The organism is Gleimia sp. 6138-11-ORH1 (genome assembly GCF_024814355.1).
Taxonomy (GTDB): Bacteria; Actinomycetota; Actinomycetes; order Actinomycetales; family Actinomycetaceae; genus Gleimia.
The window spans coordinates 692059-749457 of record NZ_JANUXV010000001.1; the positions used below are offsets into that span (position 1 = coordinate 692059).

Annotated in this window: 58 protein-coding genes, 1 tRNA gene and 4 pseudogenes (1 of these 63 only partly in view); 25 read left to right on the forward strand and 38 right to left on the reverse strand. The window is 47.5% G+C overall.

Translation table 11 applies throughout. The features are described 5' to 3' along the window. Positions 1-336: the start of an RNA polymerase sigma factor gene (locus NXS08_RS02930; protein ID WP_259137052.1), read on the reverse strand. The gene continues 1287 nt to the left of window position 1, outside the view; 336 of the gene's 1623 nt are visible here — the first part of the coding sequence; the start codon lies at positions 334-336; its stop codon lies off the left edge, out of view. Between the two features lie 132 nt (positions 337-468). Further along, positions 469-870, reverse strand: a complete 402-nt coding sequence (locus tag NXS08_RS02935; protein WP_259137054.1) for a universal stress protein — start codon at positions 868-870, stop codon at positions 469-471. A 132-nt stretch (positions 871-1002) separates the two neighbouring features. Here NXS08_RS02935 and NXS08_RS02940 point away from each other — a divergent pair, with 132 nt between their 5' ends. Beyond that, the gene (locus NXS08_RS02940; protein WP_259137056.1) at positions 1003-2094 is read left to right on the forward strand and encodes a polyprenyl synthetase family protein; all 1092 of its coding nucleotides are present in this window, start codon (positions 1003-1005) and stop codon (positions 2092-2094) included. A gap of 14 nt (positions 2095-2108) precedes the next feature. Here NXS08_RS02940 and NXS08_RS02945 read toward each other — a convergent pair whose 3' ends face one another. Beyond that, positions 2109-2456: an Rv2175c family DNA-binding protein gene (locus NXS08_RS02945; protein WP_259137059.1), complete on the reverse strand. Its 348-nt coding sequence runs from the start codon at positions 2454-2456 to the stop codon at positions 2109-2111. Positions 2457-2575: 119 nt separating this feature from the next. Between NXS08_RS02945 and pknB the strand changes: the two genes are divergently transcribed. Next, positions 2576-4621, forward strand: coding sequence for a Stk1 family PASTA domain-containing Ser/Thr kinase (pknB, locus tag NXS08_RS02950; RefSeq protein ID WP_259137061.1), 2046 nt, complete (start codon positions 2576-2578; stop codon positions 4619-4621). 65 nt (positions 4622-4686) lie between these two features. Here pknB and NXS08_RS02955 read toward each other — a convergent pair whose 3' ends face one another. From NXS08_RS02955 to NXS08_RS02970, 4 genes are all read right to left on the reverse strand, one after another. After that, on the reverse strand, positions 4687-5079 hold the full coding sequence (locus tag NXS08_RS02955) for a hypothetical protein (RefSeq protein ID WP_259137063.1): 393 nt from the start codon (positions 5077-5079) through the stop codon (positions 4687-4689). A gap of 30 nt (positions 5080-5109) precedes the next feature. Then, positions 5110-6447, reverse strand: a complete 1338-nt coding sequence (locus NXS08_RS02960; RefSeq protein WP_259137065.1) for a 3-deoxy-7-phosphoheptulonate synthase class II — start codon at positions 6445-6447, stop codon at positions 5110-5112. Between the two features lie 75 nt (positions 6448-6522). Further along, on the reverse strand, positions 6523-7746 hold the full coding sequence (locus NXS08_RS02965) for a pyrophosphate--fructose-6-phosphate 1-phosphotransferase (RefSeq protein WP_259137068.1): 1224 nt from the start codon (positions 7744-7746) through the stop codon (positions 6523-6525). Positions 7747-7850: 104 nt separating this feature from the next. Next, complete coding sequence (locus NXS08_RS02970; RefSeq protein WP_259137070.1) at positions 7851-8594, reverse strand: 1-acyl-sn-glycerol-3-phosphate acyltransferase; 744 nt, start codon at positions 8592-8594, stop codon at positions 7851-7853. Between the two features lie 86 nt (positions 8595-8680). On the opposite strand from NXS08_RS02970, the gene NXS08_RS02975 reads away from it, so the two are divergent. Next, positions 8681-9370, forward strand: coding sequence for an exonuclease domain-containing protein (locus NXS08_RS02975; RefSeq protein WP_259137072.1), 690 nt, complete (start codon positions 8681-8683; stop codon positions 9368-9370). A gap of 90 nt (positions 9371-9460) precedes the next feature. On the opposite strand, the gene NXS08_RS02980 is transcribed toward NXS08_RS02975, so the two are convergent. The 5 genes from NXS08_RS02980 to NXS08_RS03000 form a co-directional block, all read right to left on the reverse strand. Further along, positions 9461-9856, reverse strand: a complete 396-nt coding sequence (locus NXS08_RS02980; protein WP_259137074.1) for a two-component system response regulator — start codon at positions 9854-9856, stop codon at positions 9461-9463. 102 nt (positions 9857-9958) lie between these two features. Next, positions 9959-10900, reverse strand: a complete 942-nt coding sequence (locus NXS08_RS02985; RefSeq protein ID WP_259137077.1) for an FKBP-type peptidyl-prolyl cis-trans isomerase — start codon at positions 10898-10900, stop codon at positions 9959-9961. Between the two features lie 38 nt (positions 10901-10938). Beyond that, positions 10939-11283: an iron-sulfur cluster insertion protein ErpA gene (erpA, locus tag NXS08_RS02990; protein WP_259137079.1), complete on the reverse strand. Its 345-nt coding sequence runs from the start codon at positions 11281-11283 to the stop codon at positions 10939-10941. 78 nt (positions 11284-11361) lie between these two features. Continuing rightward, positions 11362-12348, reverse strand: a complete 987-nt coding sequence (locus NXS08_RS02995) for a hypothetical protein (RefSeq protein WP_259137081.1) — start codon at positions 12346-12348, stop codon at positions 11362-11364. Positions 12349-12399: 51 nt separating this feature from the next. Next, entirely contained in the window at positions 12400-13749 is a 1350-nt protein-coding gene (locus NXS08_RS03000) for a dipeptidase (protein ID WP_259137084.1), read from the reverse strand. Positions 13750-13820: 71 nt separating this feature from the next. Here NXS08_RS03000 and NXS08_RS03005 point away from each other — a divergent pair, with 71 nt between their 5' ends. Further along, entirely contained in the window at positions 13821-14393 is a 573-nt protein-coding gene (locus tag NXS08_RS03005; RefSeq protein WP_259137086.1) for a DUF3043 domain-containing protein, read from the forward strand. 147 nt (positions 14394-14540) lie between these two features. On the opposite strand, the gene NXS08_RS03010 is transcribed toward NXS08_RS03005, so the two are convergent. Continuing rightward, positions 14541-15566: a quinone-dependent dihydroorotate dehydrogenase gene (locus tag NXS08_RS03010; protein ID WP_259137089.1), complete on the reverse strand. Its 1026-nt coding sequence runs from the start codon at positions 15564-15566 to the stop codon at positions 14541-14543. Positions 15567-15605: 39 nt separating this feature from the next. After that, positions 15606-16151, reverse strand: coding sequence for a hypothetical protein (locus tag NXS08_RS03015; protein WP_259137092.1), 546 nt, complete (start codon positions 16149-16151; stop codon positions 15606-15608). Positions 16152-16307: 156 nt separating this feature from the next. Between NXS08_RS03015 and NXS08_RS03020 the strand changes: the two genes are divergently transcribed. Together NXS08_RS03020 and deoD are read left to right on the forward strand one after the other, a co-directional pair. Next, complete coding sequence (locus NXS08_RS03020; protein WP_259137095.1) at positions 16308-17126, forward strand: RNA methyltransferase; 819 nt, start codon at positions 16308-16310, stop codon at positions 17124-17126. Between the two features lie 91 nt (positions 17127-17217). Further along, positions 17218-17925, forward strand: a complete 708-nt coding sequence (gene deoD / locus NXS08_RS03025; RefSeq protein WP_259137097.1) for a purine-nucleoside phosphorylase — start codon at positions 17218-17220, stop codon at positions 17923-17925. Positions 17926-17937: 12 nt separating this feature from the next. Here deoD and NXS08_RS03030 read toward each other — a convergent pair whose 3' ends face one another. The 3 genes from NXS08_RS03030 to NXS08_RS03040 are packed head-to-tail and all read right to left on the reverse strand — an operon-like array spanning position 17938 to position 19984. Further along, positions 17938-18465: a M48 family metallopeptidase gene (locus tag NXS08_RS03030; RefSeq protein ID WP_259137100.1), complete on the reverse strand. Its 528-nt coding sequence runs from the start codon at positions 18463-18465 to the stop codon at positions 17938-17940. Further along, positions 18462-19076 carry a uridine kinase gene (udk, locus tag NXS08_RS03035; protein WP_259137104.1) on the reverse strand — a complete coding sequence of 205 codons (615 nt, stop codon included), beginning with the start codon at positions 19074-19076 and terminating at the stop codon, positions 18462-18464. Before udk ends, NXS08_RS03030 begins: the two co-directional genes overlap by 4 nt. A gap of 8 nt (positions 19077-19084) precedes the next feature. Beyond that, the gene (locus NXS08_RS03040) at positions 19085-19984 is read right to left on the reverse strand and encodes a DUF4862 family protein (protein ID WP_259137107.1); all 900 of its coding nucleotides are present in this window, start codon (positions 19982-19984) and stop codon (positions 19085-19087) included. A gap of 111 nt (positions 19985-20095) precedes the next feature. On the opposite strand from NXS08_RS03040, the gene NXS08_RS03045 reads away from it, so the two are divergent. After that, positions 20096-20467, forward strand: a complete 372-nt coding sequence (locus tag NXS08_RS03045) for a PH domain-containing protein (RefSeq protein ID WP_259137110.1) — start codon at positions 20096-20098, stop codon at positions 20465-20467. A gap of 134 nt (positions 20468-20601) precedes the next feature. Here the strand turns inward: NXS08_RS03045 and NXS08_RS03050 are convergent, their stop codons facing one another. Beyond that, the gene (locus NXS08_RS03050) at positions 20602-21819 is read right to left on the reverse strand and encodes a glycine C-acetyltransferase (RefSeq protein ID WP_259137113.1); all 1218 of its coding nucleotides are present in this window, start codon (positions 21817-21819) and stop codon (positions 20602-20604) included. After that, on the reverse strand, positions 21820-22848 hold the full coding sequence (gene tdh / locus NXS08_RS03055) for an L-threonine 3-dehydrogenase (protein WP_259137116.1): 1029 nt from the start codon (positions 22846-22848) through the stop codon (positions 21820-21822). A 127-nt stretch (positions 22849-22975) separates the two neighbouring features. Here tdh and pcp point away from each other — a divergent pair, with 127 nt between their 5' ends. After that, positions 22976-23581: a pyroglutamyl-peptidase I gene (gene pcp, locus NXS08_RS03060; protein ID WP_259137119.1), complete on the forward strand. Its 606-nt coding sequence runs from the start codon at positions 22976-22978 to the stop codon at positions 23579-23581. Here the strand turns inward: pcp and NXS08_RS03065 are convergent. From NXS08_RS03065 to NXS08_RS03075, 3 genes are read right to left on the reverse strand one after another with little or no spacing between them, the layout of a single operon-like run. Next, a complete protein-coding gene (locus tag NXS08_RS03065; RefSeq protein ID WP_259137122.1) occupies positions 23559-23846 on the reverse strand; it encodes a hypothetical protein in 288 nt (95 codons plus the stop codon). The two genes, pcp and NXS08_RS03065, sit on opposite strands and share 23 nt — an antisense overlap. Continuing rightward, the gene (locus tag NXS08_RS03070; RefSeq protein WP_259137124.1) at positions 23836-25029 is read right to left on the reverse strand and encodes a hypothetical protein; all 1194 of its coding nucleotides are present in this window, start codon (positions 25027-25029) and stop codon (positions 23836-23838) included. Before NXS08_RS03070 ends, NXS08_RS03065 begins: the two co-directional genes overlap by 11 nt. A 35-nt stretch (positions 25030-25064) precedes the next feature. Continuing rightward, complete coding sequence (locus NXS08_RS03075) at positions 25065-31469, reverse strand: ZmpA/ZmpB/ZmpC family metallo-endopeptidase (RefSeq protein WP_259137128.1); 6405 nt, start codon at positions 31467-31469, stop codon at positions 25065-25067. A gap of 590 nt (positions 31470-32059) precedes the next feature. Between NXS08_RS03075 and NXS08_RS03080 the strand changes: the two genes are divergently transcribed. Then, positions 32060-32956 (forward strand): hypothetical protein, encoded by an 897-nt coding sequence (locus NXS08_RS03080; RefSeq protein ID WP_259137130.1) that lies wholly within the window; start codon positions 32060-32062, stop codon positions 32954-32956. A gap of 93 nt (positions 32957-33049) precedes the next feature. Here the strand turns inward: NXS08_RS03080 and NXS08_RS03085 are convergent, their stop codons facing one another. Continuing rightward, a complete protein-coding gene (locus tag NXS08_RS03085; RefSeq protein ID WP_259137133.1) occupies positions 33050-33706 on the reverse strand; it encodes a TetR/AcrR family transcriptional regulator in 657 nt (218 codons plus the stop codon). A gap of 6 nt (positions 33707-33712) precedes the next feature. Here NXS08_RS03085 and NXS08_RS03090 point away from each other — a divergent pair, with 6 nt between their 5' ends. Then, positions 33713-34888: an MFS transporter gene (locus tag NXS08_RS03090; RefSeq protein WP_259137135.1), complete on the forward strand. Its 1176-nt coding sequence runs from the start codon at positions 33713-33715 to the stop codon at positions 34886-34888. 88 nt (positions 34889-34976) lie between these two features. Here the strand turns inward: NXS08_RS03090 and NXS08_RS03095 are convergent, their stop codons facing one another. Then, complete coding sequence (locus NXS08_RS03095) at positions 34977-36005, reverse strand: S66 peptidase family protein (protein ID WP_259137137.1); 1029 nt, start codon at positions 36003-36005, stop codon at positions 34977-34979. A 291-nt stretch (positions 36006-36296) separates the two neighbouring features. Between NXS08_RS03095 and NXS08_RS03100 the strand changes: the two genes are divergently transcribed. The 7 genes and pseudogenes from NXS08_RS03100 (at position 36297) to NXS08_RS03140 (ending at position 39989) form a co-directional block, all read left to right on the forward strand. Continuing rightward, positions 36297-36761 carry a hypothetical protein gene (locus tag NXS08_RS03100; protein ID WP_259137140.1) on the forward strand — a complete coding sequence of 155 codons (465 nt, stop codon included), beginning with the start codon at positions 36297-36299 and terminating at the stop codon, positions 36759-36761. A gap of 4 nt (positions 36762-36765) precedes the next feature. Beyond that, positions 36766-36966, forward strand: coding sequence for a helix-turn-helix transcriptional regulator (locus NXS08_RS03105; protein WP_259137142.1), 201 nt, complete (start codon positions 36766-36768; stop codon positions 36964-36966). Between the two features lie 418 nt (positions 36967-37384). Continuing rightward, positions 37385-37720: a hypothetical protein gene (locus NXS08_RS03110; protein ID WP_259137144.1), complete on the forward strand. Its 336-nt coding sequence runs from the start codon at positions 37385-37387 to the stop codon at positions 37718-37720. A 48-nt stretch (positions 37721-37768) separates the two neighbouring features. After that, positions 37769-38273 (forward strand): annotated as a pseudogene (locus NXS08_RS07340) (terminase TerL endonuclease subunit); the annotation flags it as partial. Between the two features lie 361 nt (positions 38274-38634). Next, positions 38635-38880 (forward strand): hypothetical protein, encoded by a 246-nt coding sequence (locus NXS08_RS03125; RefSeq protein ID WP_259137150.1) that lies wholly within the window; start codon positions 38635-38637, stop codon positions 38878-38880. A gap of 70 nt (positions 38881-38950) precedes the next feature. Beyond that, positions 38951-39328 (forward strand): annotated as a pseudogene (locus NXS08_RS07405) (phage portal protein); the annotation flags it as partial. A 67-nt stretch (positions 39329-39395) separates the two neighbouring features. Further along, positions 39396-39989 carry a hypothetical protein gene (locus NXS08_RS03140; protein WP_259137152.1) on the forward strand — a complete coding sequence of 198 codons (594 nt, stop codon included), beginning with the start codon at positions 39396-39398 and terminating at the stop codon, positions 39987-39989. 12 nt (positions 39990-40001) lie between these two features. Here NXS08_RS03140 and NXS08_RS03145 read toward each other — a convergent pair whose 3' ends face one another. Further along, positions 40002-40172: a hypothetical protein gene (locus tag NXS08_RS03145; RefSeq protein ID WP_259137154.1), complete on the reverse strand. Its 171-nt coding sequence runs from the start codon at positions 40170-40172 to the stop codon at positions 40002-40004. 122 nt (positions 40173-40294) lie between these two features. Between NXS08_RS03145 and NXS08_RS03150 the strand changes: the two genes are divergently transcribed. From NXS08_RS03150 to NXS08_RS03185, 8 genes and pseudogenes are all read left to right on the forward strand, one after another. Continuing rightward, positions 40295-40747, forward strand: coding sequence for a hypothetical protein (locus tag NXS08_RS03150; protein ID WP_259137156.1), 453 nt, complete (start codon positions 40295-40297; stop codon positions 40745-40747). Further along, positions 40725-40988 carry a hypothetical protein gene (locus NXS08_RS03155; protein WP_259137158.1) on the forward strand — a complete coding sequence of 88 codons (264 nt, stop codon included), beginning with the start codon at positions 40725-40727 and terminating at the stop codon, positions 40986-40988. Before NXS08_RS03150 ends, NXS08_RS03155 begins: the two co-directional genes overlap by 23 nt. Continuing rightward, the gene (locus tag NXS08_RS03160; protein WP_259137160.1) at positions 40981-41478 is read left to right on the forward strand and encodes a holin family protein; all 498 of its coding nucleotides are present in this window, start codon (positions 40981-40983) and stop codon (positions 41476-41478) included. Before NXS08_RS03155 ends, NXS08_RS03160 begins: the two co-directional genes overlap by 8 nt. A 61-nt stretch (positions 41479-41539) precedes the next feature. Next, a pseudogene (locus NXS08_RS03165) lies at positions 41540-42398 on the forward strand (N-acetylmuramoyl-L-alanine amidase). Between the two features lie 86 nt (positions 42399-42484). After that, on the forward strand, positions 42485-42835 hold the full coding sequence (locus tag NXS08_RS03170) for a lactococcin 972 family bacteriocin (protein ID WP_259137163.1): 351 nt from the start codon (positions 42485-42487) through the stop codon (positions 42833-42835). Positions 42836-42861: 26 nt separating this feature from the next. Beyond that, positions 42862-44757, forward strand: a complete 1896-nt coding sequence (locus NXS08_RS03175) for a hypothetical protein (protein WP_259137165.1) — start codon at positions 42862-42864, stop codon at positions 44755-44757. 2 nt (positions 44758-44759) lie between these two features. After that, positions 44760-45392, forward strand: a complete 633-nt coding sequence (locus tag NXS08_RS03180; protein WP_259137168.1) for an ATP-binding cassette domain-containing protein — start codon at positions 44760-44762, stop codon at positions 45390-45392. A gap of 173 nt (positions 45393-45565) precedes the next feature. Continuing rightward, positions 45566-46036, forward strand: a complete 471-nt coding sequence (locus tag NXS08_RS03185) for a GNAT family N-acetyltransferase (protein WP_396232244.1) — start codon at positions 45566-45568, stop codon at positions 46034-46036. A 341-nt stretch (positions 46037-46377) separates the two neighbouring features. Here NXS08_RS03185 and NXS08_RS03190 read toward each other — a convergent pair whose 3' ends face one another. The 13 genes and pseudogenes from NXS08_RS03190 to rplU form a co-directional block, all read right to left on the reverse strand. Continuing rightward, complete coding sequence (locus NXS08_RS03190) at positions 46378-49206, reverse strand: hypothetical protein (RefSeq protein WP_259137172.1); 2829 nt, start codon at positions 49204-49206, stop codon at positions 46378-46380. 64 nt (positions 49207-49270) lie between these two features. After that, positions 49271-49621, reverse strand: coding sequence for a hypothetical protein (locus NXS08_RS03195; protein WP_259137174.1), 351 nt, complete (start codon positions 49619-49621; stop codon positions 49271-49273). Further along, on the reverse strand, positions 49614-49856 hold the full coding sequence (locus NXS08_RS03200; RefSeq protein WP_259137176.1) for a hypothetical protein: 243 nt from the start codon (positions 49854-49856) through the stop codon (positions 49614-49616). The genes NXS08_RS03195 and NXS08_RS03200 overlap by 8 nt, the downstream gene beginning before the upstream one ends. Before the next feature lie 11 nt (positions 49857-49867). Further along, entirely contained in the window at positions 49868-50614 is a 747-nt protein-coding gene (locus NXS08_RS03205) for a hypothetical protein (protein ID WP_259137178.1), read from the reverse strand. Positions 50615-51292: 678 nt separating this feature from the next. Then, positions 51293-52408 (reverse strand): annotated as a pseudogene (locus NXS08_RS03210) (IS1249 family transposase). 253 nt (positions 52409-52661) lie between these two features. Continuing rightward, positions 52662-52734, reverse strand: a tRNA-Ala gene (locus NXS08_RS03215). Positions 52735-52780: 46 nt separating this feature from the next. Then, on the reverse strand, positions 52781-53734 hold the full coding sequence (locus NXS08_RS03220; protein ID WP_310546904.1) for a Gfo/Idh/MocA family oxidoreductase: 954 nt from the start codon (positions 53732-53734) through the stop codon (positions 52781-52783). Further along, complete coding sequence (locus NXS08_RS07350) at positions 53706-53951, reverse strand: Gfo/Idh/MocA family oxidoreductase (RefSeq protein ID WP_310546906.1); 246 nt, start codon at positions 53949-53951, stop codon at positions 53706-53708. The genes NXS08_RS03220 and NXS08_RS07350 overlap by 29 nt, the downstream gene beginning before the upstream one ends. Before the next feature lie 18 nt (positions 53952-53969). Continuing rightward, positions 53970-54335 (reverse strand): ribosome silencing factor, encoded by a 366-nt coding sequence (rsfS, locus tag NXS08_RS03225; RefSeq protein WP_259137181.1) that lies wholly within the window; start codon positions 54333-54335, stop codon positions 53970-53972. A 12-nt stretch (positions 54336-54347) separates the two neighbouring features. Beyond that, positions 54348-54962 carry a nicotinate-nucleotide adenylyltransferase gene (nadD, locus tag NXS08_RS03230; RefSeq protein ID WP_259137183.1) on the reverse strand — a complete coding sequence of 205 codons (615 nt, stop codon included), beginning with the start codon at positions 54960-54962 and terminating at the stop codon, positions 54348-54350. A 52-nt stretch (positions 54963-55014) separates the two neighbouring features. Then, complete coding sequence (obgE, locus tag NXS08_RS03235) at positions 55015-56547, reverse strand: GTPase ObgE (protein WP_259137184.1); 1533 nt, start codon at positions 56545-56547, stop codon at positions 55015-55017. Between the two features lie 82 nt (positions 56548-56629). Beyond that, positions 56630-56887, reverse strand: coding sequence for a 50S ribosomal protein L27 (gene rpmA / locus NXS08_RS03240; RefSeq protein WP_259137187.1), 258 nt, complete (start codon positions 56885-56887; stop codon positions 56630-56632). A gap of 38 nt (positions 56888-56925) precedes the next feature. Next, complete coding sequence (rplU, locus tag NXS08_RS03245; protein ID WP_259137189.1) at positions 56926-57234, reverse strand: 50S ribosomal protein L21; 309 nt, start codon at positions 57232-57234, stop codon at positions 56926-56928. Between the last annotated feature and the right edge of the window lie 165 nt (positions 57235-57399).

A 57399-nucleotide genomic window follows, 5' to 3' on the forward strand; every position in this document is an offset into this window, starting at 1 on the left:
TGTGGTTTTTTTCGCTGTGGTTTTCTTTTCAGCAGTTTTCTTCGCTACAGGTTCTTCTTTAGGCTCGGCTTTTTTTGCCGTGGTTTTCTTCACTGCAGTTTTCTTCGCTGCAGTTTTCTTTTCAGCAGTTTTCTTCGCTACAGGTTCTTCTTTAGCGGCAGCTACTTTTCCAGTTTCTGCTGCTTTTTCAGAGGCAGCTGCTTTAGCGGTAGTCTTCTTTGTGGCTGACTTTTTTCTGGTAGTTGTTTTCTTAGTTTCAGCCTCTTTGCGGGTGGCTTTTACTTTCCCGGTTTCGGATTTTTCTTCCGACTGCTTAGCGGTCTTTGACGTGGTCACAAAGATCCCCTTCTTAGTTTTTCGCACCAACAAAGATAATTATAATTGGTATTGCATTTTATACCCAATTAAAGGTACCCTATGTTACTCGGCTACGCCAGTTTTACAATTTTCTATTACTTTACTTCTCTTTTACAGAAACTCGGGTAAACCGTATTCTGTGGTGGTGAGCACCGGACAGGGCGCATCTAGCATGATTCTTGAAGCGTTTATTCCCAGGTCAGTAACCCGCGACCCACCTTGACGCAATCCAAGCACAATTAGCTTAATGTCATTTTCTTTTGCATAGTCCAGGACAGATTCGGCTACCGATACTCCCACCGGAGCATTAGAAACTTTAAACGAAACGGAAACATTTTCAAGTTCATTCCAAAGTACTTCTAAGGCATCGGATTCTGTTTTCGGATCTGTGAAATCTCTGCGAGAGGCCACCAGCACTTCTAAGGACACTCCAGCCAGTTCACAGCAACTCAATGCTACTTTTAACGCCATCACAGATTCTTCATTGCCGTGGAAGCTGACTAATACTGCCATTCGTGCGCGCCTTTCTACCTTGTTCTTCAGCCGTTGAAGAAAGGGGTTCAGGTTAGGAAGTTGCACCACTTGCAAAGTGACATATCTTCCGGAGGGTATTTAACACTTACCAGTTTAGGGTATTTTTGAATCATGGATGTAGCAAAGGTCCCAGGCCCCACGTTAATTGATTTACCTCAGTTTAGTTCTGCTGTTCATCAGCGGACTTTGGAGTTGGCTTCCCAGTTGGCGAAGCCCTACGAAAAGCACCCTGAGTTTAATCGTTTTAAATCATTAGTTGATTCCTATTTGGGTGAGGGGAAAACTCTTCGCGCCCTGGGGGTCAGTGTGGGAGCCTTCTTAGCTGAAGGTAGTTACCTTTCTTTCCCTCCTGATGGTTTTATCCGCGATCTGGGGGTGGCGATGGAGTTTTACCAGGCTTCAGCGTTAGTCCACGATGATTTAATCGATAAGGTGGATCTGCGCCGTAATCATCAGACGATTCAGGTGGCCGCTGGTAAGTTTTTACCTCCGGCTGCAGCTGATGCCACTGCCGTTTTAGTTGGTGACTATCTTTTGTCTTTGACTCATGCGGTTGCCAATTTAGCTTTAGCGGAAAAAGAAGCCCAGTTGGCAACGCAGTTGCACGATTATATTGCGGGGATTACAGCCGAGGTCGCCTGGGGACAGTATTTGGATATCTTAACTGAGTCGCATCCTTTAACTGATCCTCAGGGTCTTAAAGCCCATGTCTTAGATGTAATCACTGTAAAGTCTGGCCGTTACTCAGTCATGCACCCGCTGGTTTTGGGCGCTTTAGCAGTTGGCGGATCCGCCGATTTAATTTCCGCTTTACAAACTGCCGGTACTGCCTGGGGCTTAGCATTTCAGATGCGTGACGATGAGATTGGCATTTTCAGTGAAGAGTCTGTCAGTGGAAAGTCAGTTAGTTCGGACATTAGTGAGGGTAAGCGCACTGTGCTGTTGGCGCTGACTTTGGAGCGTGCTTCTGCAGCCCAAAAAGACACGCTGTTAGCCGCATTAGGAAACCGAGAGGTGACTGCTTCTCAGATCTTGGCGGTACAAGAGATTATTCATGCTACAGGTGCATATCAGGTACATGAGGAGCTAATCGGACTGCAGCTTGAGAAGGGTTTCGCTGCCTTTGGTGGTTTGTCTTTAGATACAAAACACCAGCAGGTCTTGCAAGAGTTCGCTAACCTACTGGTGAATCGTCGTTATTAACTTCTTTGGAAGCCTTAGAAAGTTAGGGTGAGGATAAGTGTGCGGAGTTCTTTAACTCGTTTTTGTGCTAAGAGTTCTAAGGGGCGTGCTTCTAAGGCAGGGTTGTAACGATCTAACCATTCCCCTGCTTCGATAAATTCAAATCCGGCATCTTGGAGCATGATTAAAGTTCCGCGTAGCTGCGGGTGCACAATCCACCCATGTTGGCTTTTCACGAAACAATCTTTAGGAATCAGGGGTTTGCGGTCAACGTAAACTTTAGGTAGTTCATCTTCTTGCCACATTTGTTTAATCCGTCTTGGAGTGACTCCCAGTAGTTGAGCGGCTTCATTTTGCGTGTAGTAGGCATCTAGATTCGTCATATTGGTAATCTTAGTAGATTGCGTAGGTATTTTAAATTTCTTGAGTTAGCTTCTACGCTTTTCTTTGTTTTCTGCCTGCTGATTCTTCTTTTTACGAAGTTTTTGCGTAGTATAAGAGTGTGGAAAATGGTACCGAAAAATCATCTGCCGCGGAACAGGATATTTTAGCTGATCCGCTTATCGGCATGATTGTTGATGGGCGTTATCAGGTTGAGAAACTTTTGGCTCGTGGTGGCATGGCTACTGTTTTCTTAGCACAGGATATTCGTTTGGATCGTCCGGTTGCTTTTAAAATTATGCATCCGCATTTGGCGGAGTCTGAAGAATTTGTGAATCGTTTCCGCCGTGAAGCGCGGGCTGCTGCGAAGATTCTCCATCCTGCGGTGGTTTCTGTTTTTGATCAGGGCGTGGTGGCTGGCTCTGGCTATTTGGTAATGGAATATGTTCCGGGAATTACGCTTCGTGGACTGTTGCAGAAGCAGGGTGCTTTATCTGTCCGAAAAGCGCTTGATTATTGTGAAGCAATTTTGCAGGCACTTAACGTGGCTCATAGTGTGGGGATTATTCACCGTGATATTAAGCCTGAAAATGTTTTAGTTTTACCTGATGAGTCGATTAAAGTTACAGATTTTGGGTTAGCCCGGGCAATTTCTGATGTGTCCTCTGCTTCGACTGGTTCAGTTATGGGGACGGTTGCCTATTTGGCGCCTGAGATTGTTTCGGAAGTTAATCCCGATTTCCGCTGTGACCTGTATTCTTTGGGAATTATGCTTTTTGAAATGCTCACAGGGACTACTCCGTTTGCTGAGCGTACGGCGATTCAAGTGGCATTAGCCCACGTGTCCGAGGATATTCCTGCTCCGTCTAGTTTGGAAAGCTGGCTTCCTCCAGAGGTGGATGAGTTAGTTTGTGCCCTGGCGGCTCGCCAGGTTTCTGAACGTCCCGAGTCTGCGCAGGCTGCTTTAGAAATGCTGCAGCGGGTTCGCCGCGAAATGCCTCCTTCGATTCTGGAAAGGTATGCTGAAGTCGTTCCAGTTGATATGGAGGCTTCTACTCAAACGATTCGTGAACGCGGTGATACTTTAGCTTTGCCGCGCGATGAGTTCACTGATACGGCTGCACTCGGCGCAGTTACATCTGCGAAGCAGGTTAGTTCCGGCAGTTGGGTGAGTATCCCCCACTTTAGTCGCACAAATTCAGATTCCGAGGACGTTGCGGAAACATCTGGGTCAGATCGCCCAGTATTTGCAGGTCCAACACAAAAACCAAAGCGACGTGGTTTACGGATTGCTATTTGGAGTGTGTTAGCGATTATTTTCCTGACTGCTTCCGGTTTAGGTGGCACCTGGTGGTGGTATGAGTATGGTCCGGGGTCTTATCGTGAAGTAGCTGCTTTAGAAAATGTTGCTTACCAGGAAGCCGTTTCTCAGTTAGAGCTTTTGGAACTTAAGTTTGAGGTAGTTGAAGAGTTTTCTGATACGGTTGCTACCGGCGTGGTGATTAGAACTGAACCGGGTACACCTGGAAAGGTGCACAAACGTAGTGTTGTGAAGCTGGTTGTTTCTAAGGGAGTTCAGATGGTGGTAGTTCCAGATGTGACTACTAAGCCTTTAGAAGAGGCTAAAACTGAACTTACGGCTGGTTTATTAAAAGTCGGTGCAGTTAGTGAAGATTATTCTGAAGAACACCCTGAGGGGACGGTTATTAGCCTGTCCCCAGCTCCAGCTGAGACAGTGCCCCACCATAGTGAAGTTTCGATTGTTGTTTCTAAAGGACGTAAACCTATTGAGGTACCTGACTTTAATGGATTTAACCGTAGCGACGCTGAAGTGAAATTAACTGAATTAGGTTTAATCTATCAGGTAACTGAAGAGTTTAATGATACGGTTGCCGCTGGTGGAGTGATTTCACAGTCGGTAGCTGCCGGAGAGACTCTTTATAAGGGTGATTCAGTTAGCTTAGTGATTTCTAAGGGGCCTGAGAACCGTGAGGTTCCTAATGTGGTTGGTAAGAACTATGAGGAAGCAAAGAGTATTTTAGAAAATGCTGGGTTTAAGGTTGAGACTCGTAGAATATTTTTAACTTTCGGCCTGGTAGCTGATCAAACTCCAGCGGGGGGAAGCGTTGTAAAGGTTGGTTCTACTGTAACGCTTTCTTTAGTTTAGATAGTTGATGAGTGGGGATACCTAAAAGGTATCCCCACTCATCAACTATTCACTACCCTAGTTGTCTATTCTTCTACAGTTGGGATGAGTCCCTCACCTTGAATATGTTTTGCCGGGTAGGTTTTGCTTCCACACTTAAATTCATCAGGAAGTTCTTTATAATCTGCCCCAATTGCTTCTACGCCAATTGGTACTTGAGATTCTTTGAAGATTAAAGTGTCATGTGTTTCATTGACGCTTACTTCTTCGCTGAATACTAAGAGTTTTCCATCATGGTCAAAAGCACAAACTTGGTTGTCTTCCACAAAAATCTTTTCGATTCTGTAGATAACTCCGATGGAATCTACTTTTTGGGGGGCTGGTAAAGTAGGGGCAGTGGGGCCCTGTGCTTTTCCACAGCCGGCTAATACTACGGCCAGTGAAGCAGCAATAATTAGCATATTTCTTTGTTTTTTCATTCTAACCTCCGTATATTCTATAGATACTGATTAGGATAAGTTCTCATTGGTTCCGTTTTGTAAAAGTTCTGCTACTCTAAATGCCATTTCCAATGACTGTTGGTGATTAAGACGCGGATCTACTAGGGATTCATAGCGCTGTTCTAAATCTACTTCAGTTAAGTTTTCTGCCCCGCCCAGCACTTCGGTGACGTCATCACCGGTTAGTTCAATATGCAGCCCCCCAGCTACTGTGCCAACCGCTTGGTGGGACGCGAAGAATCCTTCTACTTCGTTAAAAATCGTATCGAAGTGGCGGGTTTTTATTCCAGAATCTGTTTGGATCGTATTCCCATGCATGGGGTCAGAAAGCCAGACAACTTCCTTTCCTTCAGCTTGCACGGCTGCCAGGATTGGGGGCAAAACATTTCTGATTTGCTCTGCTCCCATCCGCGTGATGGCGGTAAATTTTCCCGGTAGGTTCTGCGGATTTAATTTTTCACTCAAGGCCAGTACTTCACTGGCAGTTGCAGTGGGGCCCAGTTTCACGCCAATCGGATTCTTAACTTTACTTAATAGTTCTACGTGGGCGCCCTCAATATCGCGGGTTCTTTCCCCGATCCAAAGAAAATGCCCAGAAGTATTGTAAAGCCCATCGTTGTGGGGGGCGGGACGTATCATGGCAGCTTCATACTCTAATAGGAGGGCTTCGTGGGAGGCATAGAAATCCTGGTCGCGTAAACCTTCTATTTCTGCCCCAGATGCCACCATAAATTTTAGTGCGCGCCGGATGTCTTCAGCCAAGGATTCGTAGCGGGAGTAGGCTGGATTAGTTTTGAAACCTTCATTCCACTTATGGAGTAGGTTAATGTCTGCAAATCCGCCTTTGGTGTATGCGCGGATTAGGTTTAAGGTGGCCAGACAGTGCTGGTACATTTCTAATAGTCTACTTGGGTCTGCCTGTCTTTCTTCTGCCGTATACGCAATTCCATTTACCGCATCCCCCCTATAGACGGGAAGCGATTCATCGGCGCGTTTTTCTACATCTAAGGAACGAGGTTTCGCGTACTGTCCGGCGATTCTACCGATTTTTACAACTGGTAGTGAAGCTCCGTAAGAAAGGACTACTCCCATTTGTAGGATAGTTTGTATTTTGAGGCGGATTTGTTCTTCAGTGGTGGTGGCGAAAGTCTCGGCACAGTCACCTCCCATAAGAACGAAACTTTCTCCCCTACCGGCAGCTGCCAGTTCACCGGTGAGTCGTTCGATTTCCGTTGCGTAAACCAGTCCGGGGCGAGTGCGCAGGGTTTGGGTTATCTCCGTTAGTTTATCTTCCGCCTGATAATGCGGCTGTTGCTTAGCAACCTTTGTCCGCCAAGATTCCAACAAGCTATCCTCACTTACCTAAGTAGTTGGGGGTTTACCGCTATTACCTGCGGTAAACCCCCAAACTTTAGTTTTAGATCACTTAGTTTCTGGTGCAGGAGAGATAGCTTCTCCGATTTCTGCCATTAGTTCCTTGAACCAAGGAGTACTAATGTCGAATGGCTTATGTCCTGCGATTCGCTTGAATGGAATGGCCTTTAGCTTGTCGCCGTCTTCTTCATCATGTCCGATTACGCCAGGTTCACCCCGAAGAGCACATTCAACTGCGTAGTCAGTCATAGATTTAATCAGGCGGAGATCTTCTGCGTTAGCTGCTGCAGCGCGAGAGAAGTAACCGGATTTTTGAACCATTACCTTTTCTGCACCGATCTTTTCTGCAAATTGCTTTGCAAACCAGTTACCTGGGTTAATGGTGTCAAGTTTGACGTGGCCAAATGGGTCACGCTGTACTTCTTGTCCGTTAGCTTCCATCTCGGCAATAATTTCCGCTACGCCAGCGCCCTCGGAAAGGAAAATATTTACGTTGCCAACCCCATCCATAATGGCTTTCAAACGGGCTGCTTCACGGTCGATTTCTACGGCATCTTCAGGAATGTAAACTGCGTGAATATCCCAGCGTTCTTTAGAAAGACCCAGTTCTGGAGCCCATTCCTGCTTCTTCCACCAGTCGCGGTAGGCTTTAGCTGCAGCTGCAGTGAGGTATCCGCAGTTACGTCCCATAACTTCGTGAATAATCAGCATACGTGGGTTGGAGCGGTGTTCACCAATAATATTCTGAGCGAACTTCGCAGCTTCTTCAGCAGCTGTCCAAGCTCCCAGGGACTGGCGAACTGGTACCACGTCGTTATCAATTGTCTTTGGTAGCCCCACTACGGTTAGCTGGTAGTTATTTTCTTCCAAGTAGTGTGCCAGATCTGCGGCGGTGGTGTTAGTGTCATCTCCACCGATAGTGTGAAGCACATCAACCCGGTCAGCGCGCAGGCGTTCTGCAGCGACTGCCAGCGGGTCTTCGCCCTCTTTAACCAGGCCACGTTTTACCAGGTCGTTTGCGTTAGTGAGTTTAACGCGGGAGTTACCGATTGGAGACCCCCCGAACTTGTGTAAAATACCAGCTTTTTCGCGAGCTTCCTCGCCAATTACAATGTAGTTACCGGTAAGCAAACCATGGTAGCCGTGTTGGTAGGCGATAATTTCGATGGATGGATCCAATTCGTTGTAGCGTTCAATTAATCCGCCTACGGCAGAAGAAAGACAGGGGGCAAATCCACCTGCAGTCAAAATAGCTACGCGCTTAACAGTCATCAATTTACCTTTCGGTTAGACGCTTAAAGTAGTAAAACATGATGTGCACTTATTATTCTACAGGGTTTTCAGGCGGGGATTTTCCCCCCAAAGACCCACCTAGTTTAATCAGCTGCTGGTTGGGGGCGATCGGTCTTAGCTCCGGAGGGAATTGGGCCGGCAAATTTACCTTCTGCTGCTAGTTGCAGTTTACGATCAGCCGCATACATATCCACGTATTCTTGCCCAGAAAGAGCTTGGATTGCCTCAATAATCTGATTGGCTACGGCGCGTAGCGTTGGACCGTCATCTTCTTTCCCCTGTAGATGAGAAAAATCCAGAGGTTCGCCAACCCTAATTCCAACTGGATGGCGGGTGGGAATACGCTGCCCGATTGGTTGTGCTACGTCAGTGCCGATCATGGCAATAGGAATAACTGGGGCTCCGGATTTAATGGCAAGTTTTGCTACGCCTACCTTTGCTTTGTAAATCTTTCCATCAGGGCTACGGGTTCCTTCTGGGTAGATTCCAAAAAGTTGCCCGGCCTTTAATACTCCCAGCCCAGCATTTAAGGCACTCTCAGCTGCGCTGCTTGAAGATCTGTCTACGGGAATAACCCCTACTCCGCGCATGAAGGAAGCGATTACACGCCCTTTGAAAGTTTTGGTTTTGAAGTAGTCGTCTTTGCCGATAAATACGATTTGTCGGTCGCATAAAAGTGGTAGAAAAACGGAGTCAAAAACTGCCAGGTGATTTGAAGCTAGAATAGCTGCGCCGGTGGTGGGAATCTGTTCTTTCCCTTCGATCCAGGGCTTGTAGTAGGCCTTTAGCAGTGGTCCCAGCCCTTTCTTCAACACCTGGTATAGCATCTATGCGTCCTTCCGCTAGTTTATTTTTTTAACTTGGTAACTTATCGTTATTTATAGTCTATGCTCTTTAGGAGTGATTGCACATCTTGTCTACGTTTTCTTCGGTAGCTGAGCAAATTTGCAACAACTGCGGGCATTCACCAATTTTTGAGGAGTCTTACACATTGTACGCGGATTTACTTACTAATCCAGATTTTCTTAACCAAGCAACCTTCCTGTCAGTAGATATTGAAACTACCGGTTTAGAAGCCTCGGCAGCGATAATTGAAATCGCTGCTGTGAAATACCAAGCTGGAAAGGTAATCGGAGAGTTTTCCTCATTGGTTAATCCACACCGACCGATTCCCAGTTTTATCGAAAACTTAACTGGAATTAACAATCAGATGGTTGCCACTGCCCCGCCAATTACCCAGGTTTTAACTGACTTCCTCACTTTCGCAGACTTCCCTAATACGATCCTTTTAGCACATAACGCCAGATTCGATACGCGCTTTCTTATGTTGGCCTGCCAGCAAGCTGGTTTCACTTGGCCCACCCCTGCGTCGATCGACACAGTTTTATTTTCCCGTGCCGTCCTGCCTAAACCAATGGTGGCAAACCACCGGTTAAGCACGTTAGCGCAGCATTTTCAGATCTCCACCCCACAAGCCCACCGCGCTTTAGCTGACGCCTACACCTGTTTAACACTTTTCCACCACCTGCTTCAGCTTTCTGCTAAAACCCCTATCCCACCGGAAGTGTTTACCGTACTCAGTGCAGAAGACGTTTGGGATTAGACTATACTCACTCCAAAATGAACCCTAAATTTATGGTTTGGGCGGGAGAACTTAGTTCTCCCGCCCAAACCATATGTACGTTGTAAGTTATTAACGCAAGATTTTTTTAATGCCCTCATTTAGAGTTACCGCATCAAATGGGGTAGTTAAAATATGGGTTGCACCAGAGAACTGCGCTAACCATTCGTCCTGCTGACGAGCCACCAGCATCAATGAAGGGGCAGTATTGTCATTTTCAACATTCAAACGGCGGAGCAATGCCATCCCCCCTACCTTTTGAGTTTCACCGTCTAAGACTAAAGCATGAATGTCATTTTCAGTAAACTTCATTACCGCCCCAGCTTCAGTAGCAGCTTCAATCCAGTTGATAGTTGGAAAATCTTTTCCAGGACGCACACCTACTGCATCCATAACCATTTGCCTAACTTCACTGTTATCACTGTATAGCAACACGTTAATGCTGCCACGGTTTTCAGTTTGCGTCATTTACCAGTCTCCCCCACTTACGGTTGATTAAACTATCTTAAGTTTAAAGTAAAAAGTTCGTCTCTAAAATCCTACCTGATTTTAGAGACGAACTGCAGTTTACTATTTCGGAATTGTCCCGGTAATATCCACTACAAAAATAACCGGAGCAGCCTTAGTCTGCTTATCTTCGGGAGTATAAATCAACACCCGAGAACCAACCTTATTTCCAGTGACTCCAGGTACATCCCCTACCGGTCCGTTAGAGAGGCTCGGTTCATTACCCCAGCTAGATTGCACCGCAGTTTTAGTATTAATGTCATAGGCCACTACATGGTAGAGCACCACATCTTCAGCAGTAATTTCTTTACCAGTACCTTCTGATAGCTTAACTACTTTCTGATCGGTCGGCAGTGCCGCTGCGTCAGTTATCTCAATCTTAGGTTCCGTTCCTAAGTCCCCCGAAACACTAATACCTGGAAGTGATTCATTGGTTAAAGTTGCCGCTGAAAGTGCAGAAATATCAGCTGTATCAACCGCAGCCACAATATCAACTACGAAAACAAGGGTTGAACCCGGCTTAATTACTTCCCCAACCGATTGATTACCGTAACCCCACTGAGCAGGAATTACCAGCTGGACGCGGTCACCAACTTTTTGATCTGCCAAACCGTAAGTCCAACCCGGAATTACTTGCTTGAGAGAAAAAGAAATCGGCTGTGGGCCATTTTCACCAGCGCGGGCAAAAGAAGAATCGAAGATAGTGCCATCCCACAAGGTTCCCACGTAGTGAGCTACCACCGTGTCGGTAGATTTAACAACTGGACCATCGCCCTGTTTTAGAGTTTTCGCAACAACTTTATCTGGAGCGTTTCCAGTTCCTGGTTTAATAGTGGCAGAAACTCCGAACTCGCCTTCAACGGCAGGTAATTCACCCTCATAATTGCGGATTACTTCCACCCCACCATTATCGGTAGCTTTATCTTTTCCACTTTCACCGCAGGCAGATAAACCTACTACGGCAATTAGTGCAGTTACAACTGTGGTAATAAACTTTTTATTCAAAATAGAATCCTTGATACAGGTTTGGAAAAATGCCCGGTTTAAGAGAAAGATTCTCCACAGGCGCAGGTGGAGCCAGCGTTAGGATTATCAATCGTGAAGCCCTGCTTTTCAATGGTGTCAGCAAAATCGATAGTCGCCCCATTGAGGTATGGTACTGACATCCGATCGACTACAACTTCAACGCCTCCAAAGTCACGTACTGCATCGCCATCAAGTAAACGTTCGTCAAAGTAAAGAGAGTAAATCAGACCGGAGCATCCGCCCGGAGAAACGGAGACACGTAGACGCAGATCGTCACGTCCTTCTTGTTCTAAAAGGCTACGGACTTTATCAGCAGCAACTTCAGTCAAAATAACTTCATGTGTGGGTGTTTCTACGCCCATGTTTAGTCTCCTTATTGAAGATGATTGTTCTTTCTTAACTTTACAGATCAGAAGGAAAAAATGGCAGTGGAAAAACGCTTATCGTGGGCGAAGCCACGTCTGCGTTAAGATTCGAGCCGCATCTTCCACAGTGAGCGGTTTCCTCTGCCCCCCGTAGCATGCCGTGACATTCCATTCAAAAAGCTCATGTTTAGACAGCGAAGCTTCTTCCGTAAAAACAATTAGCGCAGCCCCTGAAGCAGCCGTCAGATCCTTTAAGATCCCCAAAACTGAAGTAGCCACTGTTTGTGGGTGTAGCTGTGGGACTACCGCCACCATAAGAGTTTCGCTAGTTACTTGGGTTTCTAACCGTGCGGAAAAAGCAAAAGCCTCCAAAGCCCGCCCTCGGAATCCCTGGACTAGTTGCGGTAATGCCCCCACTCCAAAGCCAACTCCCGACCCATCGGCGCGAGCTGGGTTCCAGTCTCGCTCCACCGGACTGACCGGCTCTAAAATACTTTCCGAAAGTAAAAAGTCTTTCGCAGCTTGGAAGAATAACGTTAAACGAACTAAATCCTCTGAAGCAAGCGTGTTAATGGGAAAAGCAGCCGGAGTCATCGTGAGAACTGAGTCTGCCCCCAATAAAGGACGCTCAGACAAACCCAAAACCTGCAGTCGGCGCCCCCGCAGATTTTTTCTAACTGTAATAATTAAATCTCTAACTGCCTGGGTGAACTCATTTTTCGGAAGCGTAAAAAGCGCTAGCGCCCGCGCATAGTCCCAACCTGCCCAAGCTGTTAAAAGACCAATCCCAGCCCCCCACTGATGAGGAGGCAAATTCGCGGCGAAAAGTTCCGCAGGCATAAGCTCATGATCGGCAATAACCGTGGTGATTTCTCCCGCCGGAGCCCACGCGTTTAAATCAGCTAACTCAGCTACCTCAATCACCCGCTGCTGCTTAGCTTCTAACAGTTTAGTAATCCCTTTTACAGAAGTATCCCAAGCTTGAAAAGAAACTTCCGGACACTGCTTAGCAGGTAACGCAAGCAGATCGTGAGGAGCCCCGATTTCAAGAGGCTGCCCCACGATCAATACCTGCTTAAAAGGTCGCGTCATGGAAAGGGTAATACCAGCGGTTTAGTTTTTAGCGAACCGTAAAAGCATTAGGGCTTCAGCTAAAACTGCTGCTTCCAAATCACCTAAATGCTGGCTTTCATTCTCTGAATGAGCATTCGTGGCCGGATCTTCCACCCCGGTAACGATAACCTGCGCCTGGGGGAACTCGCGTTGGAAGTCAGAAATGAAAGGAATAGAACCACCTACCCCGATATTTACTGAAGGCACTCCCCACGCATCAGAAAGAGCCTGATGGGCAATTTGAGCGGCCTCAGAGCTTAAATCAGCCTGATAGGAGGGGCCAAATTCGCCCTCGGTAACAGTCACTTTCGCCCCGAACGGGATATTAGCGTTAATGTGCGCCACCAACGCTGCCATGGCTTCTTTCCCATCAGTACCCGGTGCTAAACGAACCGACACCTTAAAACGACATTCCGGTGCAATCGTGTTTGACGCATTAGCTACAGAGGTGGCATCAAACCCGATAATCGAAAGTGCAGGTTGAGTCCACATCCGGGAAGCTAAATCACCGGTACCTGCAAGCTCCACTCCGGGAAGTAAAGATGAGTCTCTGCGGAAATCTGCTTCGTCCCAATCCACGTCAGCTTCTTTACTGCCAGCTAAACCAGCAATTGCCACATCACCTTGGTCATCGTGGAAAGTTGCGATTAAACGGGAAGCTAAAGTAACCGCATCAAGGATTGGGCCCCCAAACATTCCCGAGTGTAAAGCGTGTTCTAACACCTGCAGGTGAACTTCCGCGTCCACTAAGCCACGTAGGCTGGAAGTTAAAGCTGGTGCTCCCACCTGCCAGTTATCGGAATCTGCCACGATAATGTAATCGGCTTCTAAAAGATCATGATACTGGCGGAGGAAGTTATTAAATGAAGGAGAACCAATCTCTTCTTCTCCCTCAATGAAAACTGTGACGTTTACAGGTAGTTCTTCAGCTAAAAGCTGTAGGGCTCCCCAGTGAACTACGATTCCGGCGCCATCGTCTGAAGAACCGCGCCCGTAAAGGCGCCCATCGCGAATGGAAGGTTCAAATGGGGGTGTCTGCCAGCGAGATTCATCTCCGGCTGGTTGCACGTCATGGTGGGCGTAGAGAAGAACTGTGGGGGCGCCGGCGATTTTCTTCGTTTGTGCAACTACTGCGGGGCGTCCAGCTTCCCCATTTTCTGCCGGTGCAGATAGAATCTGAGTGCTCAACCCCAATGCTTTAAAACGAGCTTCCACATGGCGGGCTGATTCCCAAACTTTTTCTTGGTCAAAAGTAGATGATGAGACGGAGGGAATCCGGATCAGGTCGCAAAGTTCATCGACGATACCGGGGAACTGTGTATTTAGTTTTTCACGTAGAGTTTCAATCATACTTATAAAGCTAACATTTTTTAAGGTAGAGTATTAATGTTTACCTGTTCTTTAGACTGAAAGAGTATGGAATGTCCGAGACTACTGAGCCTAACACCGGAAAGGGCCGTCCCACTCCAAAACGCAAGGATGCGCAGGCACGTAAACGCCGGGACATGATCCCCGCTGATCGGAAACTGGCGAAGAAACTTGCCCGCGAGCGGCAGGAGGAATTGTGGCGTCGGCAGCAGGAGGCGATGGACTCTGGTGATGAGCGTTATATGCCTGTACGCGATAAGGGTAAGGCGCGTCGCTTTATTCGGGATGTGATTGATGCCCGCTGGTCGGTAGCTGAGCTGGTTTTGCCATTGATGTTCTTAATGATTATTACCATGATGGTGTTGGCTGGTTTAACTACCACGTTAGATCCGCTTTTGGCTGCGCGAATTCTTGATTCGATTACCTGGGTGACTTATGGTTTCTTGCTGCTGTCGATTTTAGAGACTACTTTTGTCTACTATCGTGCTAAGAAGCTTTTTGCTGTGCTTCACCCTCAGGAGGAGTGGTCTAAGCGGAGTTGGTTCTACGCTTTTTCGCGGATGATTATGCCGCGGCGTTGGCGTCAGCCTAAAGCTCAGGTTGAGCGCGGACATAAGTTCGAATAAACCTGGATTGCTTAACTCTAATAGTTTTGAATAGCTCTTATAAGTGGCTCCCCATTTTATTGGGGAGCCACTTTAGTTTTGGCCCCACTTTAGTTTTGGGAGCCACTTTAGTTTTAGAGCACGACCGTAGTTTATTGACTGTTTTGTTTAGCGGTAGTTTTGGATTGCTCGGTTGATTTGAGCGGGCCAGCTGGGGCCTTGGTAGATGAAGGCAGTGAGGGCTTCTAAGAGGTCGGCTCCGGCATCTAAGTAGCTGATGGCATCATCTATGGTGGAGATTCCGCCGGTGGCGATAATGGTTTTGTCGTAGTTAAGTTCTTGCCGGAGGTTTTGGACGATATTTAGTCCCCTGCCAAGCAGGCGGGGGCCAGAGATTCCACCGCTTCCGTATGAGTGTTTAATGGTGGTGTTAGCTGCGACTACTCCGGCTAGGTTTGTTTCATTTACTATTTGGCCAATGTGGAGAATATCTTCATCTACCAGGTCGGGAGCAATCTTAACGAAAACTGGGATTTCCCGGTTAGCTGCTTCACAGGCGGTTTCTTTAGTGACTTGCAGGATTGGTTTGAGGGCTTCAACGGATTGCAAGTCTCTTAATCCGGGGGTGTTTGGGGAGGAAACGTTGATAACTATAAAGTCTGCGAGGGGGGCCAGTTCGCGGGCGCAGATGCGGTAGTCGTTAAGGGCTTCCTCATTTGGGGTGAGTTTATTTTTTCCGATATTTGCTCCGACGACTATTTCTTTCCCGTTTTGGGTGGCGCGGAGTCTGGTTAGTTTTTGTTTGGCGGCCTGTACTCCGTGGTTGTTGAATCCCATTTGGTTGCGGATTTCTTGGGTTTCGGGGATACGCCATAGTCTGGGGCTGGGGTTTCCTGGTTGCGGTTTGGGGGTGATGGTGCCGATTTCGACGAATCCGAACCCGAGGGCGATGAATGCGGCGATTGCTTCAGCATTCTTATCCATTCCCGCTGCTAATCCTAAGCGTCCGTGTAAGCGTTTTGGGAGGAACGAGGAGTTGGGTGCTATAGAGGTATCTGTGTGGTTGAAAGCTGCTTTTAGGGCGGCGCGGGTAAGCGGGTTATTTCCGGTGACGCGGAGTGCTTCCATCACTATTTTATGAGCGGTTTCAGGGTTGGAGTGGGTGATCAGATTGTCGAATATCCAACGGTACACAGTGTTTCCTCACATAGATTGGGTTGTGTTTGAAAAGTTTTAATCCCACCAAGCCCACCATCCGCTTCTGCCTGGGTTCCAGTAGGGGCGCAGGTAGTGGAGTTCATCTGGTGGGGCCAGATAACTCTTTATTCCCAGTCTATTAGCTATTTCTTCGAAGAGGCTTTCTTCTGCGCCGGGTTTTATGAATCTTTCTGTTAGGTGAGGTATTTGAGGATAGTAGATGAATCCTTCGATGCTGATTCGTTCATCGAAGCGTTGCGCTCCAATGGCGTAGCCGAAGAGTTCTATTTCTTGGTGATTTTCACTGGCTAAGGTGAGTAGTTCTGCGCATAGTGGCGCGTTATTTTGTCGGTCAGTTAGGTTTTTGGCGGGGAGTTTATTGAGGAGTTCCTGCGCGGTTTTGCCGCTGATTCCCCCAAATGGCTCGTAGTCTCTAAAAGGTGTGGGCAGAGATTTTGCGAAGTCAAGCTGTGTATCGTGAGGGTAGGTTAAATAGGGTTGGAGTAGTTGGGTTATTCCCTGTTTGCTGAGCCAACCGCGGGGTGCGTACATACCGGCTTGTTCCCTCCTGGGCTGATTCATGACGGTGCCTTTCTGTAGTTCTTCATGGAAGGTTTCCCTGCTTAGTTGCTTTTACTTTAGGGAAAGTTGCCTGTTTTTAGCCTGAGTCGATCAGCTACGTGTGGATTGCGAGCGATTTTCTTTGCCTGTGCACACTTTTTTGGAGACAATACTTTTGTGCTTATTCATCTAACTGACTTAAATGACGAACGTTTAAACGACTATCTGCACATGACAGATGTGGCTTTGCGTTCTAAATCAGAACCTGCCCAAGGACTTTTCATGGCGGAATCTAAGAATGTGATTTCCCGAGCAATCAACGCTGGTTATCGGCCTCGTTCTTTCCTGATGGCCCCGCGCTGGTTGGATTCTATGGCCGAAATACTTGAGCAGTTTGGTCCCGAGGGCGGTGAAATACCGGTTTTTGTTGCCCCGGAAGAATTTTTAGAAAAACTCACCGGATTTCATTTACATCGCGGAGCGTTAGCTGCAATGCATCGTAATCCCCTGCCTGCAGCGGCTACCCTTTTAGCTTCAGCTCGACGCATCGCGATTTTAGAAGATATTGTTGATCACACTAATGTTGGCGCTATTTTTCGCTCTGCGGCTGCCATTGGAGTAGACGCAATTTTAGTTACCCCCTCTTGCGCAGACCCACTATTTCGCCGCTCGGTAAGAGTTTCCATGGGAACTGTTTTCCAAGTTCCGTGGACGCGTTTAGATACCTGGCCTGACCGGCAACTATTAAAGGACTTTGATTTTGAAATTGCTGCCTTAGCTTTAGGAGAAAACACACTCACCTTAGACCAGTACGCAGCAGAACTCGCTTTAGATTCCACCCGCAAAGTAGCTTGGATACTGGGCTCTGAGGGCTACGGCTTAAAACCACGTACCCTAGCCTCTGTTGATAAGACAGTTATGATCCCCATGAAACACGGCGTAGATTCCCTTAACGTAGCTGCAGCTGCAGCGGTAACATTTTGGGCAACAAAATGATTTCCACTTGAGATTCCCCCACCTACCTGCAGTTTTTACAGTTTACTCAGAGTAGACTAGTAACAAAATACTTTTATGGAAAGGAAAACATATGGCCACCCCACATATTAACGCTGAACTTGGAGATTTCGCCCCCGCAGTTTTAATGCCCGGAGATCCTAAGCGCGCTGAGCGTATCGCCCACCTACTTATGGACGACGCTAAACTTGTCACCGACGTACGTGGCATGCTCGGTTTCACCGGCACTATCAATGGACGTCCACTTTCAGTAATGGGGTCAGGTATGGGACAACCATCTGCCACCATTTACGCAACCGAACTATTTAAGTTCTTCGGCGTTGAACGGATTATCCGCGTAGGCACCTGTGGTGGTATTTCCCCTAAAGTTAAAGTTGGTGACGTAGTAGTTGCCCTGGGCGCACATACCGACTCTTCGATGAATACCTACCGGATTCCTGGAATTAACTTCTCTGCAGTAGCCTCCTTTAAGCTAGCTGCCGCCGCAGTAGCAGCTTCCAAAGATGCTGAAAACGTTCATGTGGGAACTATTCTTTCCCGCGACCACTTCTACCTCCCTGTAGCCGGTCAAGTACAGAACCTAGCTGACTACGGTGTCCTCGGGGTGGAAATGGAAGCAGCCGCCATGTACGGGGTAGCTGCTGAATTTGGTAAAGAAGCCCTCACTGTGCTCACCGTTTCAGATCACCTCTTAGACGGCAGCTCTGATATGACCGCTGAAGAAAGAGAAACTAAGTTCCGCGGAGCCTTAGATTTAGCGGTAGCCGCCGCTTTTGCTTAAAGCTAAAACGCTTCACCCGCCGATAGATGCATTCAGCATTTGTCGGCGGGTTTTCCAATCCGGACAATACTGTTGTAAAAGCGCATAAAAGTCTCTGCCATGACCGCGCGCGAAAAAATGTACGAACTCGTGGATCACCACGTACTCTAAAAGCTCATCAGCTAAATGCACCAAATGTAGGTTGAAAGTAAGAAAACGCCGATTAGGGCGGCAACTTCCCCATCTTGAGCGCATGGGACGGATCGTTACACGCGCCACTTCAACCCCAAACACCTGCTGATACTGGTTTAGTAGACTCTCTATCCGCCAACGCATCAGCTGCGATAGTAACCGCTTCACCATAGCAACATCTAAAGTGCTTAAATCTTTAACGTACAGGTGAGTTTCGGTAAGTTTAAAACCCCGCCCTCGGAAAATAATTTCTGCTGTTTTTGGAAGCTGACTCAATGATGCCAAGTCTACTTGCTTGCCAGCTATCCACCAGTGAGTTCGCTTTTCCAGTTCAACTTGTTTAACCAGGTAAACTTGCGCACCGCTCATAGGTGGAAATGACGTTCCAATCGGTTAATGATCATCTCTAATGCCACGTTATTGTGTCCCCCTTCAGGGACTATCAAATCAGCGTTACGTTTAGACGGTTCAACATACAACTCATGCATAGGTTTCACAGTAGTTAAATACTGTTCTTCTACCGATTCAATCGAGCGACCTCTTTCAATCACGTCTCTTTTCACCCGCCGTAAGATACGCACATCCGCGTCCGTATCAACAAAGAGTTTAATATCAAATAGGTCGCAAAGCTCAGGGAAACAGAAAATTAGAATCCCCTCAATGATGATTACCGGGCGGGGCGAAACCGTAATAGTTTCTGCCAGCCGATTGTGGATTGAAAAATCATACTGCGGGCACTGCACGGTTTCACCGCGAATCAGCCGCTGTAAATCCGCAATCATCAGATCCGTGTCAAACGCTTCAGGAGCGTCATAGTTAAGCTGAGTGCGTTCTTCGAACGTTAAATGATCATTCCGCTTATAGTAGTTATCGTGATAAAGTACCGTCACCTCGGTACCGAAATGTTGAGAAATTTCCTTCGTTAACGTAGTTTTTCCCGAGCCAGTTCCCCCGGCGATACCAATCACTAACGGACGCATCAATACTCCTACAATCCCATCGCCAAGCGAATATTGGTTAGCATTTGTATGCGCGTAGCCAGGGAAGCATCTTTAGGAGTTTGAATCTTAATGCCCTGATAAGTCTGTTCCCCGCCGGCAATCTGCATGCACTCAGCAATAAGCTCAGCGGTCATCCAAGATGTTGGTTCGTCTTCATCAAGGGGCAAATGTGCATCCCCCCAGACGGGACCGTACTGGGTGGCTTCCGCTCCTGCACCTGAAAACATTAACCCACCCAATAGTTGTGCTTCCTTTAACTGTTGAATGTGCTGGGCAGGAGCAGTCCGATCGTGAGTTTCTACTACTGAGCGCCCCCAGTTAATGGTAATCTGCGCAGAAGAGTTTTTGGCTGCCCAAATCTCATCAGCAACGCTTAGGAAACGTTTTTCACCGGGAACTTGCGGGTTATAAGCATCGCAGTGTTCGATGATGAGAGCAAGATTTGCTTGTGCAAATAGGGAGGAAAGTTCCTCTAAAGAAGCAGCGAAGGCTTCCTTATCAGCTAAGATACTGGGGGCAGAATGGATTTCAATCCCGGTGACAATCCGTTCGTCCGCAATTTGGTGTAGTTCATCAATGGTGCGGATAATCTCACGAGTGAATTTAAGTGCTTCACTGCGCCCATTTTTATCGGCAGAAGCTAACCCAAAATGTTTATCTGCATTTATTCTGCCCATAGTTCCAGGGATAGCGGTAATAACTGAATGGTTAAAACGTCCCTTTAACTGTGCGGCTAACCAAGTAAGATCGGTTGGGAAAATTCCCGGGTAGGGAATCTCAATTCCATCAATCCAACCTGTTTGCGCTAAAGCGGTATAAAAATCTTCCTGAGCTGTCCGTTCAGCAGGTAAAGCAGCGTAAGCGCCAACAATAAAAGGGGGGTTCATAAATGCACTCCGTGAAATTAGTTGCTTCTCATCTACTATTCTAACCACGCCGCAGGGGAATAACACATCTATGCTTTAATTAGACTAATAAAAGGCGTTAGGAGGCTAAATATGAGCGAAGTTGAAACTACCATCTGGATGTTCATGAATGAAACTTCAGTGCCCACTTCCGCACGTGATTTCCTATTACCAAATGAAGAACCTTTCGCCGCCTATGAAACTTTCCGCCACCAGGCGCTGATCACCTCAAAACGCATTATCGTCAGAGATTCCCGTGATGTCTCTGGTGAATCAGTTGAGGTACTCTCCCTCCCCTTTTCCACTATCCTCATGTGGTCCACGCGTTCAGCCGGTACCAGAGGGTTTACCTCTCAACTAAACCTGGTGACTTTAGCTGGGGACGTAACTATTCGCCTGGGAAGAGAGATTAATGTGGGTCGCTTAGATCGTTTAATCGCTGAAGGGGTACTGTCTTCCCGTTAAACCGTTGCCAGCTTTCCCATCAAACCAGGCCAGACTTCCAATCAAACCAGGCCAGACTTCCCGTTAAACCGTTGCCAGCTACTAACTGCCTTTAAATAAAATGTTTGTGACCGCCTTTACGGCGGTCACAAACATTAGTTATCCGTTTTTTCTACAGCATCTCTTGCTTCAATAAAGGCTTGAATCGCCCGATCCAAATCCGCGCGGGTAAGTTTCGCACTGATTTGAGTGCGGATCCGCGCCTTGCCTTTTGGAACCACCGGATAAGAAAAAGCCCGCACATAAACGCCTCTGGCTAATACTTCATCAGCCATACGCGCAGCCTTTACCGCATCCCCAATCATCACTGGAGCAATCGGGTGAGTCGAGGGCGGAATTTCAAACCCGTGCGCAGCCATTTGGCTGCGAAAATAGGCGGTATTTTCCCGGAGCTTTTCTAATAGCTCCCCAGAGTTACGTAGCATCTCTAACACCTTTAGAGTAGCTCCCACAATCGCCGGGGCCAGGGAATTTGAAAATAGGTATGGGCGGGAACGCTGCCGAAGCAGTTCCACAATTTCTTTACGCGCACAAGTGTATCCCCCCGAAGCACCGCCCAGGGCTTTACCTAAAGTACCGGTAATAATATCTACACGGGAACTTACCCCGAAATGTTCTGGGGTTCCCGCTCCAGTTTCCCCCACAAACCCCACAGCATGGGAATCATCTACCATCAAAAGCGCATTATATTTATCTGCCAACTCCACTATTTCTGGAAGTGGAGCCAAATAGCCGTCCATTGAGAAAACCCCGTCGGTGGCAATCAGCTTAAAACGGGCTCCTTGTTCATCGGCAGCTTGCAGTTGGGCTTCCAAATCAGCCAAGTCACGGTTGCGGTAACGGAAACGCTTTGCTTTACACAGGCGAATCCCGTCAATGATAGAAGCATGGTTTAACTCGTCGGAAATAATCGCATCCTCAGCATTTAATAGGGTTTCAAATAGTCCCCCGTTTGCGTCATAACAAGACGAGTAAAGAATCGTATCCCAACCGTCCTCGCCGGGGTGTAAAAAGTCAGTGAGGGCTTTTTCTAAATCACGGTGCTGAGTTTGGGTTCCGCAGATGAAACGCACCGAAGCCATCCCAAAACCCCAGTTATCCAACGCAGTTTTCGCAGCGTCAATAAGTTCAGCACTATCAGCTAACCCCAAATAGTTATTTGCACACAGGTTAAGCACTTCACGTCCGTCCTCAACCCCAATATTCGCTGCCTGCGCGGTAGTTAAAGCTGCTTCCCCCTTATAGAGCCCCTGTTCTTTCAGATCAGTGATTTCCCCAGACAGGTGAGTTTGAAAAGCAGTGTAATGTTTCATTTAGTCCTCCCAATTCAACACAACTTTACCGGAGTTACCATCCCCAGCTACAGCGAAAGCGGTCTCAAAATCAGTGTAATGGTAACGGTGCGTAATCACTCCAGAAATATCTAGCCCGGAAGCTACCAAGGCAGAAGCCGCATACCAAGTCTCAAAAATGCGGCGCCCCGTCACCCCTTGTAAAGTGAGCATATTGAAGATAATTTTCGCCAAATCAATCGAAACATCCTCTACCGGGGTCCCCAATAGAGCGATTCTTCCTCCGTGCACCATGTGATCAATCATTGAACGCACTGCATGCGGCGACCCTGACATTTCCAAGCCCACGTCAAAGCCTTCTTTTAGTCCTAAGGGCAGGTAAACATCTTTTAAGGGGCGTTCGCTCACATTCACGGTTTGGTGGATTCCCAAGCGCCGTGCTAAGGCTAACCGCTCATCAGAAAGGTCAGTTAGCACCACATTCCGAGCTCCTTGGAACTGAGCCACTAAAGCTGCCATGATGCCAATCGGACCAGCGCCAGTTACCAGCACGTCTTCTGCTAGGCAGGGAAATTGCAGGGCTGTGTGTACGGCATTTCCAAAAGGATCAAAAATGGCCGCCACATCAGGGTCAATATCTTGCGGGTGTACCCACACGTTCCCAGCGGGCATAGCGAAGTATTCACTCATTGCACCGTCAATGTGGTAGCCGATTCCTTGGGTATTAGCACAGACTTCTCTGCGCCCCGCCAAGCAAGCACGGCAACGCCCACACACGTAGTGCCCTTCACCTGAGACGAACTGCCCCACTTCTAATCCGGTTACCAGTTCCCCTAAAGCAACAATAGTGCCGGCAAATTCGTGTCCGATTACTCGGGGAGTTTTAACCGTGTTTTGTGCCCACCTGTCCCATTTTTGGATGTGCACGTCAGTTCCACAAATCCCGGTGCGAGATACTTTCACTAAAACTTCATTAGGTCCTAAAACTGGGTCGGGCACTTCGACAAGTTCAAGCCCCACCCCGGGTTGGGTTTTAACCAGTGCTTTCATTTTGTATCCTTAGGTAGTTACTTTAGTTTTCCCTGAAACTACTTAGAATCAGCGAAAAAAGCGACTGAAGCGTAAACTGCTTAATACTTAATCATTATAAGCGGGTTTAGAGTGCTGGGAGGGACGCATGCGAGTTTTAATCACTGGTTTCGATCCTTTTGGAGAAGAAACAATCAACCCGGCTTGGGAGGCGGTGCAGTTACTACCCCACCAGGTTGGGAAGTTAAAGCTGATCAAAGAGCAGTTACCAACTTCTTTCACGAGGGCGCTCGCAAAACTGGAAACTATTTTAGAAGGCGCGCATTTTGATTACGTGGTTTTAGTTGGACAGCACGGCGGGGTAAGTGCCCTCCAAATTGAACGAGTGGCGATTAATTTAGCTAATGCGCGGATGACTGATAATGACGGTTATGCACCGCAAGAACAGCCGGTAATTCCCGCAGCGCCAACAGCCTATTTTGCTTCTTTACCCACTCAGCAGATCGTGGAGGCGATTTGTGAAACGGGGATTCCCGCGCAGGCTTCTTTTTCTGCTGGAACTTTCGTTTGTAATGCCTCTATGTTTTATGTCTTGCATTTAGCTGCCACGAAGTATCCGCATTTAAAAGCGGGTTTTATTCACGTTCCTTATTTGCCTCAGCAGGTGGTCACCCAACCGGGAGTGGCTTCTTTACCGAAGGAAACTACTGCTGCTGCTTTAGAAACTGCGCTTAGAGTTTTAGGGGGTTACTGAGGGGGCCAACTGCTGCGAAGTGTTCGCGGATTGTTCTTTCACATAGGTAGGTGTGGACTTCTACATGTTTAGCTAAAGTTAGCGCGTAGTGGCGGCCACAGAGTTGAGCGGCTTCAGCATTTCCTTCAGCCATGTTAAAAACCACTACGTGGGTGGGGGTCTCTAGACAGATTTCTTCTCCCCAATCACAGTGCGGTGTTCTACCACCAAACATATCAGTTTCTGTTTCGGGTGGCGCTGCTTGGAGTTTTAGTTCACTGGTCATCTTTTTCTTTTTCCAATACTTGATCTTCAGCTTTCATAAGGGAATAGAAAGCTGTTTCAGCTTTAGCAATTCCTGCTGCCAGTTCAGCTTCGGTTAGGTTCGCGTCCGCACTGTACCAGCGACTCCAGTTGCGCCGGTGTTTCAAATCAGCCATATTTTCTACCACAACTTTTGTTTCATCTGTAACCGTGATAGCAATGGTAGCGCCGTCGCGGTCCCATTCTAAGTCAATGCAGGCTTCGTTTGCCGGGCATAGGATTGCGTATTCAGGTAGCTGCGCGAAACTAATCACATACCATTTTGGGGCTGGCCCGGTGGCGTTTTTTGTGGTTTTATCAGCTGTTTCAGCGGGAGTGAGTGCTGTTTTTGGATCGGAAGCTAAAAATGGTTTCAGGTGTGTTTGAGGCAGTACATCCAAACATTGGTGTCCTTGGATAGCAGCACCCTCAAAAAGAATTGTTATGGAAGAACTTAATACCCAGCCTTGGGATACTGCGCTCATTCCCTGCGCGTTATCTGTCTGCGGGGTGGCCCAAGCAATCGAATAGAATACTTCTGCTTCTGATACGGTTTCTCCTGTAGAGACCAGGTATCTGCGGGAGTTTTCCTCCTGCGCACAATAGCCTGCGAGGTCTTTCAACTCAGAAACTAAAATAGTTGCCTGTGGGTTAGGGTTCACTTTCTTAAACCACGCTGCAAACTCTATGGAGTTTGCAAAATTATTTGAGTTGGTTGAGAGTCTCCCGTAGTTGCTGATTCCCAGTTCAACTCTGGTGAGCATTCCTTCGATAGAGTCATCTGCCCACTTTTGAGTTTTTTCAAAATCCATTTGTTTGCGTTGTCTACGGCTTTCTCCATCAATGTGGAAAATCCAAGCCACCCACTGGGCTAGTTCTGCCGCGGGTGAACCAATTGTGAAAGAGTACGGGTCTTTCCATGGAAGTAGTTCTCCATTTACTTCCAGGTGCGCCAGATCCGTTACACTGTTTTCTTCTCTTGGGAGAATATGTAGCTTAGCAGTTAGGTCTTCTTCAGCAAAGGCAAATTTCACTTGAAAACTATGCGCATAGTCGTTTTCCTTTGCGATTGGCTGAAAAGATTCTAACCTTAATGGCGATCCCCAGTCGGGAGTATATTCCCAGCTTTGTGGATTGGTTAATAAGTCTTTTAACGCTTTTTCCATAAACTTCAGTATATTCCTGTTTTAGAGCCCGTTTCCTACTGTTTTTTCCGCCGTCTTGTTCCGGCGATTAATCCGGCTCCGCCCAGGGCTGCGAAAACTCCGGCTACTCCCGTAACAGTTGAAAGACCAGTATTGGCTAGGGTTAATTTCGGCTGCATTTCAGTTTTTGTTAAACCTGGCTTAGCTGAGCTTTCTTCTTCCACTATTGCGGCAGGCTTCTCAACCACTGACAGTGGGTTGGGTAGGACGCAGTGTATTCTAGCTTCAGCTGCCGCGATTTCCTCCCGCATTTTTTGTAAGGAGGCTACCGCTTCAGCGTGGGTTTCTTTTGCAAGTGCTAAACCAGTTTGCGCTTGATTAAACTGTTCTGCAGCAATTTTCAATGCCTGTTCAGCTTTGAAGAATACTTCTTGTAAGCCAGGTAGTGCCTTTATCTGAGCCGTTAGCTGTGTCAAGAGTTCGGTTAAACGCGCGTAGGGTTGGGCGGGCGCGTTATCAGCTAATAGACTATCCACAGTTTCGTTCTCTAGCTGCTGTTTACGGGTAGCTAACTGCTGGGCCACCGCCTGAAGTTCAACTAACTTTGCCTGTGCAGTTAGGGACGCTTGGTTAGTTTGGGTCAGTTGCAAAGAGGTTTGTAAAGCATTGGCTTGGGCGCGGGTGAGCGTCGCTTGGGCTGTTTCAACTGCTTTGGTTAGCTCTGCTAACTGTTTTAGGCGATTAACTTCTGCTGCGCTGGCGGTTTTAGTTTCAGTGCGTTGGGTGCGCGCTTGAGTTGTGCCAGTGATTTGGCGTAGTAAAGCGGCTAAAGCCGTATTGAGTTTTTCCACATTAGCGAGGGCGGTGTCGTAATCTTTTTGCCTAGCTGCTGCCTTTTCCTCCGCTTTATTACGCGCGTATTTTGCTTCAATTAATGCTAGTTTACGCTGTCCCAGTAGGGTACGCTGAGCTGCGACGCGTTGTTTAAGAACTTCCAGGTCAGCTTGACGCTGTGCAATAGTCTCATCAAGTTCAGTTAAGCGCGGTCCAAGAGCTGTCCGTTCGGATACTAGCTGAGTGCGGAGGGCTTCAAGCCGGGCCAGTTCAGCCTGTGCGTCAGCTAACTGAGCTTGGGTAGTTTCTAATGCTAAGGCTTTAGCGACGCGGTCTGCCTGCGCGGTTTCCTGTGCTTGCGCGTCAGCTTCAAGACTTTCGTTTAGTTGCCCGGTTGTCTCCGTTAGTCTAGCTATAGTTGCATCTAACAGTGCTTTTTGTTGATAGAGACGGTTTAACAATTCTTTGTCTTTGAACTTTGTGCCAAGGTTCTGATCAGAGCCTGGAACCGTAATATCCAAGAGGGGGTTGTCCAACACCTCTGGGGTTGGTAATGGAGGGGCATATGGCTTATCTAAAACCTGGTAAGGCTGTAGGCTAGCATCACCGTCTTTGAAAATGGAACGCTTAAACTCGTCGGTGGAGCTCATGAAAGAACTGAAAGCAGCTACTTTGAAAGCGTAGGCGCGTGAGCGGTTCTTGTTGCCCTGCCGGTTATGTCTAATGTCATCTTCTAAAAGCAGCTTGTACTGTGCCATTAGTTCTTCGTAAGAGTTGTAGGTGCGCGTTTCATTTTCGAAAGTTACGGTCACTGCTTTCATTTGTGCGCGAGCGCGTATCCGGTTTTGTTCGTAGGCGTGCTTACGATACTGCGCTAAAGATGTGAAACCTTCAGATTGGAAAATCTTCCCCATCAAGAAAGTATCTGGCAAGGTTGGTTGGTTCGCTGCTTTAGCTTCCTCCAGATACTGGTTGGATGTGTATGGTACGAAACCTCTTAAGTATCCTTTAGCAGCTAAAAGTTCCATTGCATTGCGACGCCAAGCGGTTTCTCCTGTAATCCCCACGGATGATTCTGCAGTGCCGTAAATGGGGTTGAGAATATGTACAGTTGGGTATCCGTTTACTCCTTCAGGGCCGCGAGCTGGCCCCCGCCCACGGCGCATCATTAAGGATTGTTCAATGAAATCTGAAATGCTGGTTAAGCCCATATTCGCAATATCTGCGGCAGTGAGTTCGCGCATCCAGTTTCGGCTACGCCCAGTTTCGTCAACGTTCTCAATCCGCATCAGCATTTTCGCTAGTGCTTCGGGAGTTTGTTGGAGCATGGCTTCTGCTTCTAAGTTATCCAGCAGGTAGATAGCGTCAAAGTATCCCTTGAAATACTGGTCGAAGTCAGTAAGCGTTTGGAATCTATCGGGCGTCCGATTGTGCAAGTATGGTCCCGTTTGGTTAGAAAAATCGTTTGCCTGGTTGAAACCAAACATTTCAGACCCAAGGTTTTCAACGTTTTGTAGTAACGACCAAGGGTACATTTCTGGCTGGTTACCTACGCGTGCTTTTTCCCCACCTAAAAAGACAATTCCGTCTAGGTTGTGCACCATTTCGTGAGTGTAGGTAAGTACTCCGTGATCTGAAAGCATATCAGCTAAAACCATGAAGGACGCGTAACGGTTAGAATAACCGTAGCTATAGTCGTGCTCATAGTAGCGTCCCATTGGGCCAAAGAATTCTTCAACTGAGTTAAAAGCTTTTTCTCCATAGCGGGCAGACCAGCCTGGGCCTTTCACCTTATACCCACCCCATACGGGGACGTCACGGATTAGTCGTTCTCTCACGTTATTAGGCAAAATCCGATACCACATGTCATAGTAATCGCGGTAAACCTTAGAGTATTTGTCGATTTTTTCTTTGGTTTGCGCAATGATTGTGGCAATTTCTGCAGGGGTTTCTGTGTCTTTGTTGTAGTACCGTTCAAAAGAGCTTAGTGACATGCTGGTCATATCAACCATGACGAATACGGTGTCTTCACTTACGGTTAGGATCGGCAGCAAACCGTTCTTAAATTTCTGAAGTTTAAACCGTTCTGAAGCGCGCACGTCCACGTCAGGGCGTTCTAAAGAACGCGTTTCTACAATATGAGCTTTTGTGGTGGCTTTAAACCAGTCGTCATAGGTCCCAGCGGTAGTGAATTTTTTCCTAGCATCGTCTAAAGCATCAATCAGATCGGCATGACCGGTTCCAGGTGCGATTAACGCCGCATAGGTCTTTAGGTTCTCTACTGGGTTGAGGCGCTGGAAGCTGGAGCCTAACTGAATTAAAGTATCGATCGGGCTGGTGGTATCACCATAGAAGCTGCGTCGGAAGACAAATAGGTCTTTAAGGCTTACCTTATGGAAATTAATGTCGTACCACTTATTTACATAAGCTAAGCCAAGTAAGATGGCTTGCTTGTTTTCTAGTATTTTGGTTTCAATCTCTTTAATCCGCGTGGTATCTCCGGGGAGGATTCCTTCTGCGGCGACCAGTTTATGAATCGTTTCAGTTAGCTGGTCTTTTTGGGTGTTGAAAGTTTTTCGCAGGTAAAGGCGTCCGCGGTAGTCAGCGTAAACTTCATTGGCAATTTCTTCTTTTGATTTAGCGGGGCGGTTATTTTGCTGTGCTTTATTTACCTCATCTTGATACCGGCGGTTAATCTCATTATTTAACTGGTCCTGATTATGCAGCTGAGTGACGTCTACTGCGTCAAACTCTACTGCCTTTAGTTCGGTAGCTATGCTTTCTACCTGTGAGTCGCTCATGCGAATAAGTTGCGCGGGCATGTAGCGCACGCCCTCAGGGGTGATATACGCGGTAGTTGTATGCGCTACTGTTCCCTCGCTAATCCCCTCGGGGAGGGTGAGATTTACAGGGGTAAGCGCACGTTTTTCAACCGTGCCATCCTTGTAATGCAAGATTAAACCGTTAATTGCTGCCGGGTTAGCTAAAGCATCAACAACCATAACTCCATCTACAGTTGGGGTTACTGATACAAGCTCACCTAAGAGCGCGTCACTGCTTTCAAGGCGATTAGCTGCTTTGACGATTTCTTCTGGGGAAGCATAGGGAAGAAGTTTCGCATAGTTTCGGTATGCGGTTAAATGAGTTTCCCGAGCGCCCTCGATATTTAAGTATTTATTGTCTGCTTGCTGATTATTATTCTCACGTGACTGACGCGGCGCAGCAGGTATTCCCAGTTCTATAAATTTTTCTGGCAGATTGGAAGGATAGAGGGTTTCGAGGACGAATGGCTGTCCCTCAGAGTCTCCGCTGGTTTCCCAAAAAATCTGGTATAGGTTAGTGAAGGTATGGTGCCAGCCCGCGTCGCCGTGGATTTGCCGGCCGCCCAGAACGCTCATCGCTGATATCGCGGTATTTACTCTTCCCCCATGGTAGGTGGAACCAACTAAGCCACCAACTTGTCCTTTTCCATTAGGGTTTGAGATGGTACCTCCGGCGTAGGCTCTGATGATTCGGGCGCCTTGGTTTAGTTGTCCCACTAAACCGCCGATTCGGTTATTGTTAGAACCGTGGCTATTTGTATTCGTGATCTTTACTTCTACGGCAGATTCGGTGATGGTGCCACCACCCATACGTCCAACTAAGCCACCCACGTTTGATTGGGCACCGGTATAGGTGGAACTAATTTCGCCGATGAAGGTGCTTTTAGTTAAGTTCAGTTGAGTGGCGTTAGCTACAATGCCTCCAATGTTTTGTGCTCCGCGGATTGAGCCATCTACTGCCACATTAGTAATCGTGGCTGGCCCGTTTACCCGCATGGCTAACGCGCCCACGTCAGTACTGCTACTGTCTATCGCCGTTTTTGTCAGCTTCAAATCCTGAACTTGCGCATTTGTACCTAATGTTTCGAAAAGAGGTTTTGTTAGCCCGATAATGGAATGGTTGGCTCCGTTGAAAGTTCCTGTGAACTCTCCGATTACATAAACTGTGTCAGAAGATGAAGCTAATTCATCCGCATATACGTCTGCCCCCAGGGTGTAAGAGGCTGCGGGGTTGGCTTTAATTGCTTCAACTAGGCTCTTAAAACTGGTGTAAACATTATTCGCGGGTACTACAGTTTTACCTACGCTCACGGTAATTGGATTGCCTCCACTGAGAGTGTCAGGCAAAATGGCGGTTACTGTAAAGGAACTATCGTCTGCCCGGGTAATGGAAGCAACTTTAAGTGAAACAACGCGCCCATCTGGGAGGGTTTTGCGAAGAGAATATCCGCCTAAGGAAGCTGGTATGTCTTCTAATTCAATAACTCTTTCACTGACTCCATTTACAGAGCGGTAGAGGGATAAACCCTCACTGAAAAATGCGGGGGAAAGTACTTCTGCTAGTGGTAAAGTACCCGCTTCGGGAAGTCTTTCCTGTGTTGCAATCTCTGATTCAACTAGTTGTCGTTCTTTTTCTTTCTCAGAAAGTTCGGTTTTATTTTTGGCTAGTTCTTCAGTATTTTTTGTAATCCGGTTTGTTAGTTCAGTTATTTTCGTGTCAAGGTCATTAAGTTCAGCAGTTTGGGTGGTAGCTTGCGCAGTTAGTTCTTCGATTTTTTGTTGCGCAGCTTTAATTTCTTGTTCTAGTTCTTTAATGCGTCCATTTAGCTGGTCGTATGTTTGCTGTGCGGTTTCTTTGTCCGCGATTGCTTGGTTTAACAGAGCTTCTAAATTGCGGTAGCGTTCTGAGTTTTCGCCTTCCTCGGCTAGAACTGTTTCCAGTACGCGAGTTTGTTGGGCAACTGCATCTTCGGCTTGTTGGAGGGTTTGCGTCGCAGTTGCTAACGAGTTTTCTGCGTCGGTTTTGGCTTGTTCCCTGGTTGCCAGGTTTTCTTTTGCTTGAGTCAGTTCTTGGACTAAAGCGTTTTTCTGTGTTTCTAGTTCAGCTAAAAGTTGTGTGTCAGCTTCGATTTGTGTGGATAAATTACTAATCGTTGATTCTAAAGCAGTGATTCTTTCGGCCAGTTCTGCTGCGCTGGGAGTCTGTTCCTCTGCCCCATTATTCATGCGGTCAGCGTCGGTGAGGGCTTGGTCGCGTTGTTTTTCTGCGTCGGCAAGGGCTTTTTCTGCGTCAGCGCGGTTTTGTTTAGCTGTTTTCTCAGCTGCTGAGTGTTTTTCTAAAAGGGCGATAACATCGGCTACGGTAACGGTTTGTTTTTCCACTGCTTGCGCGGCGTTTTGGTGAGCGGTTTGATTTTCTTCTTTACGGGCCTGTAACTCTATTTGTGTATTTTCGCGAGTTTTTCTCTCCGTTTCGGTAGCAACTTTTAGTTGTTGCTGTGCAGTTTGGGTAGTAGTTTCAACGGCCTCTTTCTCATCAGCTAACTGTTTTGCTTTAGTTTCAGCTTCTGTTTGCCTTGCGTAGTATTCACGGACAGCACGTTCAGCGGCTTCGATTTGTTCTTTGGTTGGCTTTTTTGCATTAGCTACTGGATCTACGCTGCAAAGCAGTCCGTCTTTATAGAACTTTCCATCAGGAATTTGCCCGTATGCTACGGGGGTGAGTGAAGTGGTGAGCAGTACGCTCATTGCGCCGGTAGCTACCACTGAAGTAAACGCAGAATTGGTGTTCTTCTGGGAATGCATTGAGAATCCTTAAAGATGGGATAAAAGGGATCACATTATTAAATTAAAGTCATCTTAATTTTAATGAAAGAAAGCCCTGTAATCGCAATGAATTTAGTCACGTAAGTGGGTTTGTTTAGCAACTTCCCTATTTTTGCTTTTCGTAAATCTTTTAGGGCTTGTGAAGGTATTTTTTAAGAACGTTTATATGGTTGAAAAACCGCTAGTTTCCAGGGAAATCTTTAAATTTCTTAAAGGTTATTAGGAAAATTCTCACACCAAAAATGACAGATTTTTACTGCGCCAGCAGGAAAAATTTCTACCTCATCGCGCCTACCATATAGGCTTTTTGCGGTTTATCAGGTTTTTAAACATAAAAACAATAGGTTGGGGCAAATCGTATAGGAACTTCCCCGCTAACATAAAAAGGCACTTCAAATACGGTAGCCTGTATTTCAAAATATCCGACGCTCAGCTAAACTTACTATTGCATTTTTAGCGCCAAAACATAAGTATTTACTACATTTTTCTAACTATCTGACGCTAGAAAATAAAGCTATAAACTTCGATAGAATTTAATAGTCATAAACCCATTAATTAAGGAGACAAGTGTGAAGAACTTTAAGTTAAAGCTCTCCGCCCTCGGGACAATCACCCTGGTTGGAGTACTGAGCCTAAGCGTTCCAGCAATTGCGGAAGAAGCAGCTTCCGAAGTAGCCCCTGCATCAGTAGCTACTGAAGCTGCTCCGCAGCCAGAAGCTAAGCCAGCTGCCGAAGAAGCTAAGCCAGCTGCTGAAGAAGCTAAGGCAGAAGAAAAAGCTGAAGCAGCTCCAGTGGCACAGGCAGACGCACCAGCAGAAGCAAAAGAAGATGCTAAGCCAGCTGCCGAAGAAGCTAAGCCAGCGGCAAATCAGGCGCTCCAAGTTGAAATGCCTTATTTTAAACTCGTTAAGGAAAAGGCTCGCACTCAGCTTTCCTCATTCCAGTTCATTGGGCAGCACGCTGACTTGCTAACCCAAAAGGGCTGCCTACTAACTCAGCAGTACGGATACAACAACGCTTCTGCTGTGTACGTAGCAATTAACTGCCCAGGCGATCCTGCATTCGCTGCAACCATTACCCCAATCGCATTTGGTAACTACGCAGTGGAAAATATCGCTGACGTTAAGCACGTAGTGATTCCACTTCCTGACTTTGCAGCATACGCAGATAAAGAAGTTGTTGCAGAAAACACTGCAGCAAGCAACGGCATCATGGTTCACAAGCCAGCTAACCCAAGCGTGCCAGTGCCTCCGAAGCCAAATGTTCCAGCTCCAGTTCCAAACCCAAATACTCCCCCGGCAGTTACTCCTAACCCTGCTCCAAAGGCAGGTGCACCAGCTCCAAAGGCTGCTGCTCCTAAGCCAGGACAGCTACCAAAGACCGGTGTTGCCGGAACTTTGGCATTAGTTGCTACTGTGATGGGATTAGGCGGATTTGGCGCTCTGCGTCTTTCTCGCAAAAACTAATCATTAAAAAATAGGTGAGGTTTTACCTCACCTATTTTTTTATACCCAAAACTCAGTTATGCACGGGGTTCAACCTATCAACCTATCAACCTATCAACCTAGGCTAGGCTTTTTACCAGGATTTCCTGGTTGTGCCTGTGGTAAAAGCACATGTTCAACACCATCCAAAATAGTGGCAACCATCAGGTCGAAGTATTGCGCCGACATAGTTTCTTCAAGTTCAGGATTGGCAAGCGGTTTCAGATAGGCTCCGATAATCTGACTTAGCCCAACAGATTTACTCATCATTGGTTGTAACCTGGCGAGCATATTTTTTAAATCGTGTGGATCTTCTCTTTGATTTATTGAGCGGAGGTTACGCGCTGCAATAGCTTGGATTATTGCAGTTGAGATTATCGTGTATGCCAGCGGGGCTTTATCGCCAAAACCTGCTTCCAGTAGTTTATTGTAGGCGGCGTCAAGGGTGGGTAGGAATGTTTCGGTGAACTTTCCGCGAGCGAGACGGTCGGTTATCCCGTGGTAGGTAAGTAAAACAGGTCGTAGGTTATGAGCCATCTGAGTGAACCAGTCTTTCCATGCTAATGACTGGTCTGGGACGGTAATTTCGGTGAATACCTGATCTACAACTGCATCGCAAAGAGCTTCTTTATTTGCGTAGTAGTGGTAAATGACTGAGGGAACTACGTCGAGTTCGCTGGCTATATCGCGGATTGACCACCCGCTGATCCCTTGGCTGGCGCTCAGTTTCACAGCTTTTTGTACTATGAGTTCTTTGGTATCGTTTTCTTAGCCTATATGGGGCAAATGCTCCTTAATCCCATCATTGCTCCGCTTTCTCGGGAAATGGGGCTTAAAGAGTGGCATATTGGTGCCACGATTTCTTTAGCAGCTGTAGTGCTCGCTAGTTTAAGTACCTATTGGGGGCGGGCTTCCCAACGCCAAGGCGTGAAAAAGATACTTACAACCGGTTTGTTAATCGCCACTATCGCCCTGACTTCATTTGCAGTGATTTCTTACCTGGGGATGAGCCGACAACTAGCAGGAACTGGACTTGTCTTAGGTGTGCTGGCTACACGCGGCTTACTGTATGGCGCCGGTATTTCTGCGATTGCCCCCACTGCACAGGCTCACTTAGTAACTCACACCTGGGGTGAAAATGGGCGAGTAAAAGCGTTGGGCCTGATCGGGGCTGCGCAGGGGCTAGCGTCGATTGTTGGGGGGATTATCGGTGGGTTACTCGCCGCCCTCGGTGGATTGTTTCTCCCGCTAATGGTAATGCCACTGATTATGCTCACTGGGATAGTTATCTTAGGTTTAAAACTCAAGCCGCAGGGGCAAGCTCGCCTGTTTGCAGAACCCAAACACATTCGTTTTACTGATTCTCGGGTGGCTCCGTGGCTTTTTAGTGGCTTAGTTTTGTTCTTAGTTTTTGCCTCTATTTCCACTATTTTTGGGTTTACTGTGCAAGACCGTTTCCAACTTTCTGCTACCAGCACAGCAGGAATTTCTGCACTGTATTTGACTATCATGGGTGTTACTATGATTATCACCCAAGCGGTGATTGCTCCCAAAACTAAATGGAGTGCGGCTAGGCTTTTACGAGTGGGATTTTCTTTGATGCTGGTGGCTGTGGCGTGTTTGTGGCCGGTTGATTCTTATTTACTACTCACTTTGGCTTGCGTTTTACTGGGGTTGGGGATGGGGCTGGCAATTCCCGGTTACAACACGGGGCCTACTTTAGATATGGACGAGGACGAACAGGGAGCTGTTGCGGGGGTTATCAACGCTAATAATGGGATTGCCTATGCGATTGCACCTTTTGGATCGACTGCCCTGTATGGTTGGTCTGCCACTGCCCCATTTGTTCTTGCCATCATCTTTATCGCATTAGTTACGGTTTTCGCTTTTGTCCACCCGGCTTTACGCAAATAAGACTAAAGCGTTGCGGTAGCAGCTAAGTTTTAAGTTAATGCCTTTATATTCAAGGTGTCCAGGCGTTTAACTGCTTGGACACCTTGTATTATGCGAAGGTAATCGTTTGTTTTTGAGTATCTACTTCTGCTTCGATTCCGAAAGGAATGATACATCTGGGGGTTGCGTGACCAATATTCACGTTATAGACAAGGGAGATTTCCTTATCAGCTAGTTCCGTTAGAAGAATTTCCTTGTATTCATCGTAGTATTTTTCATTTTGAGGTTTTCCTACTATCGCTCCGGTGATCACATCAAAGATTCCATAGTTCTTTAGAGCGCTTATCATTTTTCTATACAACTCTGGAGATGGTTTTTCCTCGCTTGTTTCTATGAGAAGAATCTTATCTTTCCAGTCTGCTAGCTGCGGGAAAAGAGCGTACTGCTGGCACAATGATACGCTGTCAGCATATCGAGTATTATCGAAAATCTGGTAAATGGATTCCAAACAGCCACCTAAAATTTCACCTTGAAACACTGGCTTTCCTTTTAAGAGTTCAAAACCTTGATTGAGGTGGCTTTCCATTTCTCTGCCGATAGAGTTTACGCTGAAATCTTCCCTTTCGTCATACCAAAGATCACTAGGTCGTATTTCTTTTACTTTTCCGGTGAAGATTAGCTCTTCAAAGTACTGTTTGGAATAAGGTAGCATTTCTTTGGAAAGCTCACAGATATCGGGCAAAAAGGCTTGCCCGTAAAAGGTTTTGATGCCAACTTTATTTAGCATAAAATGGTTGATCGTTGTATCAGAAAAACCTAAAAAGATTTTTTGTTTCGCTGCTTTTTTCAGCTCATCTTTTCCAAATAAATGGGGTAATAATCTGTAGGTGTCATCGCCACCGATAGCGCACAGTATCATGTCAATAGAATCATCCTTAAGAGCTGCTAATAGATCCTGTGCTCTACATTCAGGATGGTCCTTTAGGAATTCGATCCCTTTAAGTGCATGTGGTAAAAATTCGACTTCAATGCCGTATTGTTTTAGTCTTTCCAATCCAATTTCCAGTTCGTGTTTGATAAAGTCTTCGCCTAATACACCACTGGATAAACTAACAATCCCCACTTTTTTCACGCGCATCTTAAAACTCTTCTCTTTAGATTCATTTGCCGCGTCTTGGCATTCTAACTTTCATCACGATCATAATTAAGCGGCGCAATTTATAACCGGGTTTCCAGATTATGTATGTTGATTTCATCCATTTCTTTTCTTTTTCAAAATACTACAGGCGTTTCGCGATCTTTTCGAGGGGGTCTGGTTTCTGCCCCACCCTCTGTCAAGGTCACTTGACAGTAAAGCTAACTTGACGTAAAGTTTTATTTACATCCGGATGTGCATTCCACTACTCCTACTAGAACAGAAAGTAACACCATGAAGAACCTTAAGAACACCTCAACCCCTTGGGGGCAAGTCAAGTTCGGCAAGAAACCACGCAAAGCCGCCATCACAATTGCCCTACCCGCTGGACTATTTAGCGCAACTATACTTTCAGCTTTAGCCACCTATCTAATGCCACGTTATGACATCTGGTGGCAAAGCATACTAATTTACCTGATCATGCTAACTCCAATAGCTGTAGCAGGAGCATGGGCGCTGCTCGTCGATCGTTCAACACTGCCTGGCGCGGTACGCAACCCGGAAGAATCTGTTGAACAGGCTTGGGCAAAAACTGCTGCATTAAACGCTTTCACCACAAATGTCATCCTCATTTCCATCGGACTGACAGTCAGCGTCCTGGCAAACTACCAGACTATCTCTAACACGCTTTTAGTAGTTCTTTTACTCCATCTAGCAGCTTTCGCATTTTCCTACCAAATCGAAGCACGTAGAAAGTAAGACCATGAAAAATTCCCTAGCTACACTGCGTAAAGAACGCGGTTTATCACAAGAAGACCTGGGTAAACTACTAGGCGTTTCACGCCAGACAATCATTTCTATCGAAAAAGAACGCTTCGACCCGTCCTTACCATTAGCGTTTGAGATTGCACGCACTTTTGATCGGCCGATCGAAGAAATCTTCTTCCCAGAAAACCAACCTTAAGCAGGCGCCCTCGTAATACTAACCCCACGTTGCCAACTGCTAACCACCAAGACGGCATTAGAAAGGCAACCCCCAAGTAATCAACGAAATCTGCCGAACTTAAAATGTATTGTGGGCTGACCCTCCCCTGCCTTCTCAATTTTGGAATCATTACATCAATAACCAGGTGACAAAATGGATAACTCGCTCCTGAACTGCCATTTATGGCGGTTGAACACGTTTCTTTTTCAAAAGCATGAAAAAGATTCCCTCACCACGTTATCTCCTACAGCTCACCCCCTGCAGAAGCTGCAACAAGGAAAACACGGACACTAGAAATACATTGTGTCACTCGTAAAAACCTGAGAATAAAGCCGGGGATATATTCACTCCTGATACAATTTAAATCTAAAAATAACTATCAGATAAGGAAACTAAAATGAAAATTCTTGCCATCCGCTACAGCGCTGATACCGCACAAATGCGTCATTTCTACACCACTCTTGGACTATCCCTGAATGAAGAAACTGCTTCCGATGGCTGGTCAGAAATGCACGGATCGGGAGGTTACGTAGCAGTCCACTCTCGCTACGCCGAAACTCTTCCAACTCATGATGTTGAGCTGTCTTTAGAAGCCGAAGAACCCTTAGAAGCTATCCAAACGCGTCTGAGCGATGCAGGCTTCGACGCGGGCGAAATCGTTCTGGAGGACTTCGGTCGCTCACTACGTCTCAAAGACCCCGAAGGTATGCCATTACAAATCAACGGGCAGTAAGTGCCACTATACCTCGAATAAACTCACCCAAACTGAATGTGAGCACTCTACGGCAGGCTCGACCTCGCCAGCGCAACTGACATCACCGCGTTCGTGCTCATATTCCCGCCCCAAGATGAGGTGGATAAGTATGTGGTCGTCCCGCGGTTTTGGATCCCCGAAGACAACATCGAAGCCCGCGTGAACCGTGACCACGTACCCTACGACAGGTGGGGAGCAGTTCAGATGAGCCAAAACCTTGAAGAACTCGGCTTCCACCGTCGTGCCTTTTGGACAAGGCTTCAAAGACATAAGCCCACCGTCTAAAGAGTTCATGAAACTCGCCCTAGAAGGCAAGCTGGCGCACGGTGGCCACCCGGTACTCGCCTGGATGGTGGATAACATTCGCATCCGGAAAGACCCCGCAGGCAACATCAAACCCGACAAACCAAAATCCATCGAGAAAATCGACGGCGTGGTTGCCACCATCATGGCACTCGACCGAGCCATCCGATGCGGAATTGAGAAATACTTTGGCTCTGTTTATGACCAACGTGGGTTACTTTTGCTCTAAAGTATCTAATAAGTCACACATCACATTTAAGGAATTGAAATGACTGTACCACAGACATTGATTTCGCAGGGATTTATTAGGCTTGACAAGTCGGAGGAGTCCTTACATTGTTTTGACGAATTTAAAGCATGGGTTGAGTCGCTGCAAGTTGACGCGAGCACTTATAAAACAGTGCGGAGTTTCTATGATTCTTTAGAAATCTAGAGTTTCCAATCCTGATTACACGGGTCTGCAGATGTTCCAACGCCCAGACTTATATGAGGACTATCCCGTATGGTTAGATCTCTCCAAGTTTGTTGTTGAGAAGCGATTTTTCGACGGATTCTTCTCGGATAAACATCCTAAGTATGTCGAACCAAATGTGACTCTAGAGAGATTTGCAACTTGGAATCGGATTCAAGAGTCTATGCAGGACAAGTCAGGTGTCAATCCAACTTCAGGTCGCAACGAAGTGTGGGATATCGAAGTGCGACTCTTCGTTGATTCTGATGGAACTTTGAAGGTTGCTGATTTCGGAACAGGTGGCAGGCACCGCATTGCCGCAGCACTAGCTCTGGGCGCTGCGCTAATTCCTGTAAATGTAGTCAACACTCCTGAACCAATCTGATCTAATCACAACAGTATTTATGCCCCCTCTCAAAGTGAGAGGGGGCACAAATACTTTTCAGGGAGCCTTAATGGGTTTGTTTTCATGGTTACGTCATGGTTTCACACAAAACCTCAGTATACAGGTTTCACCTCTGTCGTCTGGGTATTCGTTCTTTTTGGTTCTACCTCGTCGGGTAGGAGTGTGAATGAGCGGGCTGAGATACAGATGAAGGCGGTTTATGGGTGTGTGCGTATCCTTGCGGAGGCTGTTGCGGGGCTTCCGTTGCGCGCGTATCGGTCGGAGTCTGCTGGTTCAACGGTTAAGGCTGTTGATCACCCGTTGTACCGGTTGCTTCATGATGAGCCCAAACCCGGAGATGACGTCGTTTGTGTTCCGTGAGACCTTGATGACGCATCTTCTTTTGTGGGGTAATGCGTATGCGCTGGTGGTGCGTAACGGCCGAGGCTAAGTGCTGGGGTTGCACCCGCTGATACCCAATCGCATTCTCCCTGATTAACGTCTCTCCTAAAACCGTGTTGATTAGCGGGAAACGCATTCACATTACCGGTAGCACTCAGATTGACAAGGCAGCGATCCACGGGGCAACCATTATTGACGCAACGATTACTAACGCGAAAATCGCCTCCCTTGACGCTGCAAAGATTACTACTGGTGTGTTGAGTGCTGCGCGTATTGGGGCTGGTTCTATTACGGCTGATAAGCTGGCGGCTAACGCCATTAAAGTGGGGTTAAGCGGGTGGAGTGACAGTATTCGTGTCAGCCCGTATTCACTCTCCTGGTATTCAGGTTCCACGTTGGAAGGACAGATTTCTTCTGTAGGGATGGAGTTCTACTACGGCAGCCGCTTCATCGGAGTAATGGGGCAAGGCTTTAAAGAAGGCGATAACAATGTGCGTGGGATTGCCATGCAGCTCAACGGTCAAGGCGACTACGTCACCTGGTCATACCGCTCAGGAGCCTCAGGCACCTACACCACCATGTTCACCCTCGACCCCAAAGGCAAGTTCAACCCCAGCGAGCCAGGCATCCACCTGGGAGCTGCCCTCTACACCCACGCCTACAACTTCTACACCAGCGGCAGGCGAGACATCTACCTAGCAGACTGATCGCTCACTGGTTTAGGAACGTATCCGGGGTGGGCGAGCCTCAACGGTAAAGCCAAACTCATTTTCCAAACCGAAGACCTCATGTTCGTCACCCGAAACTACTTCTACAACATGACCTACCTCGTCAGCCGAGTCAAAGACCTCATGAGCCGGATGAACACCCTCATCAGTCTGCTCAACCACGGATGGATTACCTCCATCACCGACAAAGGCGGAGGCAACATCTCATGGAACTTTTACCCCAACACCGGCCTGCAATCCATGAGCACCGCCTTCGCATAACCACACGTTAGGAGAAACCCGTCGTGCCTTTCATAATTGAAAATCGCTACATCCAACCCGCCATCACCCTCCTTGACAACCTGCCCCTCTCAGGCGCTTTCTCACGCGCGAGAACCAGGTTCATCACCCAACTCGCCACGCACCTCACCGCCTTACAGGAGGCGGAGTACGCTCTCGTGGCAGAACACGCCACCACCAACACAGGTGAGCCCATCATCGAAGCGGATGGCACCTTCACTTTCGCTAGCCCAGAAAACGTGAATGCCTTCTGCGCCGAACACGCAACCCTCCTGGCTGAGCGTGCGCTGATTGAAACTGAGGCCTACGAAGGACACCACGATCTGGTGCGTCAAGCACTCGAAAACACTGACGCTGTTTTCACTGGTGTTGAGGCGGTTGCCTACGACGCGCTGCTCACCACCTTGGAAAACACTGCTGTGGGAGGTGAAGATGGTGGATCGGCTCATCAAGCCTGACAAGAAAACATTCCGCGCCAGTAAACCCGCCCCCGACACCATCAATGAGGCACTAGTGCCAGACCAGCTCAGCCAAACCCTCACCCTCACGCCACACACGTATGCTTCCATCATTGACACGGGTGGTGACACGGCAGACGATACGCAACCCGACACGGCTGCTGACATGGAGCCTGATACGCCCCTTGCCCACCCAGGTATGGGTGGTGGTGTTTCTTTCTTGGAGGATGCCCATGCATGACCTACACATTTACTCTCACGCTTTCAAAGGCGCAACCGCCCTGGCTGGGGGTGTGGTGGGGTGGTTTTTCGGGCAAGCTGATGGCTTCCTCCTCACCCTGATCGCCTTCACCATCGCCGACTACATCTCTGGAGTTCTGGCTGCTATTGCCACCAGGCAGTTATCGAGCGCGGTGGGGTTTAAGGGGATTGCGAAGAAAATTCTCATCTTGACTCTTGTCGGCCTAGCCTACCTCCTCGACGCCTATCTGCTCCACGGGTCGGATGCTTTGCGGATGGCCGTGATTTTCTTCTACATCTCCAATGAGGGCATCAGCCTGATCGAAAACGCTGCCCGCCTTGGCCTGCCTGTCCCACCCCAGGTGCGTGAGGTACTCAAAACCCTTACCACCGGCTCACCACCCATACCCCAGAACCCGCCCTCTTCTCAGGCTAGGAGCCCACCCTCATCTGGGAGTCGGGTTACGCCTCCGTATCAACGCCGCCACTAAATACAGTGGCGGCTTTCCTATACCCCGAAACCAACTTGCTTATTACTGAAGGAGATTTGTTGTGAAGAATTGGAATCGTCTCGAGGCTGATATCAACCTAATCATGAACAAGCACTACACCCCAGACCGTGATGGCAACCGCATCACCAAGATTATTGTTCACCACAACTGCGCAAACCTCACCACCCGGGGCTGCTATGACGTGTGGCAGACCCGAGAAGCTTCCGCCCACTACCAAGTAGAAGGAAATGGCACCATCGGCCAGCTCGTGTGGGACGCGGACACCGCCTGGCACGCAGGCAACTGGCAAGCAAACCTCACCAGCATCGGCATTGAGCACGCCAACAACCACATCGGCCACCCCTGGACAATCAGCGAGGCCACGTTGGATAACGGAGCTCACTTGGTTGGCGCACTATGCCACCACTACAAGCTAGGACGCCCAAAGTGGGGTGTGAACGTGTTTGGCCAACAGCATTTCACCGCAACCAACTTCCCAGGTGAGATCGCGGGTGCCCAGCATGGTGCTTACATGGCACGCGCCCAGTACTGGTATGACCACATGAACGGCACACCAACGCCTTCTCCTGCACCGGCTCCGGCTCCCAAGCCTGCGGGTAAGAGCATTGATGACCTGGCTCGTGAGGTCATAGGCGGCGCGTGGGGTAATGGCGAAGAACGACATGCTCGCCTGACCTCTGCTGGGTATAACTACGACATGGTGCAAACCCGGGTTAACCAGCTCCTCGGAGCCGCGCCAACACCAGCGAAGAAGCCCGCGCCTCCTGCTCCAAACATTGATGCCCTAGCCGACGCGGTCATCCTAGGATGAATACGGCAACGGGGAGGAGCACCGACGCCGCCAGGGCAACCTCTACGACCAAGTCCAGGCACGCGTCAACGCCAAACTCAGCAGATAAGTCGTTGTTTACTAAACGCAGTAGTGACTTGACATTTTCTATTGCATGCTCTCTGTCGGTTCGGTATATTGAAAATGTGTAGAGCATTGAGGCTTTACACATTGGAGTCGAAGGAGATAATCATAAAGCTTTCAAAGAAGGCAATCGGAGTTGCTGCGTCTGTGGGAATGTTACTTGGGATGAGCGCTGGGGCTGCTTTCGCTGAAGATTTGTTCGGTGGCGACTGGTACTACGGCACAAATTACGTAACTGGTAATGCGACCTCATCCTACTACCACGGATCACGATGGCACTGGACAACCATTGGGACGAGTTCTGGAAAATTTGAACGCGCCGAAGGGGGAGCGGGTAAAACTGCGTCAACTTGGCTGTGGCGCACTCCTGGTTCTTCCGTGACATTTAAAGCTGGAACTTCATCGCAAACAGCTACTCGTTAAACGAGTATGGATGAGGAAGTGATACGATGATGCGACGTTTGGTAGTTTTCTGCGGTGTAGTACTGGGAGTCTTAGCTACTTGTATTGGTTTTTTGCAAGCCATTCAGGAAGAGAGTGTACTACCCCTGAATACTTCAGACGTTGGTTTCATTAACTTCCAGCTTTCTGATATTCCACCTGCTGCCGTTGACGAGTACCTCCAAGAGGTCTCGTCACGGCAGCAGGTGGAAATCTTCCAGCTCTCTGGCACCACAGGTATAAAAACAGTAAAAATTATTGCCAGAGGAACTCCGCAACCAACTGAGAAGAGCTCTATTACTTGGGTGAATCCCAGTAAAACTGGAGTCCTCCTTCCCTCCGCGAATGCTAAAGATATTCCCCCTTCAGGCGTATACGCTCTGAAAGGAACTGCAGAAAATATTGCGGGCTTTAAACAGTGGTTGACCACTCATGGTGCCGTCCATACTTGGGAACAGTACTCAAGTATAGAATTACTGTTACTTCCTTTGGCATACCAAGGAGTGATAGCAGTAGTACTGGTCACTGCACTACTTACTTCAATCATTATTATCGGCTGGTTTATTTCCAAACGACGCTCTCAAGTAGTGCGGATGCTTAACGGTTATAGCAACCACCAGATTATTGCGGGTGATTTACGGGATCTTATCTTTCCGCTTTTCACAGCTTGCGCATTGAGTAGTATAAGCACAGCGATAATCATGTCGTTCTTTAGTGACCGCATTTTACCGGTGATTATCACAGCAGGTAAGATTCTCATCATTATTGCTATACTGATTACGGTATTCAGCCTTGTCGTTGCTGTATTGTCTAAAGTGAAAATTAGTGAGTTCGCGCAGCGTAAACCACTGCCCGTGTCGTTCAGTATTGTTAGCTTCCTACTGCGTATGGCTGTGTTATTACTAGTGTTCGCAACTGTTCCGCTTACTTTTTATGCTGCGCAGGTTGCTCAGTCAAACTATGTTGCTGCGCAAAAAGCTAGTGAGTACTCTGACCTATATACTGCGAACTTTGGAGGTATTGTAGACGAGAACCGGGATTGGAACGCTCATGTAGAAGATTTTGCTAAACTCGTTACCCGGTTAGAAAATGAGCATAAAATTTTCTACGCGAAGCTCTATCCCGAAGAATCTAACGCTATTAGCGGAATCGGCGTTGATTCAGTGGTGATGTATAACGAAGAAGCCTTCAACCTTTTCTATGCTGATCAAACCGCTGATTTACGTGAAGTACCCGCGTCGTCTCTTTCTGCACAAACGCTATCTTCCCTCGGATTAGCTACAGGGGATTTGCGTGTTTTCCTGCCAGAAGAATCACAAGCGGTTATCGGTGTGCGCGGAAGCGGGCTGTTCCAGGTCGCCCAAAACCCCGTTATTATTGTGGTGCCACAGGTAAGCAGGGTACATAACTCAGATCGGTTGATGAGTCACGCTACTACCGGCGCGGTAATTTTTGCTGATTCAGATGATCTTTTAAAGTCTACTTCGCAGATTGGGTTGAACCTGACCTTTGATAATATTCGCGATAAGAACTCGGTTTATGCTTCCGATCAACGCTTAGCCTACCAAGTATCAGTTTTTGCGTTGGGTACGTTAATTGTTTCGTTCTTAACGTCAACTTTCATTTCCGCCCTCGTATACATAAATAGACGAGGGCGCGCAAAGTTTCCCCTTTATCTCAACGGAACCAGGTGGGCGGCACTATTCCGCGTTCCTCTGGCAACTGACACCCTTGGCTTAATACTCGCACTCACCTTATCGCTCGTAATTTCTGCTACCTTAAGCATCAACCAACCAGCATTTCTTATAGCAGCAGGAATAGTTTTCATACTTGTTTCTTTTTTCATTTATCGACGAACTGTACGTAAAACCATGCTTTCCTTAGCCATTAGAAAGGTGGACTAATAATGGGGTTAGAAGCTAAAGACCTGTCAATGAAAATTGGGGCGCGCACCCTATTTCAAGGTGTTTCCCTGCAATGCCCTAAAGGAAACAGCTTGGCAATAGTCGGTGAATCAGGAGTGGGTAAAACCACTTTACTTAATATTCTCGCCCTAATACTTCCAACGCATTCGGGAACCATCTCATTTGACGGAGTTGAAGCGCAAGCCTGGAACGAGCGGAAAATCAGAAACTTCTGGAAGAACAAAGTATCGTTTATTCTTCAAGACGCTGGCCTAGACGACAGCGAAACCGTCGGCTACAACATCACGCTTAAACACGGACTCCCATGGCGTCACACACAGCAGGAAGCACACGCAGCAGCGCAGCAAGTGGGGCTGGCTGACCGCTTAGAATCACAAATCATGGAACTAAGCGGCGGTGAACAACGCCGAGTGGCTATAGCCCGCGCAATCTACAAGCAAGCAGACTATCTGTTCGCTGATGAACCCACCGCTTCACTAGACGATGCCAACCGACAACTAGTGCAAGACCTACTTTTAGAACAGGTAGCAAAAGGAGCCACAGTTATCATCGCAACACACGACTTGGCACTGGCAGCCGCTTGCGACCAAACTTTTACGCTCACTAAAAGCTAAACACCTCTACCAAATACTTGAACCAACCAGTCTTCGAAACCAAAGAAAGCCAAGTAAGACTGACAAAGAAGAAGTTTTGGAGCTAACTTGAAAAGTAAGGAGTATAGCATGTGTGGAATTACTACCGGTTTATTAAAATAAATAATTTTACAGAATATAGATTGGAGATAAACATGGAGTATATTATTAGAGAATTAAGACAGGACGAAATTAAGTTATTGGATACATTCTTATATGAGGCTATTTTTATTCCGGAAGGAGTACAAGCTCCCTCTAGAGATATTATAGAGCATCCCGACTTACAGATATATATTGCGAATTTTGGAAAGAAAGATGATATATGTTATGTTGCGGAAGTTGGTGGAAAGGCAATTGGAGCGGTATGGACTCGTATCATCAAGGATTATGGTTATGTTGATGAGTCAACGCCATCTCTGTCTATTTCACTTCTCAAAGAATATAGAAATTTCGGTATTGGAACAGAGCTTATGAAACAAATTCTTTTGACTTTGAAAGAGCGAGAATATAAGCAAGTGTCATTGTCTGTTCAAAAGATAAACTATGCAGTGAGTATGTATAAAAAAGTAGGCTTTGAAGTTGTTCGTGAAAATGAAGAGGACTATGTTATGGTTTGTAAACTTTAGTGTCTGACAAATTCTCGGTTTGCAGAAACAAAGAAACTTGAAGTTATAGAGGTTAGGTATGAATAGAAAATTAGAAGAAATGAGCTTAAAAGAACTTTGGCAACATTTCGAAGTATCCCTCATTAAAATTACATGCATAAATAGTTCCATCTGGATCTAGAATAACTTCATCGGCTTTCGGTAAATCAATAGACCTCAGAATGGAATCAGTCCCGAGACTACTCGCTCCCATCGAAGTCAACAGCAATACATCTGAGTCTGAAATCGCCACAGGCTTCTGTCTGTACGCGAGTATTTCATCCTCAATTGAACTTAGTCTATAACTGATCGGGAATGACAACTTAATTCCCAAGTTCAATCACATCAGCGAACATGTCAAGGTTCGAACGCGAATGTAGCACAACGATAGCTTGCCGGTTTTGCTCAGTAAGCGAACGGCTCAAATTAACGAGTTCTTCCCGTTCTTGCGCAGGCATGAGTGGCTTGAAAGTTTCATCAAGCAAAATTAGTGGGGTTCGGCCTTGAGCGAGTTCCTCTCGCACAAGGTCGATACCACTAGTTGGTGATTCTTCTTCCGCAAACGGATCGGTATCCGGAATCAGGCACACGTCTTTGCTCAGGTAACGGCGTGCCAACGATTCTAAAATTACAGATTTTCCAGCTCCGGTAGCCCCGATAAGCGCGATCATTGTGCGCCCCGAATTGAGCAGCCGGATCACCTTGTCCAACTCGGCTTGCCGAACTGGTGGCAGCGAACGTTCTACCGTGAGAGTTTCGAGCAGCCGTACACGTTCCACCGTCAGACCGACAACGTCGACGTTTTGGAGCGTTTCGATCGTGGACCGGATGCCCGATGATAACGTCACTGCAAAGTACAAGACTGCTACCGGCGCAACGAACGACGACGACGTCATTCCCAACAAAACTGCCACCACGACGGCAGCTGAATTAAGGCTCAACACTAAGGCTTGGATAAGCCCGTCTCGCCAAGCATAAGCATCAGCAACCCCGATACATGCCTTGATGTAGTTCGACTCTGCCTCGGCGTATGCCGCCTGCCCTGCTTGGTAAAAACTTGGGCTGGAAATGCTAGTATGCAAGCCAGCTTGAACGCTTACTGCTCCGAGGAACTCGCCACGCTTATTCGCTACCTCGGTTGAGGAGGCAATTACGCGCTTTGAGCCTTGCCGATAAGCCAGGTAGGCCAACGGCATGATAGCGAGAATAACGATGAGGAAAATAGGGGCGCCGACGGCCGATGCCCCTACCAAAAGCACGGTGTAACTGACAGTACGGAACACTGAACCGAGTGCAGCTGGGATATTCATTTGCAGATCGGAAAAATCGTCTCCCATCCGGCCCACAATTGCGCCACTATTGTTGCGGCTTGCGAACTGGTCAAACCGCGCAAGTAGCTGACGGTGAAGATCACCCAACCGCGTAATAGGAACGCGATAAATCGTACCGAAGAATACAACACAACCAACCACAATCACCAAGACACAAACCGCGGAAACAATAGCCAAATGCGCTGTCAGGTTTTCTTCATTCGAAAGCGTCAGTGCAAACACAATCTCCACACACGTCAATGCCAATGCACCAATAATCACGCTAATAATATGCGGACCGAAAAGCAGCGCAACTGTTTTCCACAGCATTGCTTGCTTCGGATCAGGATCAGGCAATTGATCAACATTGACTGCCGATTGAGATAACTCAGTTGCTGGTACACCAGAAGTTTCCTCAGAAAGATGTGCTGGAAGCGCTGCGGCGTCTAGAAAAACTGCCGGAACGTATTCATGAGATGCAGCGATAATCGAGCAATGCGGAACCGCTTGGGCAACGTGGCGAGCAGCTACCTCGCGCATACGCGGATCGAGCGCGGCGAAAGTGTCATCAAGAATAAGCCACTGCGGCTGATCGGCAAGCACCATTGCCAACGCAAGGCGATGAGTTTCACCGGAGGACAAGGTGGTGACGTCTTGCCAAACGCGCCCAAGAACTTCCCTACCAAGGCCAAGCGCCGCGGCGTGAGAATCAAATCGAGACAACTTTTCCGCACTCGCAGCCGCCTTCCACGCAGTAAGCACAATCTGCGCCATCTGCGGATTGCGCGGAATAAAAGCCGTCTGCGAATGAACTGCCGAGGTCAACAACTCCTGCGCATACGGCGTTGATCGATCCACAATTTCCACCGAGCTAGCCGGCTGCGAAGTACCATCATTTTTAGTCTGCGCCTGCGAATCTAGAACGTCATTTTCTAACTTGTCGAGATCTTTCATCATCGGAACAGCAAGGCGAATAACACGGTAATTAACGAGGTTATTTTGCACCGCAGAATAAAGGTAACGGGCAGCCAAAATAATTCCAATACCAACTTTTCCTTGCGGCCAGAACCATGCGCCAAGTATCGCCACCACACACAGCGTAAAAGTCAAGGAACTCGAATCAAGGAACCCACTAAAAATCTGCAAACGAACACGCTTTTTTAGCAGACCTTCTTCAGTTTCGCGAATATGCGAAGCCTGCCCGATGGCGTAATCCCAGCGCGGAGTAAGCGGACCACGTGGCATTGCCTGCCCCAGGAGTTGAATCCAATGCCGGCGCTTTCCCTCCAGCTCCACATATTGCTCCCACAAGTTGCCAATGCGATTAATCAGCACAACGCTAGCCGCAACAAGGCCGGTAATAATAATCGAAGCAACCAGACCACTCCAACCGTAGAGCACCAGCGCAAGAACGAGGAAAGCTACCACATTTACGGTTGAAAGAACGGAATCAACAACGTATGCAAACTGGCTAATTTGCCCCGGATAAGTCAATACATTCCCACGATCCTCGCGCGTGGACCTAAGCTCAAATACATCCTTAAACCGGCGATACACCAGTTGCCGGACAGTGAACGTCAAGATAAATTCCCACCGTTCTTTCACCCAGTACCCGAAACTTTCGGCGATAAATCCACCAATAAGTAACGCAGCCAAGGTGCTTTTTGATACCGACGGCGAACCAACGAGTGACACTCCGAGCGTCACCATGAGGGCACCAGAAATTGCGACAAAACCTGCTAGCAAAACAATGAAGCTGAAACGCCAAGGAGCACATACATAAGAAAGCCAACGAAGACGATGAGGGAGCCGGTGCGAAAGCTCTCGATACCGCTCATACATAGAATCAAGATTCAAAAGAAATACATTCCTAAAAAGAGTGCCTACAAAAATAATACAGATTAAGCTAAAGACAATTAATTCTAATCGCCTCTGCAACCAGTTCATTATCTGGAAATCGAACTAATAGATCATGGAGTATGGCGGCAATGTCAAGAGACTGGTCGAACTTGCAACGCGCATGCGCCTGAATAAGCTCTATCTCGGCAAGCTCATCCTTGTCAAAACTACTCACGTCAATGGAAGAAGAAAAATCTAAATTCCATTCTGTTGCACCTGCATAATGCGCAGCACGGAGCATGTCTAAAGGCGTGTCCTTATCACCAAGTTGCATGGCATTAAAATACGACTCTCTGGCCTGCGGATATTCTTCAAGGCACATCTGAATATACCCAAGTAAACGGTAAGCTTCAGGCATACTTGAATCTAACTGAAGAACCTCGTGAACTTACCACGCAAGCAAGATTCGAAGTTAAAATACTATGATGCAGTTTCTCAGCATAATGAGATGCCTCAAGTTTAGAAATTCCTTCTTCTAAAATTTTACGCGTAGTATCAAGCTGTTTTCCTCTAAAGAAAGGCAGTGCCATTCCATTTCGATTAAATACTCGCTCGTATTCCACCTGCGAGCTAGAAGGTAAATCTTGAAGCATTTTCCACCGCCTTACAAATGCCGCTCAACAACTGACACATCAAGTAAAGCACGAGGATTATGACGCGCATAAAGCATAGCTAGAGAATAACGCGCCCGAGCTTCATCAATTGGCGTAAGAGTGCACCATATAACCCATAGCAATTTTGCCATTCCAACATCACCTTGCAATGCATAGGGAATGCCAAGCAAATCTGCTAATTTAGGATCTAAAACCTCTACTTGTTGCAAATAAGCATCTGCAACATCCTTCGCATTCCATGAATCTCCATAGGTAAGTAGCTGGCTGACATACTTAGCAAGATCCTCAGGTGTTATCGTTGCTGACCTGACTTTGGCTAGAATAGCATTCTGTTCCTGCACGATTGAATCGCATTTCAAATTGTTTCTCTTATGGGAAAGTTTAATACTCAGCTGCACTTCCAAATTATCTGCAAGCCCCAAAAGAAATTCTTTGTCAGGCTCAGAAGGCATTGACGCAAGTGTCAGAAAAATTGGACCTGTAATTTTAGTACTGTAATCAACGGCTATCCTACGTAATCCCCGCAAGATACGATTAACAGTGTAGTACCGAAGTTGATCTTCTGATTTTTGTTGTTCACTGAGACTTTCAATACTTCTACCAGCTCGATGAAAAACACAACGAGCAAGATGAGATTCACGCCAATCCGATCCCGTCACCTGATCTAAATCTTCAATAAGTGAGCGAACGACTGAAAAAGGATGGCTCAAATCTCTATCACTATAATCAAATAGCATTGTCTCAACCATTCTCTCGTAGGAGCATCTGGTAAACGAAAGTTATTGTCTTTATATACACTATTCCAGCCATTCGCTCTTGGGTATTTCTACCCTGCTGTACGTGTCTTATAGCAATACATTACTGCCATATTCGTCTTTGATTTAACAACCTTGTGTGTACTAATCTTCATTATCACACCTTCCTTTGCGCTATGGAATCAAGCGTGAAGAAAGTATTCTAACTTCACATATATAACTCACATGCTTAAACAATCTTTTTCAAACTATAATTAACTTTTTTATAAAATTTCAGATATAAAATTCGCGATACTAAAGAGCATACTAAATTACAAGTTATCTTCTCACCTAAAAAATCTAACCCATTTGCTATTATCAGTAACAAAAATCCAATATTGCGCGCAAATGAGAGGTGCGGAACCAAAATTTTCCATCAGAAAATATTTTCAAGACAGCTTGAAAAACTCAAAATATTTTCAATATCTCTGATAGTTAATTTTACTATACCTATACTTTTTAACACTTGCCCATACTTTTTGCAGCTAGCGTTATTTTGGATCAAGAACTCCCCTGATTTCAGTTTTCACGGCGCGCTAAGACATGAGTTACAACAACTAATACCGTACCCGCAGAATAAGATAACCGGGGTTGTAGGACAAATTGTGTTGCTGGGGTGGTTTAGTCCCAGTCTTGTCGGTAAGGTGCTCCGTGGTGTAGTTCGTGCCATGCGATAGCATCTCCCCATTGTGAGATAACCGCGTTTAGCGCATTATCTACTGTGCCTTCCCAATAAGCGTTTTCTATATCCGTATCCCGTGGCATAACTTTCAAGATCTCCGCTGGAGGTAAAGGAAACTGGGTGTGCGTGTAGCACCACCAGAAAATAGCTTTAATACGCCGACCTAAACTCATTCCCCGATGGCCTCTAAGCATCTGCCGCAACGGAGCATTAACACCTCCTTCAATCCGGTTAGTAGTAGCTGGCATAAGCTCATCCCACTGCGGGTCAAGATACGTAAACAACAACTGGTTCCTAATAGAAAAGTTAATGCTTCTACACGCTTTCACAGTTTTAGCATGAGTATAAGACCACGAACGCTCATGATAGGTAACCTCCTGTAGGAACACATGCCACTTGGTTTGCCACTGCTGGTAATCTCTAAGGCCACTGGGTTGCACTATCAAGGGTTTTCACGTGTAACAGGCGCTTACCCAGTTGGTATAGCTCCCAGTTCGGCTCGAGTTTAGGACGCGTTGTAGTCGCTGTCTTAATCTGCGTGAATACGTGGAAGACACACCTTTGTATCTTCGTGTCAGGCCAGGTGGTTTTACAGGCTTTCATAAACCCGCTCCCACCATCACAAACCACTAAATCCGGTGGAGCAATCCGGCTTAACAAGGCTTTCCACGCTCTAGAGTTCTCACTTCTAGCAACATACCAGCCAAGAACATGCTAGTCACTGCGAGCAATCAAAACAACTGCTTCACGGCCCAGGTGAATACCATCAACATACACAACCGGGTGCACTTCATCCACGATTGGTGGAAGCAGCCAAATATCCCACAAGAACCTAGTTCTACGGTTGAAAAGTTCGTCCCCCGTCCCGGCATATCGTTAAGTGTTTTACCTGAAAGCAGCCAACTTAAAAACAACTCTAAGTTCTTAGCATCAGTGTTAATGGGATTGAGGTTAGTTATAGAACAAGACTTGCACCGCCAGCGTTGACGCCCAGCTTTAGTTTTCCCGTGACGGGTCATCTGATTATTACAGATAGGGCATTTAGGAATATTCATACCCCTAGAATGAAACCCACAAACTAAAACACCGACTTCCCCAGCAATCACAAGCAAAAGTCACTGTTCTAGCAACACCAAATGTCCAACCTAATAGTTCACCGAAACAAACTAAAAACCCGACCTGCCCCCGGAATGCCAGGGAAAAGTCGGGTTTCCAGCAACACCACCTGTCCTATAACCCTGAAAGTGAGCCACGGGCAAACAAAAAACCCACTCACGCGAAATTGTATCAACGTGAGTGGGTAAACTGTGGAGCTAACGGGATTCGAACCCGTGACCTCTTCCATGCCATGGAAGCGCGCTACCATCTGCGCCATAGCCCCAGTACTCCACCAGTGTACACGTTTAGTGAAGTAACCTCAAATCGGCTCATTTGCCGGTTTGGTGTGACTGAAAATAAGCGGAAATTTCCGCAGCAACTCGAGGAATCTGCATGGGAACACTCCCGTTACGTAGGGATTCAGTTGCTGCAATACCGGTGGCTACTGCGTCGCGTGCGCTAAGAGGGTTGGTGTCAGTTTTTCCGCCCTCGGTAATAAACCGCATGAATTCGCCTACGGTGAGCACGTCAGCATCTGAGTGCCCGCCTGTGTCCGCAGTAATTGGGAACTCCGCGTCCCCTTCAGCTCGCCAATCTGAACGACGATTCCAGAGTTTCACTACTCCCCCGGCATAGTCGCCGAAGTTTTCCAGCCGTCCTTCATCTCCGATAATCGTGTAATTGCGCCAGTAGTCGGGCGTGAAATGGCACTGTTGATATGAACCCAGCACACCTGAGTCCATTCGCATAAGCATCATTGAAATATCTTCAACGTCGATAACTGGGTTAAGCCCTCGTTGTTTTGCCGGCGGGTAAACGGACATGTCAAACCAGTCACTCATCAATGCCTCAGAATTGTCCGCCCTGTCAGAGATTTTATCGTAAACCTGCAGGTCTCCCATGGCTGTTACTTCCCGAGTTTGTGAGCCAGCCAGCCAGTGCATCACGTCAATATCGTGAGCTCCTTTTTGCAGTAGCAAACCGGTCCCATGCTCTCTGGTGGCATGCCAGTCTTTAAAATAATAGTCTCCCCCGTGCCCAACAAAATGACGGGTCCAAATGGCTTTTACTTCCCCCACGGCGCCTTTTTGGATCAGCTCATACATAAGTCGCACTACATTCATGTGCCGCATGTTGTGGCCCACGTAAAGCTTAGTTCCGGTTTCATAGGCGGTGCGCAGAACTTCGTCAGCTGATTCAACAGTAATCGCAATCGGTTTTTCCAGGTAAACTGGTACCCCTGCTTCTAAAAGTTCACAGGTGATTTGCCGCATGAGTGTCATCGGGAGAGGTTACAAAAGCCGCGTCTATCCCAGCTTTTATCGCTTCTGTAGTGGTTTGATAAAGGGGAATATCAGCACCCAATTTTTGATTCAGACGTTTTTGCCCCTGGGGTGAAGGGTCTACAGCCGCGGTGATTTTTCCACCGAATTGTTGCGAATGTAGCGCTAGTTTAGAGCGCGCTCCAATCCCAATAACACCGATTCGTAGTTCACTCATGTTCAGCCTTTAGTAGGTTTACCGTTGGGTTACTTGGATTTCTAACTGGGGTGCGTCTGCCCAGAGACGTTCCAAAGCGTAGAACTCTCGTTTTTCGTCATGCATTACATGAACTATTACGTCACCGCAGTCGATGAGGATCCAAGACGCTTCGTCTTTTCCTTCCATTTTCGCCCGCTTGTAACCGTGTTTAATCAATTCGTCTACGATTTCGTTGGCAATCGCATTCACCTGGCGGGGGGTGTCTGCAGAAACGATTAAAAATACGTCGGTAAATGGCATGCGTCCAGAAACGTCTAATGCCACGGGGTTTACTGCTAGTTTAGTGTCGGCAGCTGCTACAGCAATGTCTAGGATTTCTCTAGTTTGCGGTGAAATTGTCAAAGTAACCTAACCTTATTCCTTATATAATCCGTATTTGGTGATGTATTGTACTACCCCGTCAGGTACCAGGTACCACACGGGTTTTCCTTCGCGAACGCGTTTTCGGCAATCGGTGGAAGATATTGCCATGGCGGGCACTTCCAGTAATGAAACTGCGTTGGTGGGCAGTCCCGACGCGTCGAGTTTATGCCCCGGCCTGGTCACTCCAATAAAATGTGCCATTTCAAAGAGTTTATCGGAGTCTTTCCAAGAGACTATTTTTGATAGTGCATCTGCGCCGGTGATGAAGAATAGGTCTGCGTCCGGGCGCTGCCGGTGAATATCGTTCAGAGTGTCTATCGTGTAGGTTGTTCCTCCTCGGTCAATATCCACTCTTGATACTGTGAAGCGGTTGTTGGATGCGGTGGCGATCACGGTCATAAGATAACGGTGTTCCGCTGAGGTGACTCGCCGCCCGGCTTTGAAGGGTTGCATTTGGGTGGGTACGAAAACCACCTGGTCCAGGTTGAATACTTGCATGGCTTCCGAAGCGGCCACCAGGTGCCCGTGGTGGATGGGGTCGAATGTTCCGCCCATTATCCCAATGGAAGGGCGTGGTTTCAAGGTGGCGTTCACAGTTGTTTCCATGCGTTTATCAACTATCTTTCTACCTTAAATCATTAGCTGATTTTGCCTGCAGCTAGTATTCTTCTGGGTCTGTCCACACGCCTTGCATGCGTTCAGTCCATAGTTCTTCTCTAGCTGCAGCCTTTGCATCCATTGCCTCGTGGTAGCGGGCTTTCTTCTCTTTACGAGTCGCGCGCATGTTTTCTTCAAAACGCAGGTCGCTTCCGCGAGGGCCCAGCAGTTCTGCTCCGGTTTGCATAGTTGGTTCCCAATCGAAGATGACGCCGCTTTCAACGGGGCCGATTACTACTGGGTCTCCTGGCAGTGCTCCGGCTTTCATCAGCTCATCTTCAACTCCGGCATTTGCCAGGCGGTCAGCTAAGTATCCGACTGCTTCGTTATTGGCAAAGTCGGTTTGGAGTACCCAGCGTTCAGGGCGGCGTCCGCGGACTTCGTAAACAGTTTCACCATTATATTTGACTGCGCGCACAGTGATTTGGGTGTCGTCGCCGTGGAGTTGCCCAATTCCCCGAGGGCGGAGGACTACTGTTTCTTCTTTAGCTTCCGGCAGGTTCGCTCGATGTTTCGCTACCATTTCTGCCAGTGCAAAAGAAAATTCTTTAAGTCCTTGCCGACTGACTGCGGAGACTTCAAATACTGGCCAGCCGAATGCTTCCAGTTCTTCGCGTTGGAGTTGCGCCATTTCTAAACCATCTGGCACGTCCACTTTATTTATAGCAATTACCCGAGGGCGTTCTCCTAAAGGCACGTATCCTTCCAGCTCACCTAAATCTGACTTATATTGTTTCAGCTCATTTTCGATGGTTTGTAGGTCTGAGAGTGGATCTCGGTCAGTTTCAAAGGTAGCTGCATCCAGCACGTGAACGATTACCGCGCAGCGTTCAATGTGGCGTAAGAATTCTAGTCCTAGCCCTCTCCCTTGGGAGGCGCCTTCAATGAGTCCTGGTACGTCGGCTATAGTGTAGCGTTCCTCGCCGGCTTGTACTACGCCCAGGTTCGGAACCAAAGTGGTGAACGGGTAGTCGGCAATTTTGGGGCGGGCTGCTGACATTGCGGCGATTAGAGAGGATTTACCTGCTGAGGGGAATCCTACTAAAGCTACGTCTGCTACCGATTTAAGTTCTAGGACAATATCGCGTTCCTCGCCGGGTTCGCCTAGGAGCGCGAACCCGGGGGCTTTACGTTTTTTGGAAGCCAGGGCGGCATTTCCCAGACCTCCGCGTCCGCCCTCGGCAACGATGAAGCGAGTACCTACGCCGGTGAGGTCTGCCAGTACATTTCCCTGCGTGTCTTTGACTACGGTTCCTTCTGGAACTGGCAGGATAATGTCTGCACCTTTTTTACCTTCACCGTGGTCCCCTGAGCCGGGCACGCCGTTTCCCGCGCGCTGGTGTGGGGCACGGTGATAGTTGAGTAAGGTGGTGGTTTGGTCGCTAACTTCTAAAATAACGTTGCCGCCGTTGCCGCCGTTACCACCGTCGGGGCCACCTAGGGGCTTAAACTTTTCACGGTGTACGGAAGCGCAACCGTGTCCACCTTTGCCTCCGGCAACGTGTAGAGTAACGGTATCTACGAATGATGGCATCTGTTTTCTCCTGAAACTAGCGGTAAATATATTTTGAGGGTGAACGGTCACCCATTCACCCTCAATAAGTATTAGACAATTATCAGGCGTTAGCCGCAATAATGTTTACTACTCGACGATCACGCTTGGTGGAGAACTCCACGTCACCAGCAACTAGTGCGAATAGAGTGTCATCCTTGCCACGTCCTACGTTGTCACCTGCGTGGTAGCGGGTGCCGCGCTGACGAACTAGGATTTCTCCAGCTTTAACAAACTGACCACCGAAACGCTTCACGCCCAGGCGCTGTGCGTTGGAGTCACGACCGTTCTTGGAAGAACCAAGACCTTTCTTAGAAGCCATTTTCCAGCCCTTTCTTTAAATAGAAACTTGACCGCGGATCAGGCGATACCAGTGATCTTGATCTTCGTCAGTGCCTGACGGTGACCCTGGCGCTTACGGTAGCCGGTCTTGTTCTTGTACTTAATAATGGAAATCTTTGGACCTTTGGTAGGTGCGACGATCTCAGCAGTAACCTTTACTTTTGCGAGTTCAGACGCTGCAGAGGTGACTTTATCACCGTCGACTACCATTACGGCCTGAAGTTCGACAGAATCGCCGATTTCTCCAGCCAACTTGTCGACGACGACCACATCACCGACGGACACCTTCTCCTGTCGGCCGCCGGCCTTGACAATCGCGTAGACCACGTTGTTGCTCTCTTCTTTTCGATTACAAATAACTCAGTTAATAGATTACCGGATTTTTTCCGCTAATCCACTACTCAGAAAGCGAAAACTAGAAATAGAGATATAGACCTCATTAGTCTCGCTTCGCCAAGTATTTTGTGCGTTTATAAAAACAGCACCGACTGT

Coding starts and splice junctions, on each gene's coding strand:
- NXS08_RS03185 (WP_396232244.1), top strand. CDS start 45,566: ATGGAGTATATTATTAGAGAATTAAGACAGGACGAAATTAAGTTATTG.
- NXS08_RS03200 (WP_259137176.1), bottom strand. CDS start 49,856: ATGCTTCAAGATTTACCTTCTAGCTCGCAGGTGGAATACGAGCGAGTA.
- deoD (WP_259137097.1), top strand. CDS start 17,218: ATGGCCACCCCACATATTAACGCTGAACTTGGAGATTTCGCCCCCGCA.
- erpA (WP_259137079.1), bottom strand. CDS start 11,283: ATGGGCGTAGAAACACCCACACATGAAGTTATTTTGACTGAAGTTGCT.
- NXS08_RS03195 (WP_259137174.1), bottom strand. CDS start 49,621: ATGCCTGAAGCTTACCGTTTACTTGGGTATATTCAGATGTGCCTTGAA.
- NXS08_RS03005 (WP_259137086.1), top strand. CDS start 13,821: ATGTCCGAGACTACTGAGCCTAACACCGGAAAGGGCCGTCCCACTCCA.
- nadD (WP_259137183.1), bottom strand. CDS start 54,962: ATGGAAACAACTGTGAACGCCACCTTGAAACCACGCCCTTCCATTGGG.
- NXS08_RS02980 (WP_259137074.1), bottom strand. CDS start 9,856: ATGACGCAAACTGAAAACCGTGGCAGCATTAACGTGTTGCTATACAGT.
- NXS08_RS03190 (WP_259137172.1), bottom strand. CDS start 49,206: ATGTATGAGCGGTATCGAGAGCTTTCGCACCGGCTCCCTCATCGTCTT.
- NXS08_RS03160 (WP_259137160.1), top strand. CDS start 40,981: ATGCATGACCTACACATTTACTCTCACGCTTTCAAAGGCGCAACCGCC.
- NXS08_RS03075 (WP_259137128.1), bottom strand. CDS start 31,469: ATGCATTCCCAGAAGAACACCAATTCTGCGTTTACTTCAGTGGTAGCT.
- NXS08_RS03050 (WP_259137113.1), bottom strand. CDS start 21,819: ATGAAACATTACACTGCTTTTCAAACTCACCTGTCTGGGGAAATCACT.
- NXS08_RS02965 (WP_259137068.1), bottom strand. CDS start 7,746: ATGACTGTTAAGCGCGTAGCTATTTTGACTGCAGGTGGATTTGCCCCC.
- NXS08_RS03220 (WP_310546904.1), bottom strand. CDS start 53,734: ATGACACTCATGCGGCAAATCACCTGTGAACTTTTAGAAGCAGGGGTA.
- obgE (WP_259137184.1), bottom strand. CDS start 56,547: ATGCCATCATTCGTAGATACCGTTACTCTACACGTTGCCGGAGGCAAA.
- tdh (WP_259137116.1), bottom strand. CDS start 22,848: ATGAAAGCACTGGTTAAAACCCAACCCGGGGTGGGGCTTGAACTTGTC.
- NXS08_RS07350 (WP_310546906.1), bottom strand. CDS start 53,951: ATGAGTGAACTACGAATCGGTGTTATTGGGATTGGAGCGCGCTCTAAA.
- NXS08_RS03100 (WP_259137140.1), top strand. CDS start 36,297: ATGAAGAACCTTAAGAACACCTCAACCCCTTGGGGGCAAGTCAAGTTC.
- NXS08_RS03205 (WP_259137178.1), bottom strand. CDS start 50,614: ATGCTATTTGATTATAGTGATAGAGATTTGAGCCATCCTTTTTCAGTC.
- NXS08_RS03030 (WP_259137100.1), bottom strand. CDS start 18,465: ATGAGCGGTGCGCAAGTTTACCTGGTTAAACAAGTTGAACTGGAAAAG.
- NXS08_RS03000 (WP_259137084.1), bottom strand. CDS start 13,749: ATGATTGAAACTCTACGTGAAAAACTAAATACACAGTTCCCCGGTATC.
- NXS08_RS03040 (WP_259137107.1), bottom strand. CDS start 19,984: ATGAACCCCCCTTTTATTGTTGGCGCTTACGCTGCTTTACCTGCTGAA.
- NXS08_RS03045 (WP_259137110.1), top strand. CDS start 20,096: ATGAGCGAAGTTGAAACTACCATCTGGATGTTCATGAATGAAACTTCA.
- NXS08_RS02945 (WP_259137059.1), bottom strand. CDS start 2,456: ATGACGAATCTAGATGCCTACTACACGCAAAATGAAGCCGCTCAACTA.
- NXS08_RS03105 (WP_259137142.1), top strand. CDS start 36,766: ATGAAAAATTCCCTAGCTACACTGCGTAAAGAACGCGGTTTATCACAA.
- NXS08_RS02970 (WP_259137070.1), bottom strand. CDS start 8,594: ATGCTATACCAGGTGTTGAAGAAAGGGCTGGGACCACTGCTAAAGGCC.
- udk (WP_259137104.1), bottom strand. CDS start 19,076: ATGCGTCCGTTAGTGATTGGTATCGCCGGGGGAACTGGCTCGGGAAAA.
- NXS08_RS03110 (WP_259137144.1), top strand. CDS start 37,385: ATGAAAATTCTTGCCATCCGCTACAGCGCTGATACCGCACAAATGCGT.
- NXS08_RS02940 (WP_259137056.1), top strand. CDS start 1,003: ATGGATGTAGCAAAGGTCCCAGGCCCCACGTTAATTGATTTACCTCAG.
- NXS08_RS03070 (WP_259137124.1), bottom strand. CDS start 25,029: ATGGAAAAAGCGTTAAAAGACTTATTAACCAATCCACAAAGCTGGGAA.
- NXS08_RS02955 (WP_259137063.1), bottom strand. CDS start 5,079: ATGAAAAAACAAAGAAATATGCTAATTATTGCTGCTTCACTGGCCGTA.
- NXS08_RS03095 (WP_259137137.1), bottom strand. CDS start 36,005: ATGCGCGTGAAAAAAGTGGGGATTGTTAGTTTATCCAGTGGTGTATTA.
- rpmA (WP_259137187.1), bottom strand. CDS start 56,887: ATGGCTTCTAAGAAAGGTCTTGGTTCTTCCAAGAACGGTCGTGACTCC.
- NXS08_RS03175 (WP_259137165.1), top strand. CDS start 42,862: ATGATGCGACGTTTGGTAGTTTTCTGCGGTGTAGTACTGGGAGTCTTA.
- NXS08_RS03015 (WP_259137092.1), bottom strand. CDS start 16,151: ATGAATCAGCCCAGGAGGGAACAAGCCGGTATGTACGCACCCCGCGGT.
- NXS08_RS03180 (WP_259137168.1), top strand. CDS start 44,760: ATGGGGTTAGAAGCTAAAGACCTGTCAATGAAAATTGGGGCGCGCACC.
- pcp (WP_259137119.1), top strand. CDS start 22,976: ATGCGAGTTTTAATCACTGGTTTCGATCCTTTTGGAGAAGAAACAATC.
- NXS08_RS03065 (WP_259137122.1), bottom strand. CDS start 23,846: ATGACCAGTGAACTAAAACTCCAAGCAGCGCCACCCGAAACAGAAACT.
- NXS08_RS02935 (WP_259137054.1), bottom strand. CDS start 870: ATGGCAGTATTAGTCAGCTTCCACGGCAATGAAGAATCTGTGATGGCG.